Origin of the sequence: Pediococcus damnosus (genome assembly GCF_001611155.1) — a bacterium.
GTDB classification, from domain to species: Bacteria; Bacillota; Bacilli; order Lactobacillales; family Lactobacillaceae; genus Pediococcus; species Pediococcus damnosus.
In genome coordinates, this window is the sequence record NZ_CP012294.1 from 1,787,815 (window position 1) to 1,845,485 (window position 57,671).

Below are 57,671 nucleotides of genomic sequence, written 5' to 3' on the forward strand. Positions count from 1 at the left end.
CAATACTATGCAAATTCAAAAGTATTGGTAAAAGATGATCAATTGAATGCACGGTTGGCACTTGTTAAGAGTGTAAGTATTGTTTTAAAGAGTTCTTTAAACTTATTAGGCGTTCAGTCACCAGAAGAAATGTAAGAAAAAGCAAGCAAAATTCATTGAATTTTGCTTGCTTTTTGACAGTTCATTGATTATCTGTTCACAGAACACATTGAAAAAGTAAGCATTAATTTGTTCAATAAATTTTAGTATTGCGCTATAATGAACACTGTGTTGACTTTTATTTGCCGAGTAGTGATATGTGTGTGAAAATTAAGTATTATTATTTATTGGGATATTGAGTGTGATTAAATTAGAGTTGTTAGTTTATTTTTGAATTTGCTTGGATTAAGACTTAAAGATTAATAGGAGATATGAAGAATTGGAAATCAAAAAATATCGAATGTTGCGTCAAGCTTGTTATGATCTTCAGTACGGCATGGTGGACGGGTATGAATTGCTCTTACGTGAGTTTGTAGATGATGAATGGCGGGTTCCAGCTGATTTCAGCATCCTAACACCAGAACTTTTTTCAGGGCTTGTGGCAGAAGCCATGGAACACTTACCATCCAAATCTCGAATTATGATTAATTTAGATCATGATCAATTTGTAGATCGTAAAATGTTAGATGCAATAATTAATGTTCATGAAAAATTGCCGGATTATGGCTTAACAGTAGAGTTAACAGAACGTGATAACACAAAAATGATTATGGATGTTGAACTGTTAAGATCCGCAATGTATCTCACAAGTAAAGGTGTTGCCCTTAGTCTTGATGATGTCGGTTCAGGGGTTAATCAATTTGAGCTTTTGAGGCCATTATTACCTTTTGTAACGGAATTAAAGTTTGCTTTACAGAACTTTCAAACAGAGATTGAAACCGCTTATAACAAACTTTATTTTTGGCAAGAATTAGCGAATTTCTTAGGAAAAAAGTTTGTGCTTGGGGGAATCGAGACCGAAGAGGATTTGGTTATTGCGCGTCAATTGGCTGTTGATTATGGACAAGGATATTTATATGATCGTCCACAGAAGTTTTACTAAAAACTATAGTATATATCGATTAGACTCGTTCATTTATGAACGAGTTTTTTTTCAGAGTTTAATCATAATTTCAAATTGGGATCATACGCCTAGATTGTGAATGATATACTGGTAAAAGAAATTAAATGATGCGAAAGAAAAAATTTAATTTCCAAAATAATGATTTATCAAAAAATATGGTGGTAAATCCTGACATTAGGAAGAAAAGCATACAAAAATAAACAGAATAACTTAAGTGTGCCAGATTACCCCTTTTGAATGGGTAATCTGGGCAACATGGAAATTTCAGGGCTGATATAATAGTTTTGTTGAGAAACGATTGAGCCGAATGAAATTTGGGAGGAGACAAATATGGAAATCAAAGGTTTTGGGGTTGAAGAATGGTTGAATGAAAATGAAAAATCGGCTCAATTTGATATCTCACAAAGCACGATTAGTTCACTGACATTGGGGGAATTACTAAAGTTTGACAGCCAAAATCCAACCGAACAAATCACGAAATATTTAAATACGAAACTAAATTATGGGTGGATTGAAGGATCACCTGAGTTTAAACAATTAGTTTCCGAGTTATATTTACGAGTCGATAGCAAGAATGTTTTACAAACGAATGGGGCAACTGGTGGCAATTTTTTGGCGCTATTCAGTCTGTTAAATCCAGGAGATCAGATCATTTCCTTGTATCCAAGTTATCAGCAACTATATGACATTCCTAAATCATTAGGGGTGAAGGTTGATAATTGGGGCCTTCGTGAGGATCTAAATTGGCAACCAGATATTGAACAATTAAAACAGCTTATTTCACCAAAGACAAAAATGATTTGTTTAAATAATGCACAAAATCCAACAGGCAGCCTCCTCAAAAAGCCATTATTAAAACAAGTTGTGGCGTTGGCAAGAGAAGTAGGTGCATACATATTGGCAGACGAAGTTTATCAGCCAGTAGATAAAGTTGATCAGTTTCCGTCAATTGCAGATCTTTATGAACAAGGAATTTCTGTAAATAGCCTTTCTAAGACATACTCAGTTCCTGGATTAAGAATTGGCTGGATTGCAACCCAATCAGCAAAATTAGCAGATGTATTCAGAAAATATCGAGATTACACAATGATTTCTGGTGGAGTAGTTAATGACACATTAGCTTGCATTACTTTACGAAATCGGCAAGCAATTTTGGCAAGAAATAAAAAATTAGTTAAGCGAAATCATGAAATTTTGCGAAAGTGGGTGGATTCTCAAGAAAAAGTTGACATTATTATGCCTGAGCAGGTTTCAACGGCTTGTATTAAACTTAATATTAAAATGGATGACGAAACCTTTTGTCAAAAATTATTAGATGATACTGGCGTTTTGCTGGTTCCAGGAAATCGGTTCGATATGCCCGGCCATGCTAGAGTGGGATACTGCACAGATACAGAGACGTTAAAAAATGGATTACAAAGATTGAATGAGTTTTTGAAACAGTGTCAATAAATTACAGACTTAAGTATCAAAACTACAGAGTTATTAGGTAAAACTACTACTTGCTTTCATAACCAATTCTGGGATAATGGTAACCATTATAATTGATATGAAAGAGGTTTATGATGATTGATCCCAGGAATAAAGGCAATTACGAACGACATATCGCCCATACTCATGAGTGTAAGGTACTTAGTAAATTAGAGCTCGCCGAAGTGTTTAATAGTATGCAAGGTAAAAAGGTACGAAAAGGTCAGCATTTATTTGAACAATATGAGAAACGCTATTATACTTTCTTTTTGAAAGAAGGATTTCTAAAGGCGGAGTCTGTTGATATTTATCATGACTCATCTTTTATGACGTTTATTTGTCCCGACATGGTATTTCCTTTGAGAGGGACGCAGACTGACACTTCTTACTATTATACGGCGACGGCTTTAACTGACGCCGAAGTCGTGTATATTCCTAGAAAATTGTTCAATAAATTATTGTGTTCAAATAACAAGTTTCAATCTAGAATATTGAAACAGTTTGATGAAGCCGTGAAAGAAAACGAAACATTTCTTCAAATAAGAACTAGTTCGACTGCAAAGGATCAGGTTGAACAAAACCTAGGTTTAATTAATGAATGGTTTTTAGATAATTCAAGAATAGTTGACGAATGTCAAATCCCATTTCCCATTACAATTAGTGATCTTGCTAAGTTTTGTGGTCTTAATCGAAAAACAACAAGTGCTGCTGTTAAGGGGTTAGTTGATGATGGTAAAATTCTTTATAAAGATAAGTATTTTTTCGTTTAAAAATTTCCTACCAAAGGAAGAACAACTTGTTTTGCAGTTTTGATGTTTGCTATACTTAAGCTAGTTAATACGGAAGTGAAGTGCGATTATGAAAAAAAGTGAACGGCAAAAGATTATTACAGATCTTATTTCTAATCAATTAGTAGCTAAACAAGATGATTTAATGGGCTTGTTAAAGCAACGTGGTGTGATTGCCACTCAGGCCACAATTTCTCGTGACATGCGAGAAATGCACATTGTTAAGTCTGCGGATGATCAAGGCGTCCAACGCTACATGATTTTTCATTCGTCTACTGAAGATCCAACTAGCTTACTTTTTCATACGTTTAAACAAACAGCATTGCAAATTGATCAAATTCAATTTGTAAACATCATTAAAACTGCTTCAAATGATGGAAATCGCTTAGCTGCTGTTTTTGATGATACAAAAATGCCAGAAATCGTTGGTACTTTAGCAGGGTTTGATACGATTGTGGTTTTTAGCCCCAATGAAGAACTAGCGTTACAATTAAATCAGCGCTTATCAAAGTACTTACCTGATGCAGAAAAATAAAACGAATAGAGCAAAGACTGATTTTCCTCGGTTTTTGCTCTATTTTAATGTATTTGAGATCCAATTTTTAAGGGTACTTTAAGTCTCATAGTGCATTTAAAGGGATTAAGATAAATATGATACAATACACCTATTACTTAATTAATATGGAGATTTTTTATGCAAACAAATAAGTTTTTCTCTTCACTAAAATCGGGATTAAAAAGGATCGGTCATTTTTTGGCTCCGTATTGGCATCGATCGCATGCTTTTATAAAACGGTATTGGAAAAGATTCCAAGTTACTCGCTGGTTAATTGTTATATTTTTAACCTTTTTTCTGATTATGAGTGGCTACCTTACCTACGAAGCTAAGACTGCAAATGTAGGTAATCTTAAAAATGCATTAGAGAAGACGACCGTCGTTTATGATGCTAAAAATAATAAGGCAGGTTCTTTGTATTCTCAAAAAGGGACGTGGGTTGGACTAAACAAAATTTCGATTAATGTTCAAAATGCGGTAATTTCTACTGAGGACCGTAATTTCTATAAAGAATATGGGTTCTCTGTGAAAGGAATCGGCAGAGCGGCATTACTTTATGCAATGAATAAAGTAATGCGAAAAAATTATATTAGTGGTGGAGGAAGTACATTAACGCAGCAATTGGTAAAGAATGCATTCTTATCTCAACAACAGACCTTCACACGAAAGGCACGTGAACTATTCCTTTCCATTGAGGTGGAAAATGTTTATACAAAGTCCGAGATTCTAGAAATGTATTTGAATAATGCGTATTTTGGAAATGGTATTTGGGGTGTTCAAGATGCTGCAGAACGTTACTTTGGCGTTTCTGCAAGTGAGTTAACAGTACCACAGGGAGCTGTTTTGGCAGGAATGCTAACATCGCCTAGTGCTTACAATCCAGATGATCATCCAGCGGCTTCTAAGCAACGGCGAAATGTTGTTTTAGGATTAATGGCTGATAATAATAAGTTATCAGATTCTCAGGCAAAAGCTTATCAAAATACTGCACTTGTAACATCTAACGCGTATACGGATACAAGTGATTATAAATATCCATATTATTTTGATGCCGTTATTAGTGAAGCAATTAGTCGTTATGGATTGACAGAGTCTGACATTATGAATCGTGGCTATAAGATTTATACGTATCTCAATCAATCAGATCAAACGAATATGCAAGAGCAGTTTAAAGATCCTAGTTATTTTCCGTCTAATGCATCTGATGGAAGTAAGGTCCAGGCAGCTTCAATTGCAATTAATCCCAAAACTGGTGGGGTTTCCGCAGTTGTTGGTGGTCGAGAAAAACATGTTTTCCGGGGATTTAATCGTGCTACTCAAATTAAGCGACAACCTGGATCAACTCTAAAACCAATTGTTGCCTATGCACCGGCTCTCAGCAGTGGCTATTCATATGATTCAACGTTACAAGATAAGTTGAAATCTTATGGCACAAATAAATATCGGCCTGCAAATTATAATGATCAATATGACGGAACAATCCCTATGTATAAAGCATTAGCCGAAAGTCGTAATGCGCCAGCAGTTTGGTTACTAAATAAAATTGGGGTTTCTAAGGGCTATGATTCGGCTGAAAACTTTGGTTTAAACTTGAATAAAAGTGATAAAAATTTAGCACTTGCATTAGGAGGCTTAACCACCGGTATTTCTCCTTATCAATTAGCTAGTGCATACACGGCCTTTGCCAATAATGGGGAATTAGCGCAAACTGGGTTTATTCGGAAAATTGTTGATTCCTCTGGTAAAACAGTTGTTAATAATACACCGCAGAAAAAAAGGGTTATTTCTAAAAAAGTGGCAAAAGAAATGACTAGCATGATGATTGGCGTATATAGTGATTCTTACGGAACTGGAGCAAGTGCTAAACCAGCCAATTACACAATTGCCGGGAAAACTGGAAGTACCGAGGTTGATGGGGCTTCAAGTAGTGATGCGACTGGCGATGAATGGATGGTTGGTTATACACCGGATATGGTCGTCGCAACTTGGGAAGGTTTTGATGACACAACTAAAACTAATCACTTGGAAAATTTGAGTGGCGTTGGTTTAGGGACGCTCTTTAAATCCGAGATGGAAAGCATTTTGCCCAATACACCTGGTACGGAATTTGGCACAAGCAACGCTTCGAGTTTAGCATCGGGTGAAAACTCTGGATCATCTAATTTATGGGATTCAATTAAAAATGGCACATCTAGTGCCGAAAAGAATTTCTCTCAAGGAACTGATTCTATGAAGCAAAAGGCAAATGAGTGGTTAGATAAGGCTAAAAACTTTATTGGACAATAAACTTCGGCAAATGCGGGTATCAAAAGTGGTTTGGTATGATACAATGTCAGTATAAAAGTGAAACATCTAGGAGGAAGACAATGGCTGTTAATATTTATGATACCGCGAACAAAATGGAAGAAGAACTTCGTGAAACAACTGAATATAAAAACTTAGTTGCAGCATATACGGAAATGAAAAAGGATCAAAAGACATATGATCTTTTTAAAGATTTTCAAGAAGTTCAAGTAAATTTACAGCAGAAACAAATGAATGGTGAAGAAATGAGCGATGATGAGATGTCTCATGCACGTGAGATTGCTTCCCAAGTTGGCGACGTTGATGTCATTAAGAGCCTGATGGATAAAGAACGGGCATTGAATCAGCTTCTAAATGATATTAATCAGATTATAACCAAGCCAGTTCAGGATTTATATCACGATTAAAGATTATAAAATTAAAGAAATGCGTATTTTTAATACAGACAGGGTTAGTGCAAATGAATGATTTGTTCTACCCTTTTTTTATGAATCGAGGAAGATTTTTATGAAATTTATTCATGCAGCGGATATTCATTTGGATAGTCCTTTTCAAGGATTACGGAAAGCCCCAGATCAAATTTGGCAAGAAATTCACAAATCTACTTATGATGCATTTAAAAATATGGTTAGCACTGCGATTGAAGAAAACGTGGATTTTGTTTTGATTGTTGGAGATGTTTATGATCGTGTGCAACATAGTATACAGGCTGATCTTTTTTTGAATGAACAATTTGAACGACTAAATAAAAAACAAATCCCAGTTTACTTAAGTTACGGGAATCATGATTACTTAAATGAAAACACTGAAATTATTCATTATCCAGATAATGTTTATGTATTTCCGGCTCAGCCAGAGGCAAAAAAACTGACTTTACATGACGGGACGACCGTGACAATTGTGGGATTTAGTTATGATAAGCAAGCTGTTAAAGAAGATATGGTAGCCAAATTTCCTGCACGAACTCAAACCGACTTTGAAATTGGAACTGTACATGGGAGCATGGATAGTTTGAATGCACCTGAAGCAAATTATGCGCCATTTTCTAAAAACGAATTGCTAAAATTCCACTATGATTATTGGGCATTAGGGCATATCCACAAACGGCAAGTCTTAAATGAAAATCCGGCTATAATTTACCCAGGGAATTTACAAGGTCGGCACAAAAATGAAGCAGGAACGAAAGGATTCTATTTAGTCTCGAGCGAAGGCCATGAATTAAAACCTAAGTTTGTGGAAGCTTCCGTTGTGGATTGGCAAACGATGATAACTAAAGCTAAAGAGGGAGAAAGCTTTGATCATTTAGGTGCAACTATTTTTCACCAAATTGAAGAATTATCTAGCAACAAACCTAAATTTATCAATATCAAAATTGAAAATATTCAAGTACTAGCAAATTCAGTATTAACGCGAATTGAAGACGATAGTTTATTGGAAGTGATTCAGCAAAAACTACTAGGTAAAAGTAAAACCTGGGTCTATGAGATTACACCAATCCCAAATCAAGAGGCTTTTCAACTGAATGCAATTGACAAGGAATTTTGGAAAACTAGCCAAAAAAGGGTATTTACTGAAGACAATGTCAACCAACTCGCAGGAAGCTTACTGAACCAACCTTTTATTGCAGAAGCCTTGCAGCAAGATGATCAGCTTCAAGATTCGGTTGAAACTCTGTTGCTTAAAAATGGTGGGCCTGAGGAGCAAAATGATGAAAATACTGAAGATTAATATCTATGGATTTGGAAAATGGCAAGACCAGAAGTTTGACCTTTCTCAAAATCTTACTTACTTTTCTGGGCCTAATGAAGCTGGGAAATCCACATTACGACAATTTATTTTAAGTATCTTATTTGGATTTCGAACAAAGCGTGGCGCAGACCGATATTTACGTTACGAGCCTAAAGATGGGTCTAAATATGGAGGAGAACTTTTAGTTGAGCATCAAGGAACACGTTATTTGCTTACGCGAGTGAAAGGGAAGAGTGGTGGTAAATTAACTGTTACGGATGTTGCAACACAAGAGGTCCTTTCTAATGATGTTTTGGCAACTTTACTGGGCTCTGTCGATGAAACATTATTCAATGAAATGTTTAGTTTTAGTCAAACTGAACTAACAGAAATCCGTCAGCTGGAACGGGATGAATTTCGAAAACGAGTTCTAAAAATTGGTGCTGTTGGTAGTGACCAATGGATTAGTTTACAAAGTAGTTTCGAAAAAAGTGCAGATAAGATATATGCACCCAAGGGACGCGTACGGCCTTTGAACAAATTACTTAAAAAGCATCAAAAATTGGAGCAAAATGTGCAAGAAGCCTCACAGGAAATTGGGGAATATCGTCAGAAAACAGAAGCTGAGAATGAAGCACAGAAAAAGCTTACTAAATTAAGTGCTCAGATTAAAGATAGTCAGGACAAACTAGAGCAACTAAAACGAAATTTAAGTGGTTGGTCAATTTATCAACAACTACAAAATTTGATTAAAAGAGATAATCAGGGTAATTCGACTATCTCGACAGATAAGATTCAAGACTTGGAAAAATTGAATCAACAGTTGAATGAAATTAAACAAACCGCTACAGATGTGAAAACAAAAATCTCTGAATTGATGGAGAGCCTAAAATCTAATCCACGGGTCGTCTTTTTTGATCAACACCAAGAAGAAGTGACAACCTTACGGGACGAGTTAGGAGACAGCCAAAGTTTACTCAATCAGGTTGAAGACTTGAAGCAGCAAGTTAATGAAATTGAACAGGAAAAAATAAAAATTAGTTCTCAATTAATTGTAGGTGAAACGATACCAAATTCATTTACAGATGATGAAATGAATCAGGTTCAAACAAATCTGGATCAGAAATCAAAGCTTGAGAATCAAAAACAAGCGGTGCAAGATCAAATTGTGCACATTCAAAATCGACTGTTGGAAGAAAGTAATTCGAGACGCCCAACAACTCAACCGACGCAAAAACGAGGGTTGCAAAATGTACTCACGGGTGTTGGAGTTATTTTAATAATAATTCCTTGGTTATTTAGTATGGGAATTGGGCTCAAAATTGGGTTAGCATTACTAGGATTGGTTTGTATTGGGATTCGTTACTTTATGCGACCAGGTACGGACAATCAAACTAAAACTCATTCATCAGCGAATATGGATTTACATGCTAAATTGAGTGATCTAAATACGCAATTGGAAGATATTTCAAAACAACAGCAAACGATTGCTAAAAAGTTGACTGCGATCGGTAAGCAAAAAGGGATTTCTAATTCAGACCCGCAAACGTGGCCAGCCTTGCAAAATTATTTGAAACGGTTTGAATTGTTAACTCAAAAACAAAAAACAGGTAAGGAACAAATTGTTAAAGCACAAAAACAAATTAGTGAGTTTTTGGATAAGAGTAAGCTTTTATCTGATTGGGTCGTGTTAACAGGAGATACACAAGAAAAAATTCAAAATTTAAACAATTATTTTCAAAAAATGGATCAAGAACAACAAGATGTTCTTAAGATCCGTCAAGATTTAGCTTATTATCAGAACCGTTTTAAAAAGGTGACTGCTCAAAAAGAAGAAATCCAACATAATGTGGATTCAAAATTAAAAGAAGCAGGATTAAACAATTGGGAAAGCTTTCAAATTGCTAGAGAAAAACAATATGAGCAAGAAAGTAATCAAGAAAAGATTTCTAAATTAAAACAACAATTAAATTCCTCAACTTTGAAAGAACTGTCGCAATTTGAGAATAAAGAGCAGATTCAAGATGAGCTGACAGCTCAAACACAGAGTTTAGAAAAGCTTCGTAAGGAACAAGAGACTTTGATCGAACAGAAAACTGTTTTGAATACAAAATTACAGCAACTGGCAGATGATGATACTTATTCTAATTTACAGCAGGAGTTGGCCAATTTAGAGGCTGAAATTTTAGCACAAACGCGTGAATGGTTGACGACCAAACTGGCAGCTCAATGGATTGATGAAACCCTGTCGGTTGCTAGTCAGGGTCGATTACCGAAGATTATAAAGTTTGCTGAACAATATTTTTCATTGTTAACGAATAAACGGTACAATAAGATTAGTTTTAATGATGGGACAATTGTTGTATTTGATACCAATAATCAGGCATTTGATGTAGGTGAGTTATCACAAGGAACGGCTGAACAGCTTTATGTGGCAATTCGCTTAGCATTTGTTGAAGTTATGACGGATTTAGTCGACCTTCCGATTATTATTGATGATGGTTTCGTTAATTTTGATGCAACCAGAAAACAAAATGTCATGAATTTGCTGAGCAAAATCAGCCAAAACCATCAGGTTATTTATTTCTCAACTGAGACGCAATTGACCAATCCAACGTCAAATAGCCAAGTGATTTATCTTAAATGAGAAGGCCAGTAAGCATTTAGAAAAGATGGACATCCGTTTTGAAAAGAAGATTTTGCGAATGCAAAATACACATATAACTTGAAAAGGAGCCAGTCCGACTTAACGCTTAAGCGTTTAGAGAGGATGGACATCCGTTTTGAAAAAGGAATTTTGCGAATGCAAAATACACATATAACTTGAAAAGGAGCCAGTCCGACTTAACGCTTAAGCGTTTAGAGAGGATGGACATCCGTTTTGAAAAAGGAATTTTGCGGATGCAAAATACACATATAACTTGAAAAGGAGCCAGTCCGACTTAACGCTTAAGCGTTTAGAGAGGATGGACATCCGTTTTGAAAAAGGAATTTTGCGGATGCAAAATACACATATAACTTGAAAAGGAGCCAGTCCGACTTAACGCTTAAGTGTTTAGAGAGGATGGACATCCGTTTTGAAAAAGAGATTTTGCGAATGCAAAATACACATATAACTTGAAAAGGAGCATTAATATGGAAAATAAAAAGCTTTTTGATTATGTTGTTGATGAAACTTTAAACATTTTTGTTTTGATCAAGAGTGCAGAGGTTCGTGTTGCCAAGAATGGAAAAGATTTTCTTTCAATGGTTTTTGAAGATCGTTCTGGAGATATCAGTGGTAAGTTCTGGGATGCAAGTTCAAAAGATATTCAAAATTTTGAAGCTGGAAAAGTGATTTTCCTAAATGGAAAACGAGAGAACTATAAGGGATCACCCCAAATTAAGATTTTGGGAATCCGATTGGCGACGGAAACAGAGCCTAATAATCCTAATTTGTATACTAAAAAAGCACCTATGAGTGAAGCAGATATGAGAGAAGAAGTTAGCAAACTACTTTTTGATATCACTAATCCTAATTGGAACAGAGTGGTACGCTATTTACTTCAAAAATATGATAAACAATTTTACACGTATCCTGCTGCGAAGACTAATCATCATGCGTTTCAAGGCGGTTTAGCCTATCACACAATTTCGATTCTGCGGTTGGCTAAGCAGGTTAGTAATCAGTATCCGCAAATTGATAGATCATTGCTTTACGCTGGGTCTATCTTGCATGACTTGGGGAAAACAGTTGAATTATCTGGGCCAGTTTCTACAACCTATACAGTTGAAGGTAACTTATTGGGGCACATCGTAATTATGGATGGCGAAATTGTAAAAGCTTGTCAAGAGCTTAAAATTAGTGATAGTAGTGAGGATATCTTATTATTACGACATATGATTGTTTCTCATCATGGATTAAAAGAATATGGATCACCAATTGAGCCATTACTACTTGAAGCTGTTGTTTTGCATGCGTTAGATGATTTAGATGCTTCAATTCAAATGGTAACGGGTGCTTTAGACCATACAAAGGGTGGTACTTTTTCTGAAAGATTATTTGCTATGAATGGGCGAAATTTCTATAAAAGATTAGATCATAAAACTGAATAGAATAAAAAAAGTGCCATTCAATTTCCTAATAGAAATTGGATGGCACCTTTTATTTAATCTAATTTATTACTTAGATGTTGATGAACTTGAAAGGTAGTCAGATAAAACATCTTTCAAATCATTATCTTTGATTGAAACATTACCGTCTTTGAGAACTTTTGAAACAACAGCCTTTAATTTGCTGCTGCTGCTCATATCAGCTGCCCAAACACGTTTCTTAAGAGCTTCAGTATGATCACTCATCTTACCCTTAGCAGGCTTGTTGATCATCTTAATTACTTGATAACCGTAAGTTGTCTTGACAGGGGTTGTTGTATATTTACCTTCATCAAGCTTAAATGCGGCTTTAGTAAAGCTGGAGTCTAAACTTGTATTTGTATCATCAAATGCTGCAAGCTTTCCACCCTTATTCTTAGTTGAACTGTCGGTGGAATACTTCTTGGCAAGAGACGTGAAGCTTTCACCATCGTTTAATTTCTTAATAACAGTGTCAGCTGTTGACTTTTTAGTAACTAAAATTTGTGCAACGGTAACTTTAGGTTGGTAAGTCTTCCATTGTTTCTTTAAGTCGGCATTTGTAACAGTTGACTTATCTTTAACAGCTTGTTCCAAAAGTAGGTTTGAACGAATTTCTTCTTTGAAACTTGAATTTGTCATACCGTTTTGTTCAAGAACACTCTTAAATTGACTACCGTATTGAGTCTTATAAGCGTTGTACTGCTTTGTAACTTTCTTTGTTGAAACCTTGCTCCCGTAATCCTTTTCGAGAACTTTATTCAAAATCATTTGTTGAAGCACTTGTTCACCACTAGAAGTCGATTTCAGGCTACTGTAGTATGTATCCTCGGTAATCTTTCCACCCTTTGTTGTTGCGACGGTCTTATCACCACAGGAAGCCAAACTTACTGCCATAAAAACACTGGCTAATGCAATTAACCATTTTTTCATCTATAAACACATCCTATTCTTAGTTGTTTGAAAAACTTCAATACTCATCATACCATACAAACCGATTGATTTATAAACCGGTATGAATCTTTAATAAAAATTCAAACTATATTCATGAATGCTATTTTTTAGGGTTCTTATTGGAGATTTGATTTATTTGCTTATCAATATCTTCTGTAAGTCCATTAATTTTTGACAGTCGTGGTTGCAATTTATATTGAAAGTGGTCAATGTCTTTTTGAATGGCTTCAATTGTTGGCTCACTAGCTTTAATGGCTGATTGGAGGCTAGTCGTGCTGGTCTTCAAATTTGTGATGGCCTGACTAAATTCGTGAATACTATTAATTGTGTCTTTAAAATCTTGCTGGATGCTCTTTAAAAGATGTGGATGGGATAAAACATATTTTCCACCATGAAAACCTAAAAAAGAAAGCAAAGTAAATTTAAGAAAATGGTGCTTATTTTTTTTTGCCATTTTATTTCTCCAATTTAGACTTTATTTTATCTTGAATCTGATTGAGTTGGTCTTCTGAATATTTTTCGGTATTATCTCCAAATATGATTTTAAAGTCGTCTTGTTCAGAATAACGAGGAATCAAATGAAAATGAGAATGAAAAACAGATTGAGAAGCTACCGTACCGTTGTTATTTACAATGTTCATTCCAATAATTTTTGGATCCATTGCTTTAATTGCCTGGGCAATCATTGGAATTTTTGCAAATGTTTTGGAAGCTAATTCGGGATCATAAGCAAAAATGTCTTTAACATGTGTCTTGGGGACCACAAGCGTATGGCCTGGAGTTGTTTGCGAAGTATCTAAAAATGCCTTGATGTTTTCGTCTTCGTAAATTGTGTGACTGGGAACTTCACCATCAATAATCTTACAAAAAATACATGATGCATCACGTTGGTTAGTCATGTTCATTACCTCTTTTTTATTAGTTAACCTCATTATAACAATATTTTGGAGCAAGCCAAACAACTTCACTGCTTCTGCCTGTGAAATCACTCATATCATGATATAATCAATTCAAATCAAGAAGTGAAAGGGCAGGCTTAAGATGGCATTAAAAATTGAACACCTAGTTGGTGGTTATTCACAAATTCCAGTTTTAAAAGATATTAGTTTTGAGGTTAATCCCGGTGAATTGGTTGGGTTAATCGGATTAAACGGCGCTGGAAAATCAACAACAATTAATCATGTAATTGGCTTAATGACGCCGCAAAAGGGAAAAATTACGATTGATGGTAAAACGGTTTATCAAGATAGTAATGCTTATAAAAAACAAATTGCATATATTCCAGAATTACCAGTTTTATATCCTGAATTAACTTTAAGGGAACACATTGACTTAACCATTATGGCCTATCAACTTGATAAAAAACAAGCATGGCAACGCGCAAATGAGTTACTTGAAACTTTCCGACTTGCAAACAAGTTAGAGTGGTTTCCAAATAATTTTTCAAAAGGTATGAAACAAAAAGTGATGATTGTTTGTGCATTTTTAACGGATGCTAATTTGTATATCATTGACGAGCCTTTCCTAGGATTAGATCCCTTGGCGACTGATGATTTGTTGAAGTTGATTGATGATCGCAAATCTCACGGTGCTGCTGTTTTAATGTCCACTCATGTGCTGGATACAGCAGAAAAGTACTGTGATCGGTTTGTCTTATTGCATGATGGCAAAATCCAAAATCAAGGTGATCTGGCAGAATTGCGCGCTCAAAATCCAACCTTGGGACAATCATTAACAGAGATTTATCTGGGATTGGCAAGAGCAGGTGAGCAACATGCTTAATTTATGGACACAAAGAAAACGTGCTCACTTTCTAGAAATGCTAAAATATTTAAGGTACGTTTTAAATGATCATTTTGTGATTGCACTCATGTTCTTGGTGGGGGGCTTAGGGTTTGGGTATTCGAACTTTTTAAAAAGCTTTCATGCTGGTACATGGTGGGCTGGACCGGTAACAATTATTTGTTTAACGGTTATTTTACAATTCTGTAGTTTGGCCACATTGCTCAAACGCGCTGATCCGGTTTTCTTATTACCTCGTGAACATGATATGCATGCTTATTTGAAGAAAGCACGCATTCACAGCTGGATTTTTAGCACCATAGTTGAAGTTATCGGAACAATAATTCTTTTTCCGTTTATGGCGATTGCATTTAAATTGCCAACTGCACAAATTGCTGGTTTTGCGATTGTGTTAATTATTTTAAAGTACGGTTCTCTTTCTTTAGAATTGAATCAACTTTATCAAAATCAAGTTTTTGGATGGCAAAAACGTTTGCTTGCTAACTGGATATTGCCACTTATTTGGTTTACAGGTGGTATTTATCTAGGTATTTGGTTTGCTTTAATTGGTGCGGTTATTCAAAGCTTCATAGAAATTAGGCGAGAGCAGCAACAGTGGCAAACGCGTTCCTTGAGTTGGACCCTTGCTGTAAATTTAGAAGATCAACGCATGTTGAAAATTTATCGATTCTTTAACCTGTTTACAGATGTACCGAATGTCCATGGAACGGTTCATCGTCGCAAATATTTAGACCGTATATTGGCAATTATTGATCAACATTCAAATAATCCCTATGTTTATTTGTTCTCACGAGCACTTATGCGTAGTACGGTTTATAGTGGTTTATACTTTCGCTTAACGGCCTTAGGAGTGGTTTTATTAATTTTTATTTCAAACGTTTATTTATCGATCTTCTTGCAACTATTATTTGTGTATCTCATTGGTTTTCAACTATTACCGTTGTTTGCAAATTACGATGAAAATGTATTTACCCACCTTTATCCAATTAGCGTTGAAACGAAAGCAGCAGGATTTAACTGGCTAGTAGCAATTTTACTTGAATTTACAGTTAGCTTGTTAGCAATCGTTGTTGGGATTAGTAACTTATCAATTTTGCAGACCGTCATAACCTGGATTGTTGGAAGCATCGAAGTTTGGGCATTGTTGAAGTTTTATTTTCCAATTCGAATCAAAAAAATGAATTCTTGACGCTGACCAAGACAATCTATAAACTTAAACAGGTGACTGCCCCAAAGAATATGTTTGGGACATGTAATTAGTGACGGAATTTTAAAAGAAGAACTTGAGGAAAAATAATGAGAGTTAGAAATAAAACTTGGGCTGAGCCCTTAATTGAAGCTCATCCAGAATTAATGGTTACAGACCCCTTGCAAAACAAGGGTAATTGGCAAGAGCGTTTTAAAGAAAAACAACCAATTCAAATTGAAATTGGTATGGGAAAAGGTCAGTTTATTATTCAAATGGCCTTGAAATATCCGCACATTAATTTTATTGGAATCGAAATTCAACATTCTGTTGGGGCTATTGCTTTAAAAAATGCGTTGAAAGAAAAGCTACCAAATCTACAGTTAGTTTTGGCGGATGGGGCCAACCTCGATGAATATTTTGATAACGGCGAAATCAAACGAATTTACTTGAACTTTTCTGATCCATGGCCCAAAAAAAGACACGAAAAAAGACGTCTAACTTACAAGTCTTTTCTTCATGTCTATCAAGAAATATTAGTGGAGCACGGTGCTTTGGAGCTTAAAACTGATAATCAGGGACTGTTTGAGTATTCGTTAGTAAGTCTAAATAATTATGGATTCGTATTAGAGGATGTTTTTCTCGATCTCCATCATAGCGACGAGGCCTTGGAAAACGTTGAAACTGAATATGAACATAAATTTAGTGAAAAAGGGCAACGAATTTATAAACTTAGTGGGCATTTCTAGAGACGATAAATGTCAATAATTGTCCCAGTTTTTGCGTCGGCTAAAAACTCATATTGGATAAGTTTGTTGTCTTCATAGCGGGTTACACCACCGTAGTAGACATGAGTTTTTATGGCAAATTTTTGTAATGGTGCTTTTTTCATTTCAATCCATGAGCCTTCAATTGGGCCTTCTTTTAAGAAGGCTTTGCGAACAGTCTCTAGAATACCATTAGCAGAAACAGAGGATTTGTGATTTAGTAACCAACTAGTTAATAAGCCGGTTGCCAAGCTTGCAGATCCTGCCAAAGTAAGAGTTGTTACAGTTTCTTTTTTGTTCATCAATAAACACTCCCTTTTAAAGATCTTATTTATAATCATAGTATACCAAGTGCGGATAAAATAATATATCAGAACGGACTCACCAGAAAGGAATCATATATGTTAATTAGCAGTTATAATCCAAATGAACTAGGCGATACATTGATTTGTATCCTGAATCCCGATGCAGATACACAAGCAGTTGAGACAAAAAAAGATGTTACACGCATTTATGACGCGGAAACTAATGTGACACTTGGACTTAATTTTGCTCATGTATCTTCAAAATTAGGTAAAGTTCCAGTAATTGGTCAGGTATTTTTATCACAAGAGCAGATTAATAAGCTTAACACGTACTTACAAAGTGTGGGATTTGAGGCTGAGTTAAAGCCTGATCTAGAAAGCAAATTTATTGTGGGCTATGTCAAAACCGCAGAGCCACATCCAGATTCAGATCACCTGTTAGTTACGCAAACGATAGTGGACCATGATCAAGAGGTCCAGCTTGTGAGCGGATCACCTAACATGAAGGCTAAGATTAAAGTTGTGGTTGCTAAAGTTGGTGCTATGATGCCAAATGGACTAATCATTTGGCCAGGTAGTTTGCGTGGCGTTAAAAGCGATGGCATGATTTGTTCAGGACGTGAATTAGGATTACCTAACGCGCCACAAAAGAAAGGCGCGTTAATTTTACCCGAATCGGATGATGTTTTTAAAGTAGGCGAAGCTTTTGACTTTACACAGGGAGCAAAACTATTTCAGCCATCAGCCAAATAAAGTTAGGTGATTTAAATTATGAAACATTATGATGGCCCGGCTTTTTACCGTAAAGATGAAAAGTCTCTGAAACAAACTAAAAAGCAGGTTCACAGATTACGTCAAAAGCCGTTAATTACAAAGCAACGTTCAGAAAATGTACCGTTTCTGCAACCCAAAGTTAAAAAGGAAGCAGTTGAACCTCCAGTGTTCAGTACATCCATGTCTGATATATCTGAACAAGTTCAAACTCAAGCGATTAGTTCTTCTTCATTTGCAACTGTAACAGTAAGTAAAAGCGCAGAAACTACTAAGAGTTCGCCAGTAACGGTTAATTCTTCAGCAGGCACTGCAAATTCAGTGAGTGCGAAACAAGAAAATGTACAATTAAGTAAAAGTACTTCTTTGTTAACAGGATCAACTGAACAGGGAGAAAATGTTGAACAAATTAGTAATGCGCAGCCTAAAATTGAAAAGACAGCAGATCCTGGTTTTTCTAGTGAAGCTCATTTCAAGGCGCGTCAAACTATGCACAGACCATCAGTTATGGCTAGTAGTTCAGTTACAACAGTAAGCAATGCAATTGAGACAGAGAATGCCCATGACGAGTCGGAGGGATATCAATTTCCACCAATGAGTTTGTTAAAACCACCAGTTAAACTGGATGCGGATTCGCAATCTGAATGGTTGCAAAATCAAGTGCAAAGTTTAGATGAAGCCTTAAGTGCTTTTGGTGTTAATGCCAAAGTGTCAAACTGGACGGTTGGCCCAACAGTTACGCAATTTCAAGTTGAGCTAGGGCGAGGCGTTAAAGTAAATAAAATCACAAATTTGGCAGATGATTTGAAATTACAGTTGGCAGCTAAGGATATTCGAATTGAAGCCCCAATTCCAGGGAAAAGTTCTGTTGGAATTGAAGTGCCTAATTTTAAATCCCGCCCGGTCATGTTGTCTGAGGTTTTAAACTCACCAGTTTTTGCGCAAAGTAAGTCACCTTTAACAATTGCTTTGGGGGTGGATCTATTTGGAAAACCGCGAGTTTATGATTTGAGGAAAATGCCACATGGGTTGATTGCTGGGGCCACGGGTTCTGGTAAGAGCGTTTTTATTAACAGCTTGCTAATTTCAATTCTCTACAAAGCAACACCACGTCAAGTTCGTTTACTTTTGATTGATCCCAAAACGGTTGAATTAGCACCATATAACGATCTTCCCCATTTGTTGGCACCCGTTATTTCTGATCCTAAATCGGCCTCTGCGGCTTTAAAATGGGTAACTAATGAAATGGACGAGCGTTATGAAAAATTAGCCGCTGCAGGAGTGCGTAATATCGAGCAATATAATACAAAGGCCGAAACAACTGGTCATGCGGCTGATTATCTGCCTTACATAGTTGTGATTATTGACGAGCTGGCAGACTTAATGATGGTGGCAGCTTCAGAGGTTCAGGATTATATTGTCCGAATTACACAGAAAGCCCGAGCTGCTGGTATTCATCTAATTATTGCCACGCAACGACCAAGTGTGGACGTGGTTACGGGTCTGATTAAGAATAATATTCCTACGCGAGTTGCGTTTATGGTTTCTAGTCAAATCGATTCACGCACAATATTGGATCATAGCGGAGCAGAACGGTTACTAGGACGAGGTGATATGCTATTCCTTGGCAATGGTGATAGTACCCCAATCCGATTGCAGGGGTCCTATGTAGATGGTGAAATTGATCAAATTACGGATTTTATTCGTGCAGAATCAAAGCCACACTATGAATTCGATCCAGAATCTTTAAAAAAACAAGTACAAGAAACGGATGAGCAAGATGAATTAATGCCAGATGTTTTAGAGTATTTGGCGGATGAAGATACGATTTCTACTTCTAAGTTGCAGCGGGTTTTTTCGATTGGCTATAATCATGCAGCTACGATTATCGACCAATTGGAAGCTCAAGGTGATATTTCAGAAGCAAAAGGATCCAAACCACGTGAAGTGTATTTTACTCAAGCAGATTTGAAAAAGATTCATGATAGTTAAATGTGATTTGAGGTATACCTGAATTTTTAATGTGGTAAACTATTAACAAAACTGATAAAGAGGAAGAGAAAATGGATAACACGACGACTTATTATTTTATAGGTATAAAGGGTTCCGGAATGAGTTCATTAGCATTGATTTTGCATGATGAAGGATATCACGTGAAGGGATCAGATATTACCAAATATACGTTTACGCAACGAGGATTGGAAAAGGCCGGGATTGAAGTTTTGCCCTTCGATGAAGCCAACATTACAGAAGGGTTAACGGTTATTGCTGGGAATGCGTTTACGGATGATCATCCTGAGATAAAAAAAGCGCGGGCAATGGGTTTACCTGTCACACGTTACCATGAATTTCTAGGCAAAATGTTACCTGGTTATACAAGTATCGGAGTGGCAGGTTCACATGGCAAAACGAGTACAACTGGGCTTCTTTCTCACGTTTTGAGTGGTGTTGCGCCAACTAGTTATTTAATTGGTGATGGGACTGGAAAAGGGACACCTAATGCCCGTTTCTTCGTGTTTGAAGCTGATGAATACCGTCGTCATTTTATGGCTTATCATCCAGATTACATGATTATGACTAACATTGACTTTGATCATCCCGATTATTTCACTGGAATAGAAGATGTTTATCAGGCCTTTCAAGATGCTTCTCAACAAGTTAAAAAGGGAATTTTTGCTTGGGGTGATGATAAGAATTTGCGGCGTTTGCATGCAGATGTGCCTATTTACTATTATGGAACAGGTAAAAATGATGATTTTCAGGCTCGTGATATTAAACGAACAACTGAAGGATCAGAATATGATGTTTATCATGGAGATGAATATCTGGGCCATTTTCATATTCACTTATTTGGTGAACATAATGTATTAAATAGTTTAGCAGTAATTGCGGTTGCTTATTTTGAAAAAGTTAATTTGGAAGAAATTAAAGATGAATTGTTAAACTTTAAAGGGGTTAAACGCCGCTTTTCAGAAAAGAAAGTTGCTGACATGACGATCATCGATGATTATGCGCATCATCCTTCTGAAATTAAAGCAACTTTGGATGCTGCTCGTCAGAAATATCCAGAAAAGGAAATCATTGCTGTTTTTCAGCCACATACATTCAGTCGAACCATTGCCCTTTTGGATGACTTTGCCAAAAGCTTGAATTTAGCAGATAAGGTTTATTTAACTGATATCTTTAGTTCTGCACGTGAAAAGAGTGGAAAAATTTCGTCTGCTGACTTGGCTGCGAAGATTAATAAGGGTGGTGAGATTCTTCAAGCAGATAATATGTCGCCACTGTTGGATTATCATGATGCCGTGGTTGTCTTTATGGGTGCCGGGGATGTTCAACGATATGAGAAATCTTATGAGGAATTACTCAGCAATTTAAGCTTTAAAAATAACTAATGAAATGATTTAAAAGAAGGCTTTCTGAGCACCTAGTAGAGGAAACTAGAAACCTGCAAAATGTTTTGACTAGTTCTGACCTTTTTCACTTGATTCAACTTTTTAATCTGATAAAATGTATACAAATTAAAAGAAAGAGGGAATTGGGTATGCAAGAACCGCGAAACATAGTTAATACTGAGGTAGGCCTCAGTAGTTTTATGACAAGAATGTACGGATTTATGGGATACGCCGTGGCTTTGTCTGCCATTGTTGCCTATCTCAGTGGTGTGACGTTTAGGGCTCAAATTATGCCAGTTCTTAGCGGTCATCCGTTTATATTCTTATTTATTTTAATTGGATTAATGATCTTTAGTTCAGCCGCAACTGGTAAGGCAATGCAAAGTGCGGGGATGAGTTTTACAGTTTTAAGCTTATTCTCCTTGTTTTTCGGGTTAGAATTTTCGTTTATCTTTTTAACGTTTAACTTGCCTACAATTACTGCTGCATTTGTTTCAGCATCGATTACGTTTATATCGATGTCCGCAATTGGGGCCATGACGCATAAAGACATGAGCAAAATAGGTAATCAGCTTTTTGCTGCGTTAATTGCGTTGTTGGTAGTTATGGTCATTAATATTTTTTTGAGAAGTCCTGTGATTAACTACTTGTTCTCTTTTGTTGGAGTTATCATTTTTGCAGGATTATCGATGACAGATACGAACAAAATGAAGAGTTTATATCTGCAATACGGAGATCAAGTTTCGCTAACAGGATTGGCAATTCAAGGATCTTTAACCTTGTATTTGGATTTCTTGAACTTATTCCAGTTCTTGTTAGAAATCTTTGGTGGTTTCAATGGAAATCGAGACTAACTATAATTTGCCCTAAAAACGACTAATTAACTCGAAAGAGAAGATTAGCCGTTTTTATTTTAAATAACTTTCCAGAAAAAATTGAGAGATCATTAGTATAATAAGGTGGTCCGATTTGTTAGAATAGAAGTATGACTACTAAGGAGAAAATATGGCCTCAAAAAAATTACTTTTAATCGATGGAAATAGTGTCGCGTTTAGAGCCTTCTTTGCGCTTCACAATGTGCTGAGCAAATTTACAAATCAAGATGGATTACACACTAATGCAATTTATGGATTCAATAAAATGCTCGATCATATTTTAGAAATTGTGGAACCGACAGATGCTTTAGTTGCTTTTGATGCCGGGAAAACAACTTTCAGAACTGAAATGTATGACAATTATAAGGGTGGACGTTCTAAAACACCTCCCGAACTTTCAGAACAAATGCCCTATTTACGTGAACTCTTAAAGGCATATGGAATTAAATCTTATGAATTAGCTAATTATGAAGCCGATGATATTATCGGAACCCTTTCTCGAGAAGCGGAAGAGGCTGGGTTTGAAACCACAATTGTAACTGGAGATCGTGATTTAACCCAGCTTTCTAGTGAAAAGACGACGGTTTCTGTCACGGTTAAAGGAGTTAGTGAAGTTGAACACTATACACCCGAGCATGTGCAAGAAAAGTTAGGATTAAAACCGGCTCAAATTATTGATATGAAAGGGTTAGCGGGAGATACTTCTGATAATTATCCTGGAGTTACAAAAATTGGTGAAAAGACAGCAATCAAATTATTGCAAAAGTATGATTCGGTCGAGGGTGTCTATGAACATGTAGACGAAATGAAAACCTCAAAAATGAAAGAACATTTGATTGCAGATCGCGATAATGCTTTTTTAAGTAAGAAACTAGCTACAATAAATCGGGATGCACCGATTAAAATTTCTTTGGCGGATCTTGAATATACAGGAAAAAATTCTGCAACGTTAGTAGATTTCTATGAACGGATGAATTTTCAATCTTTTTTAAAACAAATTCGATCAACTGAGGGCTTTGAAACAACCCAGACTCTTAAAGAGATTGCCTATACAGAGCTAACTACTGATAATTTGAGTGAAGTGACCCAATTAAAAGGAGAAATGGCCTTTTATTTGGAGATGCCTGAAAAAAATTATCATGTATCAGATTTCGTTGGTTTTGGAATTGGTAGTGATGATAAATGGTATGTTTCAAGAAATGTAGATTTACTAACTAGTGAGACGTTTAAAAGGATTTTCACAGATACGCAAAATAAGGTAAATGTGTTTGATCTTAAGCGAACGTATGTGGGATTGAACCGACTAGGAGTATCTTTTACAAATGGTGAAAATGATATACTTTTAGAATCCTATTTATTGGATACGAATGATAATTCTAATGATCTTGGTGCTTTAGCTCATCGCCATGGATATCAGGATATCCAAACGGATGAAGAGGTTTACGGAACTGGTGTAAAACGACATATTCCAGACGATGATACTGTGTTTTTAACTCATTTAGCATCCAAACTTCGGGCCATTCAACAATTGGTACCGCAACTAAAAACAGAGCTTGAACAAAATAAGCAGATTCAATTGTATACGGACATTGAGTTACCAATTGCCCTGGTCCTTTCAAAAATGGAAATTGCTGGAGTTCGAGTGGATACGGATCGGTTGGAACAAATGGAAAGTGAGTTCACAGAACGACTTACTGAAATTGAACAAACCATCTATAACGAAGCCGGTGAGGAATTTAACATTAAATCTACCAAACAGCTTGGTTCGATTCTTTTTGAAAAATTGGGTCTTCCTAGTTCTAAAAAGACCAAGACTGGCTATTCCACAGCAGTTAGTGTTTTGGAGGGGTTAAGAGGTCAGGCTCCAATTATTGATAACATCTTAATTTATCGGCAAATCTCTAAAATTCAATCGACTTATGTGAAAGGGCTTCTAAAAGTTGTCCATTCTTCGGATCAAAAGGTACACACGACTTATTTGCAAACTTTGACGCAAACTGGTCGTTTGTCATCGATTGATCCTAATCTTCAAAATATTCCGATTCGGTTAGAGGAAGGACGAAAGATTCGCCAAGCATTTATTCCAAGTGCAGATAATGCACAGATTTTTTCATCTGATTATTCTCAAATTGAATTACGAGTTTTGGCGCACATTACAGGTGATAAAAATCTCCAAGCAGCCTTTAAAAATGATGAGGATATTCACGCTAGTACAGCTGTAAGAATCTTTGGGCTAAAGGATGCTTCAGAAGTTACACCGAATATTCGGCGGCAAGCAAAAGCAGTTAACTTCGGGATTGTTTATGGAATTAGTGATTACGGTTTATCACAGAATATCGGCATTTCACGAAAACAGGCGAAAACTTTTATTGATACCTATTTCCAGGAATATCCAGGTGTTAAAACTTTTATGGATCAAATTGTAGAAACGGCCAGAAAACAAGGGTATGTAGAAACAATTGCTCGTCGTCGGCGCTATTTACCGGATATTAATTCAAGCAATCATAATCAGCGTTCTTTTGCTGAAAGAACGGCCATGAATACACCAATTCAGGGCAGTGCAGCAGATATCATTAAAATTGCAATGATTCGCATGCAAAATGAGTTGGAAAAGCGCCAACTTAAGACAAAAATGTTATTACAGGTTCATGATGAATTGATTTTTGAAGTTCCAGATGATGAATTATCTCTAATTAAGAAATTAGTTCCAAGTATCATGGATTCTGCAGTGAAATTGGATGTGCCTTTGAAGGTTGAAAGTGCGTTTGGTAAAAGTTGGTATGATGCCAAATAACAAATGAATAAGAAGGAATTATTATGCCTGAATTGCCAGAAGTTGAAACAGTAAAACGTGGATTAGAAGCATTAGTTGTGGGGAAAAAAATCAAAAAGATTGATGTATATTATCCTAAGATGGTTTTGCCAAACGAAAGTGAGTTTATCAAAGCATTGACCGGGAAAACAATTCTTGGGATTGACCGCCGCGGAAAATATCTTCTTTTTCATTTTAATGATCAGCAATCCATGGTATCCCATTTACGTATGGAAGGTAAGTATTCTGTTCATTCGCATGAAGTGCCCTTGAATAAGCACGATCATGTGGTTTTCGAGTTTACAGATGGAACCGAATTACGTTACAACGATACAAGAAAGTTTGGGCGCATGGTTTTGGTACCAACGGGCGAAGAATATACTGTTGCAGGACTTAAAACGATTGGCCCAGAACCAACCCCAGAAACTCTAAGTGTTGATTATCTGGTAGAAACAATGAAAAAGCATCATAAATCAATAAAATCTTTTCTTTTAGATCAGAATATGATTGCTGGGCTAGGAAATATTTATTGTGATGAAGTACTTTGGTTAGCTAAAATTCATCCATTGCAACCAACGAATACAGTGCCGCTTGGTAAAATTGTGACATTAAGGCAAAAAATATTTGATGAACTTACGTTGGCCATCAAGGCAAAGGGTACAACTGTTTTCTCTTACTTAGATGCGAGCGGGCATGCAGGCAGTTTCCAAAATCAGCTACATGTTTATCAACGAACGGGAAAGCCCTGTGAGCGTTGTGGTACACCGATTGAGCGAATTAAGGTAGCTCAAAGAGGAACCCATTTTTGCCCATTTTGTCAAAAGCTGATCAAGGATGATGAATAATGACAGTGATTTTAGGGCTAACTGGTAGTATTGCTACTGGAAAGTCGACGGTTAGTGCTTATTTAAAAGAACTGGGATATCCAATTGTTGATGCTGATCAGGTTGCGCGCGATGTTGTGCAGCCTGAAACTGCGGTTGCCAATCAATTACGAACGACTTTTGGAGACGTGATTTTTGACAATTTAACACTTAATCGCAAACGTCTGGGAAAAATTGTGTTCGCTGATGCTACACAATTGGAGAAGCTGAATGCAATCATCCAACCAGCCATCAGAGTGGCAATTATCCAGTCATTAAAAAAAGAACAGACCGCAAACCTGGTTGTTTTAGATGCACCACTTCTTTTAGAACAAGGATATCAACAACTTGTTGATAAAATTATGGTTGTGAAAAGTGATCCTACAAGCCAACTTGATCGATTGATGCGACGGGATGGTTTTTCGAAGCAAGAAGCACAAAAACGAATTGCAACACAATGGTCACAAGAAAAGAAGTTGGGGTTCGCTGATATCGTGATCGATAATAGCGGGTCTATTGAAGAAACACGCCAGCAAGTGTTAAAATGGCTTGACAATAGTAAGTTACGTTAGCAAGTGGAGGTAGAATGCCCATGAGATGTCCACACTGTCATCACAATGGTTCTCAAGTGGTAGATAGCCGTCCAACAGATGATGGACGTGTGATCCGGCGCAGAAGAGAATGTGAAGCATGCGGTTTTAGATTTACAACGTTTGAACGAATTGAAGCGTCACCTTTACTGGTGATTAAGAAAAATGGTACACGGGAAGAGTTTAACCGAGATAAACTTCTTCGCGGGCTTATTCGATCTGCTGAAAAACGACCTGTCGGCATGGATGAAATGACTAAAATTGTGGATAAAGTCGAAAACAAAGTACGATCTTTAGGTGAAAATGAAGTTTCCAGTCAAATTATTGGTGAATATGTCATGAATTTGTTGGCTAAAGTTGATGAAGTTGCCTATATTCGGTTTGCTAGTGTTTATCGTCAGTTTAAGGATATGAATGTATTTATGTCGGAATTGAAAGACATGATGGCAAAGGAAAAAGCTATCAAAAAGGATGCTAAAGATACCACAGATAAGGACGTTAAAGATAAAAACAAAAGTACTAAAGGTACCACAAACAAAGATGTTAAAGGTAAAATTAAAGATACTAAAGGTACTCCAGATAAAGATGATGGTGGCGAGTCATAATGAATGAGGGATGGGCTAATTTAAGTCCCAAAGATGGTTTTCTAGTTACTCAAAAAAATTATTTGAGCGATTTTGACCAAAAAGTACTTACTTTTTTGTATCAACCAATTATTTGTGCAAGGGCTTTTAGTTTATTTTTGACCTTATGGACGGAGCTAAGTCCAACACAAATTCGTTCAGAAAGAAAATCACATTTAGAATTACTTGATCTTCTTAATTGTGATTTACCTAATTTTTATCTGAGTCGACAAAAGTTAGAGGGCATTGGTTTACTTAAATCCTATGAAGGGCAAGACAATCTTGGCCGTTATTTTGTGTACCAATTAATTAGACCAGTTTCACCAAATGTCTTCTTTAAAGATGACTTATTAAGTAGTTTACTCCTTGAAGCAATTGGTGAAAATCGCTTTAAAGAACTTGCAAAGCAGTTTAAGTTACCCCAAATTGATACAAAAAATTTAAAGGATGTTTCCACAGATTTTTTAACGGCTTTTCATATTTCGGATAGCACAATTAAAGAACCTGATTCTTTAATTCGAGAGACGCAAGCTGAATTTAAGCAAGCTAGCTCACAAGAAGATGCTCAGCCCATTAGTTTAAGTACGGATCATTTTGATTTTAAATTATTAAAAGATTTGCTTAGTCATAGTTTTACTGATTGGAATTCGGTTGATCAGGCGCAAAGACTGATCTTAAGCGAACACCTTTTGTACGGGATTGATGAAGTTGAAATGAGTCGCCAGATTGGACAAGCTACCGATTTGGTTACGAATCAGTTAAAACCTAAGAAGTTGCAACAACAAATTTCTAAAAGCTTTACAAGTCAAACTGCTCATAAGGAAAGTTATGCAACTAGTCCTGCCAGCACAGAGCCTAAATCTGTACCAGAAAAAAAGACTTCTGAAGAAAAACTAACTGAGGAAGACAAACAATTAATTAAGGCTGCCAAAGCCTATGCACCTGCAACCTATTTAGAAAATTTAAAAATGGCTATTCATGGCGGATACGTTACTTATGGAGAAAGACAGATTCTTAAAGATTTAATCGATCGAAATCTTTTTCCTGTAAGTGTGATAAATATTTTGATTTCGTATATTGTAATTGATCAAGGAGCTACCACGTTGCCTAGTAAATTAGTAGATACCATGGTCAATAGCTGGAGCAGGGCACACGTAGCCACACCGGAAGATGCTATTTTACAAATCAAGAAATTTGCTAATGAAAAAACAACCGCACGGAAAGCTAAAACAACTTCACGAAAAGTGGTTGAAAAAGAAACTTTACCAGATTGGGCCAAAAGTGATGCACCAGCAGTCAAACCAACAACGGTCAAAAAAAGTGATCAAGAACTTTTGAACCGCCGCTTAAAAGAGTTACGTAAACAAAATAAGGAGGAAGACTAGCCATGGAAAATATACGTGAGGTTTTAAAAGGGCTCATGAGTAAACATCAATTAGACACTAAATTTCAAGACTTAATGACTCCAGTTTACGAAGATGCGGATGTTCTTAGCTTCTGTGAAGCACACAAAAATGAATTGTCAGCTGATGGTGTGGCGCGATCTGCATCAAAGCTCTATGAGTATGTCCAAGAGCGTGATAAATATAAGCGAAACGAACCAACTTTAATGCCAGGTTATCAACCAATTTTAATCGTGAACAATCATATGATTGAAGTGTCTTACCGTCCCAGTAAAAAGCTTTTGGCAAGCGAAAAACAACAAGCCTTTAATATGCGGGTAAAAGCTGTAAATATGCCTAAAATGATTAAAAAGGCGCGTTTTGATGACTTCTTTCCGGACCAAGACCGACAGTCAGCGCTGACTGCAGCATTGAATTTTACCCAAGCTTATGAATCAGAGCCGCATCAATTTCATAAGGGTCTTTATTTAACGGGTAGCTTTGGGGTAGGGAAAACTTATCTTTTAGGCGCTATTGCCAATGAATTAGCTGCTCAGGGGTTTGAGTCTACGTTAGTACATTTTCCAAGTTTTGCGGTTGAAATGAAAAATGCGATCGGCGAAAATAATTTGGCAGAAAAATTAACGCTAGTTAAAAAGGCACCAATTCTGATGTTAGATGACGTAGGTGCAGATTCAATGTCTAGTTGGGTCAGGGATGAAGTGCTTGGGGTTATTCTAGAGTATCGGATGCAAAACGAATTACCAACATTTTTCAGTTCTAATTTTTCCATGGCACAATTAGAAACAGAACATTTACAAATTAATCAGCGGGGAGAATCAGAGCCATTGAAGGCAAAACGCTTAATGGAACGCATTAAGTTTCTAGCAACTGAGGTGACAATGGTGGGAGTCAACCGGCGTCAAAATTAAATCTATAGCTTGAAAAGTAAAAATTTGATGGTTAGTGTAAGGTTTTCCTAGATGGTCAATAAAATTCTAGGAATATTCATTTTGAGTTGAATATATAGAAAAAGACCTGTAGCCTTTTAATCGACGAAGATTAAAGGAAAGGATACAGGTCTTTCATGTATATTTTAGCAGATTTTATTGAATCATTGGGAAATTTAGACAGTTTATTTGATTTAGAGGAGCAGGTAATTCTTCATCTTAGGAAGTCATTCCAGCTGGTTGTAGCTGAATATCTGAGGCAATTAGATGAAACACTCGTTCCATCAATTCCGGCAGAAAATACATTCATTAATCGACAGGCCAGAACAATTGAGTTTATGTTTGGCGCCGTGAATTTTGAAAGAAGATGTTATCTTCGACCCAATGGAAGTTATTACTTCCCGTTGGAAGAAAGAAAAAGAATTTCACCTTATTTTAAAAGTGTCGTTGCCAAAATTGGGCAAACGACAACGATGAGAAATACGGCCGCAATGATCAATCTGGCAAGTCAGACGGATATTAGTGCCTGGTCAGTAGACCGAATTATCAGAGACATGGCAGATACCGTGAAGACAGAAGAAAAATCGTCCGAAGAGAAACTAGTTAAGAAACGAAAAGTTGAAAACTTAGTGGTTGAAGGCGATGCCTTTGAGATACACAAAATTAATCGACGAAGACAAGACGTCCACCATTACATTGTTTTTGAATCAGGATTAGATGGAACAAGATCAAACAAAGTTGAGTTTGTTGGTATCAATCAAAAAAAGGTTCAAAAACGAGTAACTGACTACATTGAGAAGTATTATAAAATCAGTGAAATGACCGTGTTTACAGCAAGTGATGGTGGCCCAGGGTATAACCCGAAAAGTATGCGAGAAATAGTTCCGAGTGCTCAAAGAGTTGAATTTACTATCGATCGGTATCACTTTGTCAAAAAGATTAAACAAACCTTTGGTTTATTTAATCCATTGGTTGATAAGGCCGTTAAGAGCGTTAGCCTGTATGATCAGAATCAGTTAAACGTTATTTTAGATACATTTGAGTCGCAAATTAAAACTGATAAGGAACTTGAGAGCCTAAGGGTCCTAAGACAATATTTGGCAAGAAATTGGCAGTTTATAAAGTCTCCACACGATCGTGGCTTCATGAGGGTCGGCAAATTGGGATCCGTTGAAAGCTCACACAGAGCGTACACGTATCGAATGAAAAAGCAAGGCAAAGTATGGTCCGAAAAGGGCCTTGAGGCTATGTTGAAATTAATTGAAGCTCGGGTAAACGGTAAGCTAGATAAATACTTACGTGGTGGTTTAAGAAAGTTACAAGAGCTAACGATTGAGATCGCTACGGAATCATTGAAGACGTTGAGTCCAGCTCAGCTGAGCAACAAGCACCATTCTAAGCATATTGGAGTTCTTTCAGGTAAAATACCAGTTGATGCCCCAACAAGTAGCCCTATCGGAGCAATGGCAAAAATATTTTCAAACTAATTATTGTGTATAAATATTTGGTTGATTATAAGGCACCTAGGAAAACTTGACACATACATTTGATGAGAGGTTATTGACTTTTTTTGAGAATGTGGTTTAATTAATCTTGAAATCAAAGAAAAGACAAGATTGTTAATTGTTTCATTTCAGGGAATGGTAGCTATAGCTGGAAGCTACCTAATGGACGTTAGTGATTACCACTTTTCTGAGCCTGATGGAAATATCAGGACGGATTGTTCCCGTTATCGAACCCATGAGATGCAGAGTAATCTGTAATTTTGGGTGGAACCGCGTGAATAACGTCCCGAATACATTAATTGTATTCGGGATTTTTTTATCCAAAAAAATTAGAAAGAAGCGAAGAAACATGGCAGATATTGAAGTTACATTAGCTGATGGCGCAAAACGATCTGTGGAAAATGGATCAAGTGTTTTAGAAGTTGCAAAGGCAATTAGTACGAGTTTGGCAAAAAAGGCCGTTGCTGGAAAAGTAAACGATAAGATTGTTTCTTTGAACCAAATTTTGGATGAAGATGTCAAATTAGAAATCGTCACAAAGGATTCTGAAGAAGGACTGCAAGTTGTTTGGAATACTGGTGCAATTGTTTTAGAAGCAGCCGTTCAATCAATTTATCCTGACATTCATTTTGGAACAAAGGGCAATGTGGAACATGGATTTTATTGTGACACCGACAATGGTGCTGAACAAATAAGTGTAGACAGTTTGCCAGCTATTGAAGACAAAATGTCTGAATTGATTAAGGCACAAATACCGCTTAAACAGGAATTGATTTCTGAAAATGATGCCCTTAAAATTGTTGATGGCGATCCTTATCAGGCAAAATTAGTTCATGCAAATGCCAAAGATGGCAAAATTAGTGCTTATAATATTGCGGACATGACAATTTTAAGCAATGCTGCGGTGTTAGAGAATACAAAAGATGTTAAGGTCTTTAAATTATTATCAGTTGCTGGTGCTTATTGGGAAGGCAAATCAAGTAACCCCATGTTACAACGGATTTATGGAACTGCCTTTTTCAAACAAAAGGAACTGGATGCTGAGTTATCCCGTCAACGAGAAGCACATGATCGTGATCACCGTGTAATTGGAAATAATCTAGATCTCTTCTTCGTGGATCCTAAAGTGGGAGCCGGACTTCCTTACTGGATGCCAAAGGGTGCCACAATTCGACGCACAATTGAACGTTATATTATTGATAAAGAAGTTGCCAATGGATATCAACATGTGTATACACCAGTTTTAATGAACTTAGATGCTTATAAAACTTCTGGTCACTGGGAGCATTATCGTGAAGATATGTTTCCACCAATGGACATGGGCGATGGTGAGATGTTGGAATTGCGTCCGATGAATTGTCCTTCACATATTCAAATTTACAAACATCATATTCGTTCATATCGTGAATTACCAATTCGAATTGCTGAATTAGGAATGATGCATCGTTATGAGAAGTCAGGTGCACTTTCTGGATTACAACGAGTTCGTGAAATGACTTTAAATGATGGGCATACTTTCGTAGCTCCAGATCAAATTCAAGATGAATTTAAGAAGATTCTTAAATTGATGGTGGATGTTTATGATGATTTTGATATTACAGATTACACGTTCCGTTTGAGTTATCGTGATCCTAAGAATACAAAGAAGTATTTTGATGATGATGCAATGTGGAATAAATCACAAGCAATGTTGAAAGCTGCTATGGATGACCTTGGTCTTAAGTATGTAGAGGCTGAAGGAGAAGCTGCTTTCTATGGTCCAAAGCTGGATGTTCAGACAAAGACAGCCCTTGGTAATGAAGAAACACTTTCTACTATCCAATTAGATTTCATGTTACCAGAAAGATTTGATTTGCACTATGTTGGGGCCGATGGTGAAGAGCATCGTCCAGTGATGATCCACCGTGGCTTAGTATCAACAATGGAACGTTTCACAGCTTATCTAACAGAAATCTACAAAGGTGCTTTCCCAACTTGGTTGGCTCCAAAACAAGTTACAATTATTCCGGTTAATCAGAAACTTCATGGCGATTATGCAGAAAAACTCCGTCAGAAGATGGCTGACAAGAAGATTCGGGTTAATGTAGATAAGCGTAATGAGAAAATGGGCTACAAGATTCGTGAAGCACAGACACAAAAGATACCTTATGTATTAGTTGTGGGTGACCAAGAGTTAGCAAATGGTTCTGTTAGCGTTCGTAAGTATGGTCAAAAAGAATCTGAAAGCGAAAATAACAATATGTTTATTGATAGTTTAATTGCAGAAATTCAGAATTATAGTCGAACGGGAGATTCTTCAAAGAATGATGAGTTACTCAAGTAGGTTGTTTGACAGGGCAGGCTGTTTCTGGTAAACTTATGAAGTTGAGAAATTAAGCAGAGGCACCCGCTTCTCGCCTTAGTGATTGAATCGCTGGGCTAAAACGATGAAAAGACTAGTTAATAGTCTGACTGGCGGGGTGTGTATGCACCTCGTCTTTTTCTGCATTTTTCTTAAAATAATTTGGAGGTGAACTGCCATAGCTGTTGATATGATGGTTAACAACGGTATTCGTGCCCGTGAAGTACGATTAATTGGTGATGATGGCACTCAATTGGGTGTAAAGTCGAAACAAGAAGCGTTAGATTTAGCAGATCGAGCAGAACTTGATTTGGTATTAGTTTCTCCGAAAGCTAAACCGCCAGTTGCCAAGATCATGGATTATGGAAAATATCGTTTCGAACTACAAAAGAAACAACGTGAAGCTCGTAAGCGACAAAAGACAATCAGTATCAAAGAGGTTCGTCTAAGCCCTACAATCGATACGAATGATTTTAATACAAAGCTTAAGAATGCTAAAAAATTCTTGGCAAAAGGTGATAAAGTCCGAGTTTCGATTCGTTTTAAGGGTCGTGCAATTACGCATAAGGAAATTGGTCGTGAAGTGCTAAATCGGATGGCTAAAGCAGCATCTGATGTTGCTACAATCGAACAGTATCCTAAAATGGATGGACGAAGCATGTTTTTGATGCTGGCGCCAATTTCAGAAAAGTAAAAAGTAGGAGGAACAGATTATGCCAAAAATGAAGACAAATCGTGCAGCAGCAAAACGTTTTAAACGGACTGGTAATGGTGGCTTCAAGAGTGCCAACGCCTACACGAGTCACCGATTCCATGGAAAAACGAAGAAACAACGTCGTCAATTACGTGGATTAAGCATGATGGATCATACGAGCGTTAAACGTTATCGTAAGATGCTAGCTCCAATCAATAAGTAATTTAATTAATTTAAAGAATATCATGCTGGGTGACCAGTTCTAGGAGGAATTATTATGCCACGAGTAAAGGGTGGAACAGTAACACATCGTCGTCGTAAACGAATTTTAAAGCTTGCTAAGGGATATCGCGGACCAAAACATACTAACTTCAAGGTTGCTAAAGACCAAGTTATGAAGTCTGGTTTGTATGCATTCCGTGACCGTCGTAATCGTAAGGGAGACTTCCGTAAAATTTGGATCGCCCGGATTAATGCAGCAGCTCGTTTAAATGATATGAGTTACAGCCAATTAATGCACGGTTTAAAGGTTGCTGAAGTTGATATTAATCGTAAGATGTTAGCTGATCTTGCTGTTAATGATGCAGCAGCATTTACATCATTAGTAGAAACTGCTAAAAAAGCGATCGCATAATAAAAATCCTCGGGTTGTAAAGTTATTTCAAATTGTGAAATGATTTTCAATGACGAGGATTTTTTTTCGAGCAGGCTCAGTACCAATACTTCTGGTATTAGGCTTGTTTTTTATTTAGTTTTTTTAGCAACAATAATTTTGCCAGGACTGTGGTGGGTATCTAATAGTTGTTGGCCCTCAACAATACCTTTCAATGAAAAAGGAAAAACTTTAGCTATAGGGACCTTGAGTTGATTGTGGGAAATAAGTTCAACTAAGTAAGTCAAAGCTTTTTTATTTTGGTGATAGTTTGCATCATTAAAATCAATAATGGTTTGTTTAGATGATTGAGATTGAAAACTATTTGAGAAACCATTTAATGATGCCAATTGACCGGTTGATTTTAGCCATCTATAAGTGTTATTGCCTTTGAAGGCCTGCGGGGTTGCGTCAATTAGAACATCAACTGGGGCATCATCTAGAAAGTTTCTTTTGGTTAATTGATCCGTCGGTATAAAAAGATCTACGCCCATTTTTTTAACAAAATCGGCATTTTTTTGAGAAGCGGTGGTTGCTACAAACAGGCCCATTGCTTTGGCAATTTGAATGACGAATGAACCCACAACACCTGAGCCACCTAAGACCAAGATTGACGTAACATTTTCTAATTGAAGAGCACTTTTAAGAAGATCATAAGCAGTCACACCAGCATTGGGCACACCAGCAGCCTCGGAAAAAGGAATCGAATCAGGCTTGTGAACTAATTTTAAATGTGGAACGGATACAAATTCAGCGTAGGAACCGGTGGTTGTTCGTCCAATTACGGGATCACCAATTTGAAATTCCGTGACATCAGAGGCCAGATCGACAACGGTTCCAGCAACATCACTTCCCGGAATTAAGGGGAAATTAGGTGCTTTTTTGAATGGAATTAGGCCACGACGCAGTTTGCTGTCAAAAGGATTCATTGCGAATGCTGAAGTTTGGACAATAACTCGTCCCTTTTTTAGCTCAGGTTTGGGAATGGTTAGTTCTTCAAAAACTTTAGGATCACCAAATTGTTTAAAACCGAATGCTTGCATGATGGGCCTCCTTTTTAATAACGGTAGTTAATTCAGAAACTTGAAGTATATGATCATGTTAACCCACTACGGTCTATTTCTTTAGCTAAACGGCTTGTGTTTTAAGTTAAGCACCTCTATTAAAATTTGACTCGAACTCTCAGATAAGTTTAAATGCAAAAAAAATGAAAATCAACTATAATGATATGATAGTGTGTTTTAAGGAGAGTAGTATGATTGAAAAGTTTAAACCAACCTGGCAGGTGAAAAGAATTTATAGTTTAACTCCTGAGGAATTAAGAAAGGCCGGAATTAAGGCAGTCCTCACGGATTTAGATAATACATTGATTGCCTGGGATAATCCAGAAGGAACAAGTGAACTGAAACGCTGGATTGCTGAAATGCGGACTGCAAAGATTCCGGTAGTTGTTGTGTCTAATAATAGTCGTCCACGTGTCAAACGGGCATTAAGCCACATTGAATTACCATTTGTTTCACGTTCACTAAAACCGTTTGGATATGGCATTCATCGAGCCTTGAAAAAATTAAATTTGAATGCCGATGAGGTTGTTATGGTAGGCGACCAACTATTGACAGATATTTGGGCTGCTAATATGGCAGGAACAAAAAGTATTTTAGTAAAGCCATTGTTGAATTCGGATGCTTGGAACACAAAAATAAATCGTTTTTTTGAATACTTTATAAAAAAAAGACTTGTTAAAAAATATCCAGGAGCGGCCTGGCAGGAGGAAATTAAATAAATGGATGAAGCTGAAGAGGTTTATTGTATTGGCTGTGGCGCAAAAATTCAAACAACCGAAAAAGATGAAACTGGTTATACCCCCAAAGGAGCCTTAGACAAGGGCTTAGAAAAAGGAGAAGTATACTGTCAGCGCTGTTTTCGACTTAGACATTATAATGAGATTGCACCAGTTTCTTTGACAGATGATGATTTTTTAAGATTATTAGGTCAGATTCGTGATGATGATGCTTTAATTGTGTATGTGGTTGATATGTTTGATTTCAATGGCAGTATGATTCCTGGCATTCATCGTTTCGTTGGTGATAACCCAATTTTATTGGTGGGAAATAAAGATGATGTATTTCCAAAGTCAATGAAACGTTCCAGAATGAAAGAGTGGCTTAGACAACAAGCCAATGCTCAGGGAATTCGCCCGATTGATGTATTGATTACAAGTGCCAAAAAACCAGATGAGATTGAAACACTTCTAAATACAATCGAAAAATATCGAAAAAAACGAAATGCCTATGTTGTTGGAGTTACTAATGTTGGAAAATCGACTTTAATTAATCAAATCATTCGTTTAAACAATGGTATTGAAGATTTGATTACGACTTCCCGTTTTCCAGGAACGACACTTGATAAAATTGAAATTCCATTTGCTGATGGCAAGATGTTAATCGATACACCAGGGATAGTGCACGAAGACCAAATGGCCCACGTGTTAACTGGTAAAGATTTGAAATATGTGTCACCTCAAAAGACAATCAAACCAAAGACATTTCAATTAAGCGATCAACAAACTTTGTTCTTTGGAGGAATTGCCCGTTTTGATTATTTGAGAGGTCATGGGGCTGTTAGCACATATTTTGAAAATAATTTAATGGTTCATCGGACTAAATTACTTAATGCAGATGATTTTTATGATAAGCATGTCGGGACTTATTTGACCCCACCAGATGAGGATGGTTTGAAAAAGCTGCCTGAATTACAAAGACATGAGTTACATTTGGAGAATAGAAGCGATGTGGTTATTGAAGGCTTGGGGTGGATAACTGTTCCGGAGCATTCAACAGTTGCAGTTTGGGCTCCTAAAGGTATTTCGGTAGTTATTCGCAAACCCTTAGTTTAAAAACGAAAGAGGAAAATATGAATTTAAGAGGAAAACAAAAGAGATTTTTACGAAGCAAAGCCCAACGTTTTCGGTCTAAGTTTTCGGTTGGTAAAAATGGTTTAACAGAAGCTTGGGTTTCTCAGTTGGACGCTGCTTTAAATAATTATGAGTTAATTAAAATCAATTTACAACAGAATACAGATGTGACTACGCAGGAAGTTAAAGCATATATTGAAGATCACACGGATATTCAAGTTGTTCAAATAATTGGTCACGTTTTGGTTCTATTTAAAGAATCGGATGACGAGGATAAACGAGTAATTTCTGCACAGGTTAAGGAAATTTAAGTTTAATTGACGGAGTGTGAGAAATTTTGACTACAACAAAGGTAAATCAACAAACTAAAACTGAAGTTGAGACTGAATTAGTGAGTGATATTCCGCATAAAAGAATTGGCTTACTTGGCGGTACGTTTAATCCGCCACATTTGGCGCATTTGATCATCGCGGAGCAAGTTTGCACACAATTAGGGTTGGATCGGGTTGATTTCATGCCAGATTTTCAACCACCTCATGTGGATACTAAACAGGCAATTAAGGCCGAACACCGAGTTGCGATGGTAAAACGGGCAGTTATTGGAAATCCTAATTTTGGAGTCGAGTTAGCAGAGATTAAGCGTGGTGGCAAGAGTTACAGTTACGATACGATTGTGACCTTGAAAAAAGAGCACCCAGAAAACCAATATTATTTTATAATTGGCGCTGATATGGTGGCATACTTATCAAAATGGTATCGCATCGCTGAACTCGCCAAACTAGTACAATTTGTTGGCGTAAAGCGTCCCGGCGTAAAAGTTCATAGTGCTTATCCGATTTTGTGGGTGGATACGCCAGAAATTGATGTGAGTTCTACGCTAATTCGGCAAAAGATTGCAAAACATCATTCTATTCGGTATTTAGTTCCGGATTCTGTTTGTGAGTATATTGAGGAGAATAAACTTTATGGAAAAAAATGAAACAATTGAATATAAAAAGAATTTGATTCCTTATACGAGAGAACAGTTAGTTGGAAAAGTTCAAGAAAAGCTTGATGACAAACGTTTCCAACATTGTCTGCGGGTTGAGCAACAAGCTATCCAATTGGCTAAAGAAAATAATTATGATCCAGAAAAAGCTGCAATTGCGGGTCTTTTACATGATTATGCGAAACAGCGTTCGGATCATGATTTTATTAAAGTTATTAACGACAAACAAATGAGTCCGGATTTGTTGGACTATGGCAATGCAATTTGGCACGGGATAGTTGGCGCAGAATTTATCAAAGACGAATTACATATCTTTGATGAAGAAATTTTAAATGCTGTTCGTCGGCATACCGTTGGGGCACCTTATATGACCTTGTTGGATCAAATTGTATATATGGCAGACTATATTGAACCTGGACGTGACTTCCCAGGTGTCGATGAAGCTCGTAAGATTACGCACGAGAGTTTAAAAAAGGGTGTTTTCTTTCAGACGCAACAAACGTTGAAACATTTGATTGAAAATTCAAAACCTGTTTATCCAGGAACCATTACAACGTATAATGCATGGCAGAGTGCAATTTAGGAGGAAATTCAGTGACAGAAAGTAAAGATATTTTGGAAACAACAGTTAAAGCAGCAGATAGCAAACGGGCTGAAAATATTGTGGCGTTAGATATGGAAAATGTTAGCCTTTTAGCAGACTATTTTGTTATTATGAGTGCAGATTCAAATCGTCAGGTTGATGCGATTGCTGATGAAATTGTTGATCAGAACGAAAAGGCCGGCGTTTCAATTCGTCATGTTGAGGGGCAACGGGCAGCTGAATGGATTTTAATTGATCTTGGCGATGTTATCGTCAATGTTTTTCAAACAGATCAGCGGAAATATTATAACTTGGAGAAGCTATGGTCAGAAGCGACACCAGTTGATGTTAAACCGTGGATTGAGGCATGATTTACCAAACATTTGCCAAATTATATGATGACCTAATGGATCCAGCTATGTACGATCAGTGGCTGGATTTTGTTTCTGAACGCCAACCGGATAAAAACGCCAATTGGTTGGATTTAGCCTGTGGCAGTGGCCGTTTAGCTGTTAAGTTAATTCAGGATGGATATCAGGTATCTGGATTTGATTTATCGGATGAAATGTTGGCTTTGGCTGATGAACATGCACATGAAGCGGATGTTGAATTACCACTTGTTCAAGGAGATATGCTGAATTTAAGTGAATTAGATCAATATGATGTGGTTTCTTGTTTTGCAGATTCACTTTGTTATTTACCAGATGAGTCATCATTAAAGCAGTGTTTTGGTCAAGTTTTTGAACACCTTAATGATAAGGGAAAATTTTTGTTTGATGTAATTTCTCCATACCAAACTGATGAAGTGTACCCGGGCTACATGTATAATTATGTTGATGATCAGCAAGCCTTCTTGTGGACTACTTATCAAACCGAGGAACCACATAGTGTTGAACATGATTTAACCTTCTTTGTTAAGAACAGCAAGGAAAATCAGTATACTAAAATTAATGAGTTGCACCATGAACGTACTTATGATTTGGATACCTATATAGATCTATTGAAATCGGTTGGATTCCAAACAGTTAGTTGTTCAAGCAACTTTGGAAAATCAAAAATTGATGAAAAAAGTACCCGGTGGTTTTTTGAATGTGTAAAGTAGGTGACTAGATGAAAGTTTGTAGTGTCATTGCGGAGTTTGATCCTTTTCATAATGGTCATCAGTATCTTTTAGATAAAGCTCGAGAACTCACACAGGCTGACATTCTGGTTGTGTTTATGAGTGGAAACTTTTTGCAACGTGGAGAGCCAGCAATTGTTGATAAGTGGAAACGGACTCGAGAGGCTCTTTTGGGAAGTGCCAATTTAGTAATTGAACTTCCAATTAATGTGTCAATGCAGGCCGCCCATCTTTTTGCCATGGGAGCAGTACAAATGGCCACCTTAATAAAGAGTGATTATTTAGTCTTTGGTAGTGAACACCCTCAGCAGGATTATAAAAAAATGGCTGTAGAGGCTCAAAATCTGAAAATAGAAAATGATAGTTATGCACAAAGTTTTGCTAGTCAGCTATTTACTTCGCTGCAGGGAAAAACGGGTGTTAATTTAGAAAATGCCAACGATATTTTAGCTTTTAACTATTTCAATGCAGCGCAACAGCTTAAAAGTTCAATCAAATTACTGCCAATTAGGCGAAAAGAAGCAGAACATGATGAAAAATTACTAGAGCATCGGCATATTGCGAGTGCTTCTGCGATTCGTGAAGCTCGTTTGAAAGGGTCATTAAATTATCAAAAGTTTGTTCCAGAACAAACTAAAATGGATTTGTCCAGAGAAGTAGTGGACTGGCAAAAATTATGGCCGTTTTTGAAGTATCGAATCATTACGGAATCAGTAACAGACTTGAAACAAATTTATGGAATGTCTGAAGGAATTGAATATCGGTTTAAAAAATTTATTAAGGACAGTTCGGATTTGAAATCATTTTTAGCTCTGATGAAGACCAAACGTTATACTTACACGCATTTGCAAAGATTGTGTATGGCAATTGTATTGAATCTTCACACTTCGCAAATGCTTAATCAACCAACGATTTTAAGGGTGCTGGGATTTGATAATACTGGTAGACAACTTTTACATCAATTTGCCCAGGAAGATTTACCAATATTAAGTAAAATTGGACAAAATAAAGCTACATCAAATTATCAGACAACGCTTCAAGCTGACAATGTTTATAGTTTAATCAGTGGCGTAGAGCAAAGTGTTGGTAGAAAACCAATCATTTTAACTTGACTGTCAAGGAATTTCCATTGACAAAGATTTTTTGCACAGGTATAATTAAACTCGTTGCATTAGGAGGTTTTTAGATGAATTGGTCACTTTCTGATCTTATGAAACACAGAGAACCTCTCCACTTTAGTGAGAATCTTGATTTAAAGGAAGATTTGGTTAATCGGTCTTTCGGGGTTTCGGATGCCTCATTAATTAAAGTTGATGGGGATGCAATTAAAGATCGGGATGCAGCATTAGTTACAGCTAAAGTTACTGGAAAAATTGTGGTACCATCCTCACGATCACTAAAACCTGTTGATTTGGACTTAGACTTTTCAATCAACGAGTATTATGTGGTTGAAGGAACCAATTTGGATCGTTTCGGTCCTGAAGAAACAGTTTTACCTGTCAAAGATGATCGAATTGACTTTTCACGAGCAGTAGCTGATAATATTATTTTGCAGATCCCGATGCAAATTTTCTCACCTGAAGAAGAAACAGGTAACGAACCAATGCCAGCTGGCAAGGATTGGGAAGTTGTTTCTGAAGAGGACAAAGAAGAGAAAAAAATTAATCATGTTGATCCACGTCTTGCTAAATTAAAAGACTTATTTAAATCAGAGAACTCTGAATCTAAGTAGTTTTAATGTAAGACATAAAAATTAACGGGAAACCGTAATTCTCTTAAAGGAGGTGCTATTGATGGCCGTACCAAAAAGAAAAACATCAAAATCACGTAAACGTAATCGTCGTGGACATATCAAATTACTAACTCCAGGTTTGGCACCATGTCCAAATTGTGGTGAATTACGAGTTTCACATCGTGTTTGCCCAAGCTGTGGATTTTATGATGGCAAGCAAGTTATGGATGTTAAAAGTAAATAATTAAATTTATTTATCAAAAAGGTAGGAAAAAGCCATGGTTTTTCCTGCTTTTTATTTTGCATAAAATTAAAATTATTTTTGAATTGAATAGCTTTAACTTTGTTAGCGTTTTTGTTACGATTAGCATGAACTAAATATTAGGAGGCAGCAACATGGATAAACCACAAATTGGGGTAGTCGGTATGGCAGTTATGGGCAAGAACTTGGCCCTTAACATTGAAAGCCGCGGCTACACGGTTGCAATATATAATCGAACAGGCTCCAAAACAGAAAAAGTTGTTTCTGATCATCCAGAAAAGCATTTGGTTCCAAGTTACACAATTGCGGACTTTGTGAACTCACTTGAAAAACCTCGTCGAATCATGATGATGGTAAAGGCTGGAAAAGCAACAGATGCTGTAATTGCACAATTATTTCCACATTTGGACAAAGGAGACGTTTTGATTGATGGTGGAAACACCTTCTTTGAAGACACAATGCGTCGAAATGCAGAATTAGATAATTCAGGAATTAACTTTATCGGAACTGGTGTTTCTGGTGGTGAACTGGGTGCTTTAGAAGGTCCTTCAATGATGCCTGGTGGCCAAAAGGAAGCATATGACTTAGTGGCACCAATCTTTGAAAAGATGGCTGCTAAGGCCGAAGATGGAACTCCATGTGTCACATATATCGGACCAAATGGTGCTGGTCATTACGTTAAAATGATTCATAATGGGATCGAATATGGCGATGAAGAGTTAATTGATGAAAGTTATAATTTGTTACGCAATATGGTTGGCCTCTCCGTTGATGAAATTGCAGATACATTTTCTGAATGGAATAAGGGCGAATTAGATAGCTATCTGATTGAAATTACGGCTGACATTTTAACCCGTAAAGATGATTTAGGCTCCGGCAAGCCAATTGTTGATTTAATTATGGATAAGGGTGGCAACAAGGGAACTGGTAAATGGAGTTCTCAAAATGCACTTGAATTAGGCGTGCCACAATCACTTATTACTGAATCTGTTTATGCGCGTTACATTTCAGTTTTAAAGGATGAAAGATTGGCAGCTAGCAAAGTGCTTCCTAAACCTGAAGGTAAAGTTAGTTTTGACAAAGATGAAGTAATTGAAAAAATTCGTCAGGCACTTTATTTCAGCAAAATCATGAGCTATGCACAAGGTTTTGAACAGATGAAAGTTGCTTCTAAGCATTATGATTGGGATTTGCAATTTGGTGAAATTGCTAAGATTTGGCGTGCAGGTTGCATTATTCGAGCTGGATTTCTACAGAATATTACAGATGCCTTTGATAAGGATCCCGAATTAAATAACTTACTGTTAGATGATTACTTTAAAGATATTGCTAAAAAGTATCAAGAATCGGTACGTGATATCGTTGGGTTAGCAGTTAAATCTGGTGTAACAATTCCAGGGTTCAGTGCTGCAATTTCTTACTATGATTCTTATCGTTCTGCTGTATTACCAGCAAACTTATTACAAGCACAAAGAGATTACTTTGGTGCTCATACCTATGAACGAGTCGATCGTGAGGGAACTTATCATTTCCCATGGTATAAAGAACAATAAAACTTTCTAGGTTAGTCTAAATTTGATTTGAAGATCTTATTCTTTAAATTCGAATTTAGGCTTTTTGTTTACTTAAAATTTCTTATAGAAAAGTGAGTAGTTCTAGGCAAAATCTCATTTTAATGGTAAACTTTGTTTTGTATGTATTAAGCACAATGGAAATAATGCAAGTATAAATTAATTAGGAGTGGGAAAATGAGTCGGATACTAATTATTGAAGATGAAAAAAGTTTATCACGGTTTGTTGAGCTAGAACTTCAACATGAAGGGTACGAAACGGAAGTCCAGTTTAATGGGCGTTCGGGATTAGATGCGGCTTTAAATAAAAATTTCGATGCCATTCTTTTAGATTTAATGTTGCCAGAATTAAACGGTATTGAGGTTTGTCGCCGGGTAAGAGAGGCAAAAACAACACCAATTATTATGATGACTGCAAGGGATTCTGTGATGGATCGTGTTTCTGGTTTGGACCATGGTGCAGACGATTATATCGTAAAACCGTTTGCCATTGAAGAGTTATTGGCTCGTTTGCGTGCTTTATTACGTCGGATTGATATTGAAAGTGAACAAAAAGCCTTTCAACAAACGACGGTTACTTATCGTGACATTACAATCGAAAAAGAAAACCAAGTTGCCCGGCGCGATGGTAAAATTATTAATTTAACCAAACGTGAATATCAGCTTTTATTATTGTTGATGGAAAATATCAATGTCGTTCAGTCTCGAGATGCGCTTTTAGATGAGGTTTGGGGCATTGACAATGAAGTTGAAACGAACGTAGTAGATGTTTATGTACGTTACTTACGGAATAAGATTGATCGCCCTGGTGAACAGTCTTATATTCAGACAGTTAGAGGAACCGGGTATGTGATGCGATCTTGAGTGAGAAACAAACTAATTTTCAATTTAATCAAACAGGTGTAACGAAAAGAAGACTATCCTTAAAATGGAAATGGGCAATTGGAACGGGCGTTGGCGTTCTGTTCATATTTACCTTTTTTTCTTTTTTTGTATTTAATAGTATTTCCCAAGTCATGATTGTTCAGGAACGGGCTCAGGTAAATACGACGATTGATTCCGTTGATTCTCGTTTACAGGGAGTTTCTGAAATTGATGGCATTACTGTCGGAAAATATTTACGTCCGGACAGTCCAGTTGGACATACAGATCAAAACGAACGGCCGTATAGTAATTCTTTATTGACAAATTTGGCGCGAAGAGATGTTGTCGTTTCAGTCTACAGTCTTAAAGGTGAACAGGTTTTTGCCACTAAACGAGATTCTGAAAAGTTTCATTTTCCTGAAAAACGGACTGTATCACGTGTAAAAGCCGCTCAATTTAATGGCTTAATCGGTAGAGCACCGATTCGAAATAGTAAAAATGAATTAATTGGATATATCCAAGTTGTGGATACTTTAAATAGTGTAAAACGAACCCAACATAAGATTATCTGGATTGTGATTCTTTTAACGATTATTGCATTTGCATTGATTTCAGTGTTTGGTTATTTACTGGCCACATATTTATTGCGCCCTATAACTGTGATGAATAACACGATGAAAAAAGTGACAGATGATCCTCAAACTGAACTCCGAATTCCGGATTTGGAACGAAATGACGAATTGTCAGATTTAGCAATCGTTTTTAATGATATGTTAGACCGGATGCAGCGTTACATTGATCAGCAACACCAGTTTGTTGAAGATGTTTCTCATGAGTTACGCACACCAGTTGCAGTTATTCAGGGACATATGGAGATGTTAAACCGCTGGGGCAAAGATGATCCCAAAATTTTAAATGAATCGTTGCAAGCGTCATTGGAAGAAACAAAACGGATGAAGAGTTTGGTGCAAGAAATGCTTGATTTAACACGGGCAGATCAATTGGAAATTCATTTTTCAAAAGAAGAAACACCAGTTATGCGAGTTGTTAATCAAGTTTTTAATGATTTTAAAATGATTCATCCGGATTTTACCTTTACTTTGGACAGTGATGTTCATTCGAATCCGATTGTTCAAATATATCGAAACCATCTTGAACAAGTGCTTATTATTTTACTTGATAATGCGGTGAAATATTCTACAAAACGTAAGGAAATTCATATTTCTGCTTCAGAGGACACTCGTAGCGTTCAGATTGCCATTCAAGACTTCGGTGAGGGTATTTCAGAGGAAGACGTCAAAAAGGTGTTTAATCGCTTCTATCGAGTGGATAAGGCCCGTAGCCGTGATAAAGGTGGTAACGGCTTAGGATTATCGATTGCTCAGCGTTTAATCGAAGGCTATCACGGAAAGATTTCGCTTGAAAGCTCCGTTGGGTATGGTTCAATTTTTAGAATTACTTTGCCAATTGATAAGGTGGAAACTAATAAACAAGCTACAAAGGAAAAATCAAAGAAAGAAAAGTCAGATAATGCATAAAAAATGGACCTGCAATTTGCAGGTCCATTTTTTTACTTATAAGTTAATCGGAATGATGCTGTTGCTTACCAGCATTCCGTTGGCGATTGTCGTGATGCCTTTGGGTTTGTGTAACAGTTGTTTTTGGTTCAGCCGGTTTTATCGGTGGAACAACAACCTTTGGTGGATTCTTTTTCATTTCTTCGGCTACAGAGGCACGAATTCTTGGTCGGTAGAAGTAGATAATTAAAGTTTGTATACATGCAAAAATTCCACCAACAAAGAAGTATAAGCCTAAACCGGCAGGAGCTCTAAATGAAACAAAGAAGATCATTAAGGGACTCACGATCATCATGGACATCATAGATTTCTTCTGCTCTGCAGGAATTCCCAAGGTTCCTAGCCATCCTTGGAGTAAGTAAACAAGAAAAGACAAAGCAGCGAGAAAAATACTTGGTTTTCCAAGGCTGACTCCCATAAACATACTACCATGTGCACCACTTGAAAGTGCTGGTGAATATTGAATTGCCGCGTACAGAGCAGCAAACACTGGTAGTTGGATTAGAATGGGGAGACAGCCTATTCCACCAGTCATACTAATGCCATTATCACGGTATAAACTCATCATTTGTTGGCTGGCAGCGGCCTTTTCCTCATTGGTCGTTGCGTTTTGTTGGCGTTCTTGGATCGCAGTCATTTGAGGTTTTACAAATGCCATTTTTTCCTGTTGAACGGTTGCCTTACGTGATTGGTTAATCATCATAGGTAAAAGGATCATTCGCACAATAAAGGTTACGGCAATAATAGCCCAACCATAACTCCCACCAAGCATTCCAGCAAGCCAACTCATGACATGCTGAGTTGGAACCGCAAGATAGTCATAAATGGCGCCATATGGTTTCCCAGCCTTCGTACGTTGGACACATCCAGTCAAAAGCAAAGCTAATCCAGCGATTGCTGTCAGCGTGCCTAAGTGTTTCATTTTCTTCATTAAGACATTCCCTTTCAAATTAAACTAACACCAGACACTATACGTTAATATTACTGGTTTTTCAATGAATTTTTAGTTTGTTACACGAAAATCAGAAAAGTTTTGAACTGATTGATCCTCAATTGTTGTTTTTTCAACGTGGCCGCTTGGTGAAGGCGACATCTTAACGGTATTAATAAACTCATTTAAATGGTCTTCTGGGCCTTCCGCTTGAATGTATACTGAGCCATCGTCTAAATTGGCCACAGTTCCCTTAATGTTAAGTTTGTCAGCGACCATTTTGGTTAAATAACGAAACCCAACCCCTTGAACACGACCGAAAACTTGAATTGTAACTGATTTCATAAAATCTCTTCCTTTCAAAGTCATAATAGTATTTTATCATTTCTAAGGGAAAAGAAATAATTTGATAGCCTAACTTGTGCAATTTAAAAGCTGGAAATGTTGATATTTAGCGTCATATATGGTTTGATTGAGTTATGAGTTACTAACATTAAATAAGGGGAAAACTATGGAAACAATATTATCAACACAAAATAATCGTGTAAAAGAATGGGAAAAATTAAAAACCAAAAAGGGCCGTAAAAAGACTGGAATGTACATAATTGAGGGACGTCACTTAGTAAATGAGGTCCTCCAAAATGAAGCCGATGTAGTTTATGTGGTAGCCACACAAGATGAATTAGATGAAATTAAGTTTGATGTTCCTGAGGATTTATTAGTAATTGTTTCAGATAAAATTGCTGACCGTTTGAGTGATACTGTGACGACCCAGGGCATATTTGCAATTGTACGAATTCCAAATAAAGAACGACAGATTCAAGATCCTGATTCTGATGTTACAGGAGCTTGGTTGCTATTAGACAATATTCAAGACCCCGGTAACATTGGCACAATGGTACGAACAGCGGATGCTGCTGGCTTTCAAGGGGTTATCTTTGGAAAAGGAACAGCGGATATTTTTAATCCTAAAATTCAACGTGCCATGCAAGGCAGCCAGTTTCATATACGCCTTGTTTTAGGAAACCTTGAAGAATGGATTAAAAGCTTTAAAACTGCTAATATTCCAGTTTTTGGAACTGAACTTAATCCACAGGCAAAAAGTTATAAAGACATTGACACAACTGATGATTTTGCCTTAATTATGGGGAATGAAGGAAATGGGATGTCTCAAGAGCTGCTTTCTCAAACGACCGCTAATTTATATATTCCAATCAAAGGGCAAGCAGAATCCTTAAATGTCGCGGTAGCAGCTGGAATTTTGATGTTTTCCTTACGAAACATTTAAGTTTGATTACAGTTTAAATTTAGGTAGTGTTTTCTTTGCTTTTTGGTAAAATAATTAGTATTATGTTATTAACTAAATGTAAGTTAATGGCTAGATCTTATTTTAAATAAAAAGGAAGTATTTAATGAAAACAAATGCTTGGGAACAGGATCAAGAATATTTAAGTTTAGTATCAGATTTATTAAAAACTAAAGAAGTTCAAAAATTAGATGAATATACGCAACACCATAATTATACGCGGTTGCAGCATTCAATTTCCGTATCGTATCAGAGTTATTTGATTGCAAAAAAACGGCATCTTAACTTTCGTGCAGTTGCTAGGGCCGGTTTGTTACATGATTTGTTTTACTATGATTGGCGGACAACTAAGTTTGATTTAGGCACCCATGCCTATATTCATCCTCGAATTGCTTTACGAAACGCAGAAAAATTGACTCCTTTGTCACCAATGGAAAAGGATATTATATTAAAGCATATGTGGGGTGCAACAGTTGCATTTCCTAAGTATAAAGAAAGCATGATTGTCTCAATTGTTGACGATTTAGCAGCGACCCAAGAATATTTAGGGCATGTGCAAAAAGAAGTACACTTGTTTTTGAATAAAATCCAAGGTCGTACTTCATAGACGTTAGTTTTAAATGGAGGAAGAGTTATGTCAGAAGCTTTAGAAACTAGGAGTACCATCGATGACTTTTCACTTTGTCCCAAGTTTAGTCGGACGTTTTCAGTTTTAGGCCAGAAATGGAATGGATTAATTATTGAAGTTTTGTTGAACGAAGATTCACAACGCTTCAAGGACTTGGCACACAATGTTCCTAAGTGTAGTGATCGAGTGTTGGTAGAACGTTTGAAGAGTTTGGAAGCCGAGGGAATTGTTGATCGGGTGACTCACAAGAATTCATCTTTAATTGAATATCAACTTACAGAAAAAGGTGAAGCACTACGTCCAGTTATGAGTGCAGTGCATAAGTTTGCTGACTGTTGGTATGCAAACGAAGATTAATAAAAGAATAGTTGACTATTGACCGTTTTTAATCTAATATTTAAGTCAGAAAAGCAATGATGAAGAACAGTAGCTAGTGGCTTTTTAAAGGGAGTATCTGGGTTTGACTGAAATCAGATGCAAAAAACAACATTAGTGAATTCACTTCTGAGTTATTTATTTGAAAAAATAAGTCGGTAAATCGCCGTTATTGATGCCAAGTGTGTGAATATTTTTGTTTACAAACCAGGGTGGTAACGCGATAACTCGTCCCTTTTTTAGGGGCGAGTTTTTTTGTGCAGTTTTTTAAATATTAGGGGGCTTGATGATGGGATTACATGAACAGTTAGAAGAATTAAAAACAAAATCTTTAAAAGAAATTTCTCGGACAGACGGATTGAAAAATTTAGAAGATATTCGTGTGAATGTATTAGGCAAAAAAGGTCCGTTAACAGAAATCTTGCGTGGTATGCGTGACATTCCAAAGGAAGAACGTCCTAAAGTTGGGGAGCTTTCCAATCATGTTCGTGACAATATTGTGACGGCTATTGATGAGAAAAAGGCTGAATTAGAAAAAGCCCATATTGCCAAAAAATTGGAAAGTGAAACAATTGATGTCACTTTACCTGGCAAACCAGTTACGCAAGGACAGCCACATGTCATTCAACAAATAATTGATAATATTGAAGATCTATTTTTAGGAATGGGATACCAAGTTATTCAGGGACCAGAAGTGGAAACTGATAAATATAACTTTGAAATGCTAAACTTGCCCAAAGATCATCCGGCACGCGATATGCAAGATACATTTTACATTACAGATGAAATCTTGATGCGTAGCCAAACTTCTCCAGTTCAAGCAAGAACAATGGAAAAGCATGACTTTAGTAAAGGGCCTTTGAAAATGATTTCACCAGGAGTTGTTTATCGTCGTGATACTGATGATGCAACCCATTCCCACCAATTCCATCAGGTTGAAGGATTGGTCATTGATAAAAATATTACCATGACTGATTTGAAAGGAACACTAGAGGTTTTGGCCAAAGAGCTTTTTGGAGATCGGTTTGAAGTTTGCTTGCGTCCAAGCTATTTTCCATTTACTGAACCTTCAGTCGAGGCTGATGTAACCTGCTTTAATTGTATGGGCAAAGGTTGTTCAGTATGCAAACAGACAGGTTGGATTGAAGTTTTGGGTGCTGGGATGGTTCATCCTAATGTATTAAGAATGGCTGGTGTGGATTCCAAAGTGTATGGTGGTTTTGCTTTTGGACTCGGACCAGATCGCTTTGCGATGTTGCGTTATGGCGTTGACGATATTCGTAACTTCTATCAAAATGATGTCCGCTTCTTGACGCAGTTTTCAAAGAAAGGATAACAACTAAAATGAAAGTTTCTTATAAGTGGTTAAAAGAGTACTTTGATCTTGATGTTGAGCCCAAAGTTCTTGCTGAAAAAATTGAACGTACAGCCGTTGAAGTTGACCAGGTAACACGAGCTGAAGATGGACTTAAAAAAATTATTGTAGGTTATACCTTAGATGTTCGACCGCATCCAAATTCTGATCATTTGAATATCTGTCAAGTTGAAGTAGGCGAAGATGAGCCAATTCAGATTGTTTGTGGCGCTCCTAATGTGGCTAAGGGACAATATGTGATTGTGGCTTTACATGGTGCACGGATTAAAGACAACGTTAAAATTAAACGAAGTAAAATGCGCGGTGAACAATCTAACGGAATGATCTGTGCCTTACAAGAAATTGGTTTTGATGAAAAGGTTGTGCCCAAAGTATACGTAAATGGTATTTATGTTTTTCCAGAAGACAGCGGTGTTAAACCAGGTGAGCCAGTTTATAGTTATTTAGGCATGGATGACGATGTTATTGACACATCTGTAACTCCCAATCGGGGGGATTTGTTCAGCATGGATGGGAATGCCTACGAAATCGGTGCAATTTACGATAAAAAATTAACTTTGAATCATCGTCAACTGAAAACTGTTGATGAAACAGACAATATTGACGATTTATTAAAAGTTAAAATAGATGCTCCTGATGATGTTTTGGCCTACCAAATGGGAATTGTAAAAAATGTCACAATTGCACCAAGTCCTTTTTGGTTACAAGTTCGTTTGATGACGGCTGGCGTCCGACCAATAAACAATGTTGTTGATATTACAAATTACATTATGTTGAAATATGGCCAACCTTTACATGCATTTGACTATGATAAATTGTCTGCAAAAGAGATTCATGTTGGTTATTCACCAGATCAAACCAAGTTTGTAACCCTCGATGGTGAAGAAAGAAGCCTCAAAGCAACGGACCTCATGATTAAGGACGGCGATAAAAATATCGCAATGGCTGGTGTTATGGGAGGCTTAGATACTGAGATTGATGATCATACGCACACAGTGGTTATTGAATCAGCAATTTTTGATCCAATCAAAGTCAGAAAAACCGCTCGTTATCATGTACTTCATAGTGAGGCTTCAATGCGTTTTGAGCGAGGAATCAATCCAGCTACAGTTACCGAGGCCCTCCATGAGGCGTTAGAGTTAGCTGCTCAGTTTGGCGATGGAAAAGCAGTTAAAGATCAAATCACGGCTGTTAAACCAAATCCACAAGCAGTTGAGGTCACACTTGATTTAACTAGAATTAATCATGTATTAGGGACACAACTTTCTGTGGATGAAGTAACTAAAATTTTAGAACGGTTGCAATTCACAGTTCAAGTTACAGATGAAACGTTTGTGGTTACGGTCCCAGCACGGCGTTGGGATATTCATATTCCGGCAGATATTCTTGAAGAAATTGCTAGAATTTATGGATATGATAACTTACCTTCTACTTTACCAACGGGATCAACCACTATTGGCCGTTTGACAACAAGTCAGCAAGTTATTCGTGGTGTTCGGTCCATTTTACAAGGTAGTGGATTGAATCAAGCAATGAGTTATGGATTAACCACAGCGCAGAAAGCCAAACTGTTCATGATGCAATCAAGCGAGGAAACTAAACTTGATTTTCCAATGAGCTTAGATCATGCAGTTCTTCGTATGAATTTAATCAGTGGTTTATTAGATGATGTAGCTTATAATGTGGCTCGAAAAGAAGCCAATGTTGCATTATATGAACAAGGTCAGGTTTTTTATCGTACTGATGGTACAGATCGTCCAACTGAGGTTGAACATTTGGCTGGAGCAATTACTGGCTCTCTTGAGACCAAAAATTGGTATGGAAAAGAAGCTCCCGTTGATTTCTATCAATTAAAGGGGATTGTGGATTTACTTTTGCATGACCTGAATTTTGAGGAATCTATAAGTTATGTGGCAAGTAAGGAATATCCAGAGATGCATCCGGGTCGTACCGCAGATATTTATTTGGGTGACAAAGTGATTGGATTTATGGGTCAAGTACATCCCCAAGTTGCCAAACAATTTAAGATCCCAGAGACCTATGTTTTTGAGTTGGATTTGCAGGCCATCCTAGATGCACCAAAGAAAATTCAACATTATGATCCAATTTCTAAATATCCCGCAATTACTCGTGATGTTGCCCTTTTAATTGATCAAAAGGTCTCTAATACCGAGATTGTGGCTGCTTTACAGGCTGCTTCCAATCGCCATTTAGAAAAAATCCAGTTATTTGATGTTTATGCTGGAAAACACATTCCTGAAGGTAAAAAATCTGTTGCTTATACGTTAACGTATCGTGATAAACATAATACGCTAACTGAAGAAGAAGTGAACAAAGAATTTGAACAAGCAATTGAGTCCTTAAAAAAGGCTTTTAAAGTTGAAATTCGTTAAATTATTTTTATTAAGAACATGTAATTATGTGATCATGACGATGCATAATGGACATGTTTTTAGTATAATAACAGGTAACAGTTTTGGAATGGAGGAAATAAATCTTGGATAATCAAGATGGGAATGCTGATAAACGTAACCAATCGCAAGGGCATTCTATTATTAAGTGGGTAGTTACTATTTTGGCAGTGGTGGTTGTGGCAACTGGATTTGTATTTTATCATTATTTCTCAGATGCTTTAGAGCCTTTAAATCCAGATAGCAAACAACAAATTCAAATTAATGTGCCAGAAGGATCGTCAACGCGCCAAATTGGTTCTATTTTACAGGAGAAAAAGGTTGTTAAAAGTGGTGCGATATTTGATTATTATGTAAAATCACATAACTTAACTGATTTTAAGGCTGGTTATTATGTTTTAAAGCCTTCGATGAGTCTTAATAAAATTGCCACTAACCTTCAAAAGGGTGGTAGTGCAACCCCTGTGCTTTTGGGTAAGTATGTGCTAATCAAAGAAGGCGAGACCATTGACGAGGTTGGAAAATCAATTGGTAAATCATCTGACTTTAGTCAAAGCCAATTCATTGCGCTTATGAAAGACAAATCATTCATAAATAGCCTTTATAAAAAATATCCTGAATTATTAGGATCGGCTATGAAGGCTTCAAATGTGCGTTATCGACTTGAAGGCTATCTTTACCCTGCAACGTATTCACTTGGAAAAAAGACAACGTTAAAAGCAGTTGTTGAACAGATGGTTGCTAAAGAAAATGCAATCTTAGAACCTTACTATTCTAAGATTAAAAAAGAAAAAATGTCTGTTCAAGAAATTCTTTCTTTAGCTGCTTTGGTTGAACGAGAAGGTAATACAACCAGTGATCGAGAAAAAATTGCCGGTGTTTTCTTGAATCGAATTGATGCTAAAATGCCACTCCAATCTGATGTCTCCGTATATTATGCTGTGAAAAAGGCTTTTGGATCTGATTTAACTAAAACTGATTTAAAGAGTGACTCTCCTTATAATTTGAGGGCCAAAAAGGGTTATGGACCAGGACCAGTTAATAACCCAAGTAAGGATTCAGTTTTAGCAGTGCTTCATCCCAAGGCACGAGATAAAAATTATCTCTATTTCGTTGCGAACTTAAAAACAGGAAAGGTTTATTTTTCAGCAACCTATGATGAGCATTTAGCAAATGCTTCAAGTCAGGACCCAAGTAATAAATAATAAATGAGGGCAATTTTATGAAAGTACAGAAAAAGCGTCCTGTTCTAATCGGAGTTACGGGTGGATCAGGAAGTGGAAAAACAACTGTTAGTCGAAAGATTTATAACAATCTTTCGGGACATTCCATCATGACCATTCAGCAAGATTCCTATTATAAGGATCAGGCTGATATGAGCATGGAAGAACGTGCGGCAGTTAATTATGATCATCCGTTGGCTTTTGATACCGATTTACTGATTCATCAATTAAAACAATTGTTAAACTATGAAGCTATTGAAAAACCGGTTTATGATTATACAGAATTGACTAGAAGTAGTGAGACAGCTCATCAAGAACCACGGAATGTGATTATTTTAGAGGGAATCTTGATTTTAGATGATCAGCGTTTGCGAGACTTGATGGATATTAAAGTTTACGTTGATACCGATGATGACATTCGAATCATTCGCCGCATTGAACGAGATATTAAAGATCGAGGTCGGACACTTGATTCAGTTATTACGCAGTATTTAGCGACGGTAAAGCCAATGTTTCATCAATTTGTGGAACCCACGAAACGATACGCAGATATAATTGTGCCAGAAGGTGGCGAAAATACTGTTGCTATTGATCTGTTAACGACTAAAATCAAAGATATTCTTTCTCAAGAGGGACGTGATAACATCTTTCGTGAGGATTAGTGTTTACAAGGCGATTACTTCATGGTACTCTAAAAGCCGTTATATTTTCATTATAAATAAGAGGTGTCTATAAATGGCAAAAGAAAAAACGTACCCGATGACAGAAGCGGGCCGAGAAAAATTACAAAAAGAATTAAGTGAATTAAAAACAAAAACACGTCCAGAGGTAATTGAGCGTATTAAGATTGCAAGAGGTTTTGGCGATTTATCTGAAAACTCAGAATACGAATCTGCTAAAGATGAGCAAAGTATGGTTGAAAGCCGAATTAGTACAGTTGAGCAGATGTTACAGAATGCCGAAATTATTGATAACAATGCAGTAGATGAAGACGTCGTTTCTTTGGGGAAAGTCGTTGAGTTTAAGGAACTTCCAGATGAAGATCCTGAATCATACACAATTGTTGGGGCTGCTGAGGCTGACCCAATGTCAGGCAAGATTTCAAATGATTCACCAATTGCTAAAGCCTTACTAGATCATAAGGTGGGCGATGAAGTTGTTATTTCCACTCCCGGTGGCGATATGCACGTTCAGATCTTAAAAGTTAGCGTAAGCGAATAAGATTAGTAACCAAATAAAAACCGCAAAACTAGGAAATCTAGTTTTGCGGTTTTTTTGGTTTTAATGGCGGTTTTTCTTTATCCACCAGAAGTAACCCATAACGATGATTAAAGCAATAACGCTGACAATTAATCCGATAAACAAGTAAGGTGGCCAATAAGTTAGCACAACATGGTGAGTACCCGCAGTTAACTGAATGCCACAAAATGTTTTAGCAACTTTAATTACTTTTACGGACTTGCCATCAACCTTTGCGTGCCAGCCTTTACCATAAGGAATCGTAGTCATTAAGAACCGGTTTTTCTTAGTAACAGTGATTTTTCCAGCAATTTTGTGACTATTATGGCTTGTTACTTTTAAAGGTGATTCGTTAAGATTTTGTTGTAACTTAGTAAATTTATTCTGATTCAAGCGGTACAAGGTAAAGTTTTCTAACCACAAGTTCATCTTTTTGAGTTGAATTTTAAGTGTAACTGTTTTGCCCTTACTATGATTGGCAAAGTTAACAACGACTGTATTCCGGTAAGGTGAGTACTGCGTAAGTGGTTTTCCATCGACAGTGAAAGTTGCATTGTCTGGATTCAAATCTTGTCCAAAAGTTAAGTAATAGGCATCATTAGTAGGAGGGGTGAATCTAAAGGTAACAACTCCAGGTTTGGAGAGATTATTTTTTTTCAACACACTTCCTGTTAATTTAGTGGTTTGATTAATATTTTGGAAAATAACCTCATTAAAATTTTGAGAGGTAAATAACTTAGACTTTGTTTGGCCAGCTAAACTGCCATATAACTGTGATTGATATTGAATGGGATCCAATTTGCTGCCATTGAAATCCTTAACTGAACTAGAAGCACCAAAGCCAATTGAAAGGGCGTAGGGGTTCTTGTACGTTTGAGTCAAACTATCTTGGCCAATTAATTTGTAACTGCTTAGATCGGGCTTAAACGTTAATGCAGGCAACGTCGCATTGGCTGTTGAAGTTGCCGATGAGCCTAGTTGGTTTGAATCAATATTTTTGGACCAATATTTCATACCTAATAAACTGTCTGTAATCAGGGTTCCGTTGGAGTAGGTAACGAAACCATCGCCATCAGGTTGCCCAATTTTTTGCATAAAATTGGGGATTTGGGTTTCGAACGTAGAACTAAAATGTGAGCCACCATTGAAGGCAGCCTGCATAGCATCATCTTTTGTCCGCATGTAGGTTTTCCCAATTCGGTAAAAACTGGTATCTTGCTTTTGAATTTTACCGATTGTTTTATCTAATTCAGTTGTATAATTTCCAAATTCTGATTGCGAAACAAAAGAAATATTATTTAGTGACAAACAGGCGTTTACGAATACATCCAAAACAATGATTATTGTGATGAGCCAACTAAGGGCTGGCTTTTGACGAAGAAGGATGTACGAGAGTAATCCCAATGCCGCAAACAAACTTCCGATAATTAACTGGTTTTGGTCTACATAGTTTTTAAACGTAGAGAGGTTTAACCACAAATAGATTAAGCCAATCACTAAAATTGCTGCTGAAGTTAGCAGTGCCTTTGGGTTGAAGGTCGGTTTCGAAAATAAATAGCGAGCCGTTAGAAAAATCATCCAAAAACAGACAATGAAACTAAAACGGTAAGGATACCACCAAGGAAATTGCATGGCGTGCCAAAAAAGATTTAAGGGTTGAAAACATAACGATAAGAACAAAAACAAAGAAATGATTGCAGCGGTAATTCGTTCCCGCAGTTTTATGTTTGCACTGGTAAAATATAAAATAAACCCAATCATACAAAAGGCCCCAATAAAAATATTTGGAAGACCACTAGGCATTTGCTGGAAGTTAAAAGTCCCAGGCAAAAATTTACTAAGCATTTTAAATGGGAAATAATCAAATTTTAATTTGACACTTGTTTCTGTATATTGGGCCTTACTTTGTGTCAAAATATAAAAAGTGGGCATCAAAATCCAAGAGGCAAACCCACCCGATAGCAAGGCACCACTTACAAATCGTTTGCTAGCTGTGAGAATATCGTGAAATGAGGTATAATAACGAGCGCTGTCAAAAATAAAATA

General features: G+C 36.8%; 57 protein-coding genes, 1 pseudogene and 1 other annotated feature (2 of these 59 only partly in view). Of the genes and pseudogenes, 50 read left to right on the top strand and 8 right to left on the bottom strand.

Annotated features, from left to right (window positions below; all coding sequences use genetic code 11):
* From argS to ADU73_RS08435, 11 genes and pseudogenes are all read left to right on the top strand, one after another.
* Positions 1–135: the 3' end of an arginine--tRNA ligase gene (gene argS / locus ADU73_RS08390; RefSeq protein ID WP_046871720.1), read on the top strand. Its footprint begins 1,554 nt before the window's first position; 135 of the gene's 1,689 nt are visible here — the last part of the coding sequence; the start codon falls outside the window, past its left edge; it ends in the stop codon at positions 133–135.
* A gap of 283 nt (positions 136–418) precedes the next feature.
* Entirely contained in the window at positions 419–1,081 is a 663-nt protein-coding gene (locus ADU73_RS08395) for an EAL domain-containing protein (protein ID WP_226996031.1), read from the top strand.
* A 351-nt stretch (positions 1,082–1,432) separates the two neighbouring features.
* On the top strand, positions 1,433–2,554 hold the full coding sequence (locus ADU73_RS08400; protein ID WP_062913384.1) for an aminotransferase: 1,122 nt from the start codon (positions 1,433–1,435) through the stop codon (positions 2,552–2,554).
* 113 nt (positions 2,555–2,667) lie between these two features.
* Positions 2,668–3,342, top strand: a complete 675-nt coding sequence (locus ADU73_RS08405; RefSeq protein ID WP_062913385.1) for a Crp/Fnr family transcriptional regulator — start codon at positions 2,668–2,670, stop codon at positions 3,340–3,342.
* 88 nt (positions 3,343–3,430) lie between these two features.
* Positions 3,431–3,895, top strand: coding sequence for an arginine repressor (locus ADU73_RS08410; RefSeq protein ID WP_046871723.1), 465 nt, complete (start codon positions 3,431–3,433; stop codon positions 3,893–3,895).
* Between the two features lie 159 nt (positions 3,896–4,054).
* Positions 4,055–6,202: a PBP1A family penicillin-binding protein gene (locus ADU73_RS08415; RefSeq protein ID WP_062913386.1), complete on the top strand. Its 2,148-nt coding sequence runs from the start codon at positions 4,055–4,057 to the stop codon at positions 6,200–6,202.
* A gap of 80 nt (positions 6,203–6,282) precedes the next feature.
* Positions 6,283–6,627 (top strand): YlbF/YmcA family competence regulator, encoded by a 345-nt coding sequence (locus ADU73_RS08420; protein WP_062913387.1) that lies wholly within the window; start codon positions 6,283–6,285, stop codon positions 6,625–6,627.
* Between the two features lie 100 nt (positions 6,628–6,727).
* Positions 6,728–7,948, top strand: coding sequence for a metallophosphoesterase family protein (locus ADU73_RS08425; protein ID WP_046871726.1), 1,221 nt, complete (start codon positions 6,728–6,730; stop codon positions 7,946–7,948).
* Positions 7,929–10,595, top strand: coding sequence for an ATP-binding protein (locus ADU73_RS08430; protein WP_046871727.1), 2,667 nt, complete (start codon positions 7,929–7,931; stop codon positions 10,593–10,595). The genes ADU73_RS08425 and ADU73_RS08430 overlap by 20 nt, the downstream gene beginning before the upstream one ends.
* A 599-nt stretch (positions 10,596–11,194) precedes the next feature.
* A pseudogene (locus tag ADU73_RS10740) lies at positions 11,195–11,293 on the top strand (3'-5' exonuclease); the annotation flags it as partial.
* 126 nt (positions 11,294–11,419) lie between these two features.
* The gene (locus ADU73_RS08435) at positions 11,420–12,043 is read left to right on the top strand and encodes an HD domain-containing protein (protein ID WP_371861619.1); all 624 of its coding nucleotides are present in this window, start codon (positions 11,420–11,422) and stop codon (positions 12,041–12,043) included.
* Between the two features lie 66 nt (positions 12,044–12,109).
* On the opposite strand, the gene ADU73_RS08440 is transcribed toward ADU73_RS08435, so the two are convergent.
* From ADU73_RS08440 to ADU73_RS08450, 3 genes are all read right to left on the bottom strand, one after another.
* Positions 12,110–12,991, bottom strand: coding sequence for a peptidylprolyl isomerase PrsA (locus ADU73_RS08440; protein ID WP_062913388.1), 882 nt, complete (start codon positions 12,989–12,991; stop codon positions 12,110–12,112).
* 121 nt (positions 12,992–13,112) lie between these two features.
* Positions 13,113–13,466 (bottom strand): hypothetical protein, encoded by a 354-nt coding sequence (locus ADU73_RS08445; RefSeq protein WP_046871730.1) that lies wholly within the window; start codon positions 13,464–13,466, stop codon positions 13,113–13,115.
* Position 13,467: 1 nt separating this feature from the next.
* Positions 13,468–13,911, bottom strand: a complete 444-nt coding sequence (locus ADU73_RS08450) for an HIT family protein (protein WP_046871731.1) — start codon at positions 13,909–13,911, stop codon at positions 13,468–13,470.
* Positions 13,912–14,053: 142 nt separating this feature from the next.
* Here ADU73_RS08450 and ADU73_RS08455 point away from each other — a divergent pair, with 142 nt between their 5' ends.
* From ADU73_RS08455 to trmB, 3 genes are all read left to right on the top strand, one after another.
* Positions 14,054–14,794, top strand: coding sequence for an ABC transporter ATP-binding protein (locus ADU73_RS08455; protein WP_046871732.1), 741 nt, complete (start codon positions 14,054–14,056; stop codon positions 14,792–14,794).
* A complete protein-coding gene (locus ADU73_RS08460) occupies positions 14,787–16,004 on the top strand; it encodes an ABC transporter permease (RefSeq protein WP_046871733.1) in 1,218 nt (405 codons plus the stop codon). The genes ADU73_RS08455 and ADU73_RS08460 overlap by 8 nt, the downstream gene beginning before the upstream one ends.
* 107 nt (positions 16,005–16,111) lie before the next feature.
* Positions 16,112–16,750 (top strand): tRNA (guanosine(46)-N7)-methyltransferase TrmB, encoded by a 639-nt coding sequence (trmB, locus tag ADU73_RS08465; RefSeq protein WP_046871734.1) that lies wholly within the window; start codon positions 16,112–16,114, stop codon positions 16,748–16,750.
* Here trmB and ADU73_RS08470 read toward each other — a convergent pair.
* A complete protein-coding gene (locus ADU73_RS08470) occupies positions 16,747–17,070 on the bottom strand; it encodes a PepSY domain-containing protein (protein WP_046871735.1) in 324 nt (107 codons plus the stop codon). The genes trmB and ADU73_RS08470 overlap by 4 nt on opposite strands.
* A 99-nt stretch (positions 17,071–17,169) precedes the next feature.
* Between ADU73_RS08470 and ytpR the strand changes: the two genes are divergently transcribed.
* From ytpR to rplT, 15 genes are all read left to right on the top strand, one after another.
* Complete coding sequence (gene ytpR, locus ADU73_RS08475; RefSeq protein WP_046871736.1) at positions 17,170–17,826, top strand: YtpR family tRNA-binding protein; 657 nt, start codon at positions 17,170–17,172, stop codon at positions 17,824–17,826.
* Between the two features lie 18 nt (positions 17,827–17,844).
* On the top strand, positions 17,845–19,836 hold the full coding sequence (locus tag ADU73_RS08480) for a DNA translocase FtsK (protein WP_056985987.1): 1,992 nt from the start codon (positions 17,845–17,847) through the stop codon (positions 19,834–19,836).
* Positions 19,837–19,907: 71 nt separating this feature from the next.
* Positions 19,908–21,239 carry a UDP-N-acetylmuramate--L-alanine ligase gene (gene murC / locus ADU73_RS08485; protein ID WP_046871738.1) on the top strand — a complete coding sequence of 444 codons (1,332 nt, stop codon included), beginning with the start codon at positions 19,908–19,910 and terminating at the stop codon, positions 21,237–21,239.
* Positions 21,240–21,388: 149 nt separating this feature from the next.
* On the top strand, positions 21,389–22,093 hold the full coding sequence (locus ADU73_RS08490; protein ID WP_046871739.1) for a Bax inhibitor-1/YccA family protein: 705 nt from the start codon (positions 21,389–21,391) through the stop codon (positions 22,091–22,093).
* Between the two features lie 151 nt (positions 22,094–22,244).
* Positions 22,245–24,908 carry a DNA polymerase I gene (polA, locus tag ADU73_RS08495; RefSeq protein ID WP_056985990.1) on the top strand — a complete coding sequence of 888 codons (2,664 nt, stop codon included), beginning with the start codon at positions 22,245–22,247 and terminating at the stop codon, positions 24,906–24,908.
* 23 nt (positions 24,909–24,931) lie between these two features.
* A complete protein-coding gene (mutM, locus tag ADU73_RS08500; protein WP_062904192.1) occupies positions 24,932–25,771 on the top strand; it encodes a bifunctional DNA-formamidopyrimidine glycosylase/DNA-(apurinic or apyrimidinic site) lyase in 840 nt (279 codons plus the stop codon).
* Positions 25,771–26,361 carry a dephospho-CoA kinase gene (coaE, locus tag ADU73_RS08505; protein ID WP_046871228.1) on the top strand — a complete coding sequence of 197 codons (591 nt, stop codon included), beginning with the start codon at positions 25,771–25,773 and terminating at the stop codon, positions 26,359–26,361. The genes mutM and coaE overlap by 1 nt, the downstream gene beginning before the upstream one ends.
* Positions 26,362–26,381: 20 nt before the next feature.
* Positions 26,382–26,984 (top strand): transcriptional regulator NrdR, encoded by a 603-nt coding sequence (gene nrdR / locus ADU73_RS08510; protein ID WP_081113870.1) that lies wholly within the window; start codon positions 26,382–26,384, stop codon positions 26,982–26,984.
* Complete coding sequence (locus tag ADU73_RS08515) at positions 26,984–28,387, top strand: replication initiation and membrane attachment family protein (protein WP_046871230.1); 1,404 nt, start codon at positions 26,984–26,986, stop codon at positions 28,385–28,387. Before nrdR ends, ADU73_RS08515 begins: the two co-directional genes overlap by 1 nt.
* 2 nt (positions 28,388–28,389) lie before the next feature.
* Entirely contained in the window at positions 28,390–29,316 is a 927-nt protein-coding gene (gene dnaI, locus ADU73_RS08520) for a primosomal protein DnaI (protein WP_046871231.1), read from the top strand.
* 155 nt (positions 29,317–29,471) lie between these two features.
* Positions 29,472–30,821, top strand: coding sequence for an ISLre2 family transposase (locus tag ADU73_RS08525; RefSeq protein WP_062913389.1), 1,350 nt, complete (start codon positions 29,472–29,474; stop codon positions 30,819–30,821).
* Between the two features lie 367 nt (positions 30,822–31,188).
* Positions 31,189–33,162 carry a threonine--tRNA ligase gene (gene thrS, locus ADU73_RS08530; RefSeq protein ID WP_046871232.1) on the top strand — a complete coding sequence of 658 codons (1,974 nt, stop codon included), beginning with the start codon at positions 31,189–31,191 and terminating at the stop codon, positions 33,160–33,162.
* A gap of 211 nt (positions 33,163–33,373) precedes the next feature.
* Positions 33,374–33,874, top strand: coding sequence for a translation initiation factor IF-3 (gene infC / locus ADU73_RS08535; RefSeq protein WP_056986124.1), 501 nt, complete (start codon positions 33,374–33,376; stop codon positions 33,872–33,874).
* Positions 33,875–33,893: 19 nt separating this feature from the next.
* Positions 33,894–34,097 carry a 50S ribosomal protein L35 gene (gene rpmI / locus ADU73_RS08540; RefSeq protein ID WP_046871233.1) on the top strand — a complete coding sequence of 68 codons (204 nt, stop codon included), beginning with the start codon at positions 33,894–33,896 and terminating at the stop codon, positions 34,095–34,097.
* Positions 34,098–34,151: 54 nt separating this feature from the next.
* Positions 34,152–34,508 (top strand): 50S ribosomal protein L20, encoded by a 357-nt coding sequence (rplT, locus tag ADU73_RS08545; protein WP_046871234.1) that lies wholly within the window; start codon positions 34,152–34,154, stop codon positions 34,506–34,508.
* A 110-nt stretch (positions 34,509–34,618) separates the two neighbouring features.
* Here the strand turns inward: rplT and ADU73_RS08550 are convergent, their stop codons facing one another.
* Entirely contained in the window at positions 34,619–35,569 is a 951-nt protein-coding gene (locus ADU73_RS08550; protein ID WP_046871235.1) for an NADP-dependent oxidoreductase, read from the bottom strand.
* A 212-nt stretch (positions 35,570–35,781) separates the two neighbouring features.
* Here ADU73_RS08550 and ADU73_RS08555 point away from each other — a divergent pair, with 212 nt between their 5' ends.
* The 13 genes from ADU73_RS08555 to ADU73_RS08615 all read left to right on the top strand — a co-directional run bounded on the left by ADU73_RS08555 (position 35,782) and on the right by ADU73_RS08615 (position 46,098).
* Entirely contained in the window at positions 35,782–36,309 is a 528-nt protein-coding gene (locus ADU73_RS08555; RefSeq protein ID WP_046871236.1) for a YqeG family HAD IIIA-type phosphatase, read from the top strand.
* The gene (yqeH, locus tag ADU73_RS08560; RefSeq protein WP_056986121.1) at positions 36,310–37,422 is read left to right on the top strand and encodes a ribosome biogenesis GTPase YqeH; all 1,113 of its coding nucleotides are present in this window, start codon (positions 36,310–36,312) and stop codon (positions 37,420–37,422) included.
* 17 nt (positions 37,423–37,439) lie between these two features.
* Positions 37,440–37,751: a YhbY family RNA-binding protein gene (locus ADU73_RS08565; protein ID WP_046871238.1), complete on the top strand. Its 312-nt coding sequence runs from the start codon at positions 37,440–37,442 to the stop codon at positions 37,749–37,751.
* 23 nt (positions 37,752–37,774) lie between these two features.
* Complete coding sequence (locus tag ADU73_RS08570; RefSeq protein ID WP_081113871.1) at positions 37,775–38,419, top strand: nicotinate-nucleotide adenylyltransferase; 645 nt, start codon at positions 37,775–37,777, stop codon at positions 38,417–38,419.
* Positions 38,406–39,011: a bis(5'-nucleosyl)-tetraphosphatase (symmetrical) YqeK gene (yqeK, locus tag ADU73_RS08575; protein WP_046871240.1), complete on the top strand. Its 606-nt coding sequence runs from the start codon at positions 38,406–38,408 to the stop codon at positions 39,009–39,011. The genes ADU73_RS08570 and yqeK overlap by 14 nt, the downstream gene beginning before the upstream one ends.
* A gap of 11 nt (positions 39,012–39,022) precedes the next feature.
* Positions 39,023–39,382, top strand: coding sequence for a ribosome silencing factor (gene rsfS, locus ADU73_RS08580; protein WP_056986120.1), 360 nt, complete (start codon positions 39,023–39,025; stop codon positions 39,380–39,382).
* Positions 39,379–40,113 (top strand): class I SAM-dependent DNA methyltransferase, encoded by a 735-nt coding sequence (locus tag ADU73_RS08585; protein WP_046871242.1) that lies wholly within the window; start codon positions 39,379–39,381, stop codon positions 40,111–40,113. The genes rsfS and ADU73_RS08585 overlap by 4 nt, the downstream gene beginning before the upstream one ends.
* An 8-nt stretch (positions 40,114–40,121) precedes the next feature.
* Positions 40,122–41,243, top strand: a complete 1,122-nt coding sequence (locus tag ADU73_RS08590; RefSeq protein ID WP_062913391.1) for a nucleotidyltransferase — start codon at positions 40,122–40,124, stop codon at positions 41,241–41,243.
* A gap of 74 nt (positions 41,244–41,317) precedes the next feature.
* The gene (locus ADU73_RS08595; RefSeq protein WP_046871244.1) at positions 41,318–41,863 is read left to right on the top strand and encodes a YceD family protein; all 546 of its coding nucleotides are present in this window, start codon (positions 41,318–41,320) and stop codon (positions 41,861–41,863) included.
* A 61-nt stretch (positions 41,864–41,924) separates the two neighbouring features.
* Complete coding sequence (gene rpmF, locus ADU73_RS08600; RefSeq protein ID WP_046871245.1) at positions 41,925–42,107, top strand: 50S ribosomal protein L32; 183 nt, start codon at positions 41,925–41,927, stop codon at positions 42,105–42,107.
* Positions 42,108–42,259: 152 nt separating this feature from the next.
* A complete protein-coding gene (gndA, locus tag ADU73_RS08605) occupies positions 42,260–43,678 on the top strand; it encodes an NADP-dependent phosphogluconate dehydrogenase (RefSeq protein ID WP_062913392.1) in 1,419 nt (472 codons plus the stop codon).
* Between the two features lie 195 nt (positions 43,679–43,873).
* A complete protein-coding gene (locus ADU73_RS08610; protein ID WP_046871247.1) occupies positions 43,874–44,560 on the top strand; it encodes a response regulator transcription factor in 687 nt (228 codons plus the stop codon).
* The gene (locus tag ADU73_RS08615) at positions 44,557–46,098 is read left to right on the top strand and encodes a HAMP domain-containing sensor histidine kinase (RefSeq protein WP_081113873.1); all 1,542 of its coding nucleotides are present in this window, start codon (positions 44,557–44,559) and stop codon (positions 46,096–46,098) included. The genes ADU73_RS08610 and ADU73_RS08615 overlap by 4 nt, the downstream gene beginning before the upstream one ends.
* A 43-nt stretch (positions 46,099–46,141) precedes the next feature.
* Here ADU73_RS08615 and yidC read toward each other — a convergent pair whose 3' ends face one another.
* Together yidC and ADU73_RS08625 are read right to left on the bottom strand one after the other, a co-directional pair.
* Positions 46,142–47,068, bottom strand: a complete 927-nt coding sequence (gene yidC / locus ADU73_RS08620; RefSeq protein ID WP_046871249.1) for a membrane protein insertase YidC — start codon at positions 47,066–47,068, stop codon at positions 46,142–46,144.
* A 72-nt stretch (positions 47,069–47,140) separates the two neighbouring features.
* Positions 47,141–47,413: an acylphosphatase gene (locus ADU73_RS08625; protein ID WP_046871250.1), complete on the bottom strand. Its 273-nt coding sequence runs from the start codon at positions 47,411–47,413 to the stop codon at positions 47,141–47,143.
* A 166-nt stretch (positions 47,414–47,579) separates the two neighbouring features.
* Between ADU73_RS08625 and ADU73_RS08630 the strand changes: the two genes are divergently transcribed.
* From ADU73_RS08630 to greA, 8 genes are all read left to right on the top strand, one after another.
* Positions 47,580–48,356 (top strand): TrmH family RNA methyltransferase, encoded by a 777-nt coding sequence (locus ADU73_RS08630; protein ID WP_046871251.1) that lies wholly within the window; start codon positions 47,580–47,582, stop codon positions 48,354–48,356.
* Positions 48,357–48,480: 124 nt separating this feature from the next.
* A complete protein-coding gene (locus ADU73_RS08635; protein ID WP_046871252.1) occupies positions 48,481–48,981 on the top strand; it encodes an HD domain-containing protein in 501 nt (166 codons plus the stop codon).
* Between the two features lie 27 nt (positions 48,982–49,008).
* Complete coding sequence (locus ADU73_RS08640) at positions 49,009–49,359, top strand: winged helix-turn-helix transcriptional regulator (protein ID WP_046871253.1); 351 nt, start codon at positions 49,009–49,011, stop codon at positions 49,357–49,359.
* Between the two features lie 47 nt (positions 49,360–49,406).
* Positions 49,407–49,616 (top strand) — a binding site (T-box leader).
* Between the two features lie 50 nt (positions 49,617–49,666).
* Positions 49,667–50,713 carry a phenylalanine--tRNA ligase subunit alpha gene (gene pheS / locus ADU73_RS08645; RefSeq protein ID WP_062913393.1) on the top strand — a complete coding sequence of 349 codons (1,047 nt, stop codon included), beginning with the start codon at positions 49,667–49,669 and terminating at the stop codon, positions 50,711–50,713.
* A gap of 8 nt (positions 50,714–50,721) precedes the next feature.
* Positions 50,722–53,145: a phenylalanine--tRNA ligase subunit beta gene (gene pheT, locus ADU73_RS08650; RefSeq protein ID WP_062913394.1), complete on the top strand. Its 2,424-nt coding sequence runs from the start codon at positions 50,722–50,724 to the stop codon at positions 53,143–53,145.
* A gap of 101 nt (positions 53,146–53,246) precedes the next feature.
* On the top strand, positions 53,247–54,368 hold the full coding sequence (mltG, locus tag ADU73_RS08655; protein WP_046871642.1) for an endolytic transglycosylase MltG: 1,122 nt from the start codon (positions 53,247–53,249) through the stop codon (positions 54,366–54,368).
* 17 nt (positions 54,369–54,385) lie between these two features.
* On the top strand, positions 54,386–55,048 hold the full coding sequence (gene udk / locus ADU73_RS08660) for a uridine kinase (protein ID WP_062913395.1): 663 nt from the start codon (positions 54,386–54,388) through the stop codon (positions 55,046–55,048).
* A 73-nt stretch (positions 55,049–55,121) separates the two neighbouring features.
* On the top strand, positions 55,122–55,607 hold the full coding sequence (gene greA, locus ADU73_RS08665; protein ID WP_046871644.1) for a transcription elongation factor GreA: 486 nt from the start codon (positions 55,122–55,124) through the stop codon (positions 55,605–55,607).
* Between the two features lie 60 nt (positions 55,608–55,667).
* On the opposite strand, the gene ADU73_RS08670 is transcribed toward greA, so the two are convergent.
* Positions 55,668–57,671, bottom strand: partial view of a YfhO family protein gene (locus tag ADU73_RS08670; protein WP_046871645.1) — the 3' portion only. The gene runs 651 nt beyond the window's last position; only the last 2,004 of its 2,655 coding nucleotides appear in the window; its start codon lies off the right edge, out of view; its stop codon occupies positions 55,668–55,670.

Bases quoted from the DNA above. Each gene is read 5' to 3' on its own strand.
- ADU73_RS08400 (WP_062913384.1), top strand. From the start codon at position 1,433: ATGGAAATCAAAGGTTTTGGGGTTGAAGAATGGTTGAATGAAAATGAA.
- ADU73_RS08405 (WP_062913385.1), top strand. From the start codon at position 2,668: ATGATTGATCCCAGGAATAAAGGCAATTACGAACGACATATCGCCCAT.
- ADU73_RS08410 (WP_046871723.1), top strand. From the start codon at position 3,431: ATGAAAAAAAGTGAACGGCAAAAGATTATTACAGATCTTATTTCTAAT.
- ADU73_RS08415 (WP_062913386.1), top strand. From the start codon at position 4,055: ATGCAAACAAATAAGTTTTTCTCTTCACTAAAATCGGGATTAAAAAGG.
- ADU73_RS08420 (WP_062913387.1), top strand. From the start codon at position 6,283: ATGGCTGTTAATATTTATGATACCGCGAACAAAATGGAAGAAGAACTT.
- ADU73_RS08425 (WP_046871726.1), top strand. From the start codon at position 6,728: ATGAAATTTATTCATGCAGCGGATATTCATTTGGATAGTCCTTTTCAA.
- ADU73_RS08430 (WP_046871727.1), top strand. From the start codon at position 7,929: ATGAAAATACTGAAGATTAATATCTATGGATTTGGAAAATGGCAAGAC.
- ADU73_RS08435 (WP_371861619.1), top strand. From the start codon at position 11,420: ATGAGAGAAGAAGTTAGCAAACTACTTTTTGATATCACTAATCCTAAT.
- ADU73_RS08440 (WP_062913388.1), bottom strand. From the start codon at position 12,991: ATGAAAAAATGGTTAATTGCATTAGCCAGTGTTTTTATGGCAGTAAGT.
- ADU73_RS08445 (WP_046871730.1), bottom strand. From the start codon at position 13,466: ATGGCAAAAAAAAATAAGCACCATTTTCTTAAATTTACTTTGCTTTCT.
- ADU73_RS08450 (WP_046871731.1), bottom strand. From the start codon at position 13,911: ATGACTAACCAACGTGATGCATCATGTATTTTTTGTAAGATTATTGAT.
- ADU73_RS08455 (WP_046871732.1), top strand. From the start codon at position 14,054: ATGGCATTAAAAATTGAACACCTAGTTGGTGGTTATTCACAAATTCCA.
- ADU73_RS08460 (WP_046871733.1), top strand. From the start codon at position 14,787: ATGCTTAATTTATGGACACAAAGAAAACGTGCTCACTTTCTAGAAATG.
- trmB (WP_046871734.1), top strand. From the start codon at position 16,112: ATGAGAGTTAGAAATAAAACTTGGGCTGAGCCCTTAATTGAAGCTCAT.
- ADU73_RS08470 (WP_046871735.1), bottom strand. From the start codon at position 17,070: ATGAACAAAAAAGAAACTGTAACAACTCTTACTTTGGCAGGATCTGCA.
- ytpR (WP_046871736.1), top strand. From the start codon at position 17,170: ATGTTAATTAGCAGTTATAATCCAAATGAACTAGGCGATACATTGATT.
- ADU73_RS08480 (WP_056985987.1), top strand. From the start codon at position 17,845: ATGAAACATTATGATGGCCCGGCTTTTTACCGTAAAGATGAAAAGTCT.
- murC (WP_046871738.1), top strand. From the start codon at position 19,908: ATGGATAACACGACGACTTATTATTTTATAGGTATAAAGGGTTCCGGA.
- ADU73_RS08490 (WP_046871739.1), top strand. From the start codon at position 21,389: ATGCAAGAACCGCGAAACATAGTTAATACTGAGGTAGGCCTCAGTAGT.
- polA (WP_056985990.1), top strand. From the start codon at position 22,245: ATGGCCTCAAAAAAATTACTTTTAATCGATGGAAATAGTGTCGCGTTT.
- mutM (WP_062904192.1), top strand. From the start codon at position 24,932: ATGCCTGAATTGCCAGAAGTTGAAACAGTAAAACGTGGATTAGAAGCA.
- coaE (WP_046871228.1), top strand. From the start codon at position 25,771: ATGACAGTGATTTTAGGGCTAACTGGTAGTATTGCTACTGGAAAGTCG.
- nrdR (WP_081113870.1), top strand. From the start codon at position 26,382: ATGAGATGTCCACACTGTCATCACAATGGTTCTCAAGTGGTAGATAGC.
- ADU73_RS08515 (WP_046871230.1), top strand. From the start codon at position 26,984: ATGAATGAGGGATGGGCTAATTTAAGTCCCAAAGATGGTTTTCTAGTT.
- dnaI (WP_046871231.1), top strand. From the start codon at position 28,390: ATGGAAAATATACGTGAGGTTTTAAAAGGGCTCATGAGTAAACATCAA.
- ADU73_RS08525 (WP_062913389.1), top strand. From the start codon at position 29,472: ATGTATATTTTAGCAGATTTTATTGAATCATTGGGAAATTTAGACAGT.
- thrS (WP_046871232.1), top strand. From the start codon at position 31,189: ATGGCAGATATTGAAGTTACATTAGCTGATGGCGCAAAACGATCTGTG.
- infC (WP_056986124.1), top strand. From the start codon at position 33,374: ATGGTTAACAACGGTATTCGTGCCCGTGAAGTACGATTAATTGGTGAT.
- rpmI (WP_046871233.1), top strand. From the start codon at position 33,894: ATGCCAAAAATGAAGACAAATCGTGCAGCAGCAAAACGTTTTAAACGG.
- rplT (WP_046871234.1), top strand. From the start codon at position 34,152: ATGCCACGAGTAAAGGGTGGAACAGTAACACATCGTCGTCGTAAACGA.
- ADU73_RS08550 (WP_046871235.1), bottom strand. From the start codon at position 35,569: ATGCAAGCATTCGGTTTTAAACAATTTGGTGATCCTAAAGTTTTTGAA.
- ADU73_RS08555 (WP_046871236.1), top strand. From the start codon at position 35,782: ATGATTGAAAAGTTTAAACCAACCTGGCAGGTGAAAAGAATTTATAGT.
- yqeH (WP_056986121.1), top strand. From the start codon at position 36,310: ATGGATGAAGCTGAAGAGGTTTATTGTATTGGCTGTGGCGCAAAAATT.
- ADU73_RS08565 (WP_046871238.1), top strand. From the start codon at position 37,440: ATGAATTTAAGAGGAAAACAAAAGAGATTTTTACGAAGCAAAGCCCAA.
- yqeK (WP_046871240.1), top strand. From the start codon at position 38,406: ATGGAAAAAAATGAAACAATTGAATATAAAAAGAATTTGATTCCTTAT.
- ADU73_RS08585 (WP_046871242.1), top strand. From the start codon at position 39,379: ATGATTTACCAAACATTTGCCAAATTATATGATGACCTAATGGATCCA.
- ADU73_RS08590 (WP_062913391.1), top strand. From the start codon at position 40,122: ATGAAAGTTTGTAGTGTCATTGCGGAGTTTGATCCTTTTCATAATGGT.
- ADU73_RS08595 (WP_046871244.1), top strand. From the start codon at position 41,318: ATGAATTGGTCACTTTCTGATCTTATGAAACACAGAGAACCTCTCCAC.
- rpmF (WP_046871245.1), top strand. From the start codon at position 41,925: ATGGCCGTACCAAAAAGAAAAACATCAAAATCACGTAAACGTAATCGT.
- gndA (WP_062913392.1), top strand. From the start codon at position 42,260: ATGGATAAACCACAAATTGGGGTAGTCGGTATGGCAGTTATGGGCAAG.
- ADU73_RS08610 (WP_046871247.1), top strand. From the start codon at position 43,874: ATGAGTCGGATACTAATTATTGAAGATGAAAAAAGTTTATCACGGTTT.
- yidC (WP_046871249.1), bottom strand. From the start codon at position 47,068: ATGAAGAAAATGAAACACTTAGGCACGCTGACAGCAATCGCTGGATTA.
- ADU73_RS08625 (WP_046871250.1), bottom strand. From the start codon at position 47,413: ATGAAATCAGTTACAATTCAAGTTTTCGGTCGTGTTCAAGGGGTTGGG.
- ADU73_RS08630 (WP_046871251.1), top strand. From the start codon at position 47,580: ATGGAAACAATATTATCAACACAAAATAATCGTGTAAAAGAATGGGAA.
- ADU73_RS08635 (WP_046871252.1), top strand. From the start codon at position 48,481: ATGAAAACAAATGCTTGGGAACAGGATCAAGAATATTTAAGTTTAGTA.
- ADU73_RS08640 (WP_046871253.1), top strand. From the start codon at position 49,009: ATGTCAGAAGCTTTAGAAACTAGGAGTACCATCGATGACTTTTCACTT.
- pheS (WP_062913393.1), top strand. From the start codon at position 49,667: ATGGGATTACATGAACAGTTAGAAGAATTAAAAACAAAATCTTTAAAA.
- pheT (WP_062913394.1), top strand. From the start codon at position 50,722: ATGAAAGTTTCTTATAAGTGGTTAAAAGAGTACTTTGATCTTGATGTT.
- udk (WP_062913395.1), top strand. From the start codon at position 54,386: ATGAAAGTACAGAAAAAGCGTCCTGTTCTAATCGGAGTTACGGGTGGA.
- greA (WP_046871644.1), top strand. From the start codon at position 55,122: ATGGCAAAAGAAAAAACGTACCCGATGACAGAAGCGGGCCGAGAAAAA.